The organism is Vibrio sp. 1F169 (assembly GCF_041439605.1).
Taxonomy (GTDB): Bacteria; Pseudomonadota; Gammaproteobacteria; order Enterobacterales; family Vibrionaceae; genus Vibrio; species Vibrio tasmaniensis_A.
The window spans coordinates 1-57,671 of sequence record NZ_JBGOOI010000017.1 but is presented as its reverse complement, the minus strand read 5'-3'; the positions used below and the strand labels follow the sequence as shown (position 1 = coordinate 57,671).

Here is a 57,671-nt window from a genome sequence, read left to right as displayed (position 1 = left end):
CCACAGCGATAACCTGCGATTTCACGTCCCCATGTACAGCCAGCACGGCCAACGACCGATAATGCCAAGCCTGCGAAATGACCAACCAGTTCAGATTTATCGACATTCTCGATGATCAGCTGGTGAAGAATAGAGGCGAGAAGAGCTGCTTGAGCAATTAAAAACACGCTTGAAAGTACGCCAAGGCTAATCGCAATCATAAGCCAGCGTTTCGCTAACTTACTCTGTTGCTTAAGCCACTTGTTCAAGCTGCGTTGTTTTTTCTTATCCATTATGAAGGCTTAATGATAATTATTATTTGTTGAGGGCGGGTAGTATACAAAAGAAAGCCCAGTGGATATACCGCTGGGCTCTAGGGATTTACAACAAATTGTGATGATGCCCTGCATCTACTGAGGCGAGAGCACCGATAATCAAATCTGCAATCTCAGATTTACTTATCGTTAAGGCCATCTAGGAAGCGTTCAGCATCCAGTGCAGCCATACAACCTGTACCAGCAGAAGTAATTGCTTGGCGGTAGTTGTGGTCCATTACATCACCTGCAGCGAACACGCCTGGGATGCTGGTTTGTGTCGCGTTACCTTCAAGACCTGACTGAACGATGATGTAGTCATCTTTCATGTCCACTTGGCCCTTGAAGATTTCAGTGTTTGGTTGGTGACCGATAGCAATGAATGCGCCCATTACTTCGATGTCTTCTGTCTTATCAGACTGAGTATCTTTAATGCGAACGCCCGTTACGCCCATGTCGTCGCCTAGAACTTCGTCTAGCGTGCGATCAGTGTGAAGAACAATGTTGCCGTTCTCTACTTTGTCCATTAGACGCTTCACTAGAATCTTTTCAGCGCGGAACGTGTCACGGCGATGAACTAGGTGAACTTCAGACGCGATGTTAGACAGGTAAAGTGCTTCTTCAACAGCCGTGTTACCACCACCAACAACCGCTACTTTCTGGTTGCGGTAGAAGAAACCATCACACGTTGCACAAGCAGAAACGCCACGGCCTTTGAATGCTTCTTCAGACTCTAAACCTAAGTACTTAGCCGATGCACCCGTTGAGATGATCAATGCATCACATGTGTACTCACCCGAATCGCCTTTAAGACGGAAAGGGCGGTTTGAAAGGTCTACTTCGTTAATGTGGTCGAACAGGATCTCTGTTTCAAAGCGCTCTGCGTGCTCTTTCATGCGATCCATCAGTACTGGACCCGTTAAACCTTCAGCATCACCCGGCCAGTTTTCCACTTCTGTAGTGGTTGTAAGCTGACCACCTTGCTGCATACCCGTAACCAGTACTGGGTTTAGGTTTGCACGAGCAGCGTAAACTGCAGCTGTATAGCCAGCAGGGCCAGAACCAAGAATCAATAAATTACAGTGCTTTACGTCGCTCATGAGGACTCCGAAATTGAAATTGTTTTTATTTATAATCGCTTAGGATTGTATGGAAAATATGGAGGCAATAAAAGGTTAAACAAGGGCTGAAGTGTAATTAATCGTTATACGTTAGAACTTAATCGAGACAAACGTTTTCGTGACTGGAAGATCAGTGAAAGGTTTATGGGGGAGTGAGGGCGACGAGAGCCATTGCATCAAGTGGACTTACATTCCTGAGCCTAAACTATTGCTGGCAGCGTGTTAAACAAAGAAGTGAGTTTTCACGATGTATTCCACTGTTCAAACAAGCTTTATCTAACGACTATCTACACAAACGAAGTAGGGAAGAATGGGTGATGAGCAAAGATACGTATAAAATCTAACGATTGCTCTAAGTCACAGCTTTATGCGTGCGGGTTAGTATGGGGCTACAGTAAAGGCTCCCTATGGAGCCTAATTTTGAGGTGTTGCTTTATAACATTGGTTATCAAGGTATGTATTCACATTACTTACATATTCATCTAAGAACGAGAATACATTGGATTTAATCTCAATTAGCTGTGTTACTGTAACATCTTGACCAATATCAGAAAATGATTTGTTGCCGTGAGCAAGCCAGTTTCTATACTGCTTGACGTTACCAAGATGTCGTCCATCTGCAACTGCGCGGATTCCGTATTTATGACATACATTACGCACACCATCTGCATCCATATTACCTGAAACTCCTGAAACAAAATCTTTAAAGTCTAATGCATCACCAGAGTGTGTTTCGCAGTAATAGTTATAAACGGTTTCGATTAGTTCACCTTTCGGTGTTGATGTTAGGCTTTCTCCCTTAGAGTGCCACCAGACCTTTTTTAACAAATCCATAATAGCCGAGAAGCCTAATCCTTCATCTTTTATCCTGTTATAGATACTTTGAACGCCATTCATTACGGTAGCTTCTACCAAGTTATATATTAAAAGGTAACATGAAGCTTTACACACTTTTTGTTGAATAGCTGAAACTGAACTTTCATTATCATCTATATCAGTGACTTTAGCTCCATCAGAACTTAAAGCTTGTAAAAGTGTAATGTAAGCTTCTATTTCACCTTTTCGTTTATCGTATTCATCAGTAAACGCTCGCATTATTAAGCCTCTAATAGCCAGTCTCGAACATATTCGACGCGACCTCTTAATCTCGGTCCTGAGTTACTAGCATGCGATGTTACATGTTTGTTGAAATCTGAAGTGCGCACAAAGCCATCACCCTTATTATCAAGTTCTGGTTCTGCTTTTAGGGCGAGATTTACTCCAATAGCTATAGACTCAAACCTTACTCTAGGAGTCGTCTTAGACTTCGCTGTCTTTCTAAAGCCATCGGGTAAGTTTGCTTCGACATAATTAAGCATGCTTCTAAACTCAGATTCTAATTGGACAATATCGAAATTCAATTTATTAGCTTCACGTAAATAATCATCTAAGAAATTAAATACTGAATGCTTAAATTCCAAATATTTATCTGAATAAGCGAAGAAGCGCAAAATTAGTTCTTCACGTTCACCACGAAGAGCAGATTTATGAGACACAGGGCATAAACGGTTGAACTGCTCGTCGGTTGCCAAAGAGCAAACAAAATCGTAAAACGGACCAGAAAAAGACCCTTTTCGAATTTCTGCTTTCTTCAAATCTTCACTACCAGTATTAATTCTTTCGAACATGTCTAACCGAGATTGCTTTGTAACAGATTCTGGTAATATAACCATTCTCATAGAGCGGTCATTGAATCTTAACTGTTGTGAAGCTGGTAAGTCTGAAAATTTTAAACCATTTAGTAAATCTAAACGTGTCAGATCTTTCAAAACAAGACGATCAAGGGCGAAGTTACGCAAGGTGTTCATACGCTGGGCACCATCCAAGATCTCTGTGTTTCCTTGAGGGTCTTGAACCCCAAAAAGAAAAGGGATGGGTAATCCCATGATTACTGATTCGATAAATTTGCTCTGGCGATCTTCTGCCCAAACAAACTCTCTCTGATAATCTGGAATGTAGAAAAAGCCTTTTTCAAAACGAGTTACCATAACCTCAACTACGTACTCTTTTGTATCGTAGGTAATACTCGTTTGTGTGTCTCTCAGTTGCCTTTCTAGGGCGTCTAAATCAACTAACTCGTTACTCATTTGTATTTTCCAATTTTATTATTAGTTCTTTTGATAATACTGGAGGAACTGCATTCCCTATCATTTGCTGCAGCGCACCACGTTTGCTTACATTGGAGAAATCCAGACAGTCTGGTAAACCTTGGATCCTTGCTGCTTCGTGCGGCGTAATAACTCGCGGTAAAGATGGGTGTAAAAATCTACCTTGCCCCATCGAGCCAAATCCACCAGTAATAGTTTGTGATGGCTTATCCCAATCCAAACGGCCGTACATAGATTTATAGCTGTGATTTCCTTGATGACACTTAGGACGCAAGTGGTTTGGAAGATCGAAGATATCTTGCTTGTAAAGATACTCAGCTCTTTCTCTATTCACGCTTGTCATACGGGAAGGAGTATCAAACATTGTATCTTGTTTGACTGTAACCAAATCATAGATCGCATCTTTGAGCGTTTGAGCATCCTGTTGTTCATAAATAGATGATAAGATATTGGATTCTATAGGTTTTATGCTGCCTAACAATATATGTCTTTTACGGCTTTGTGCTATCCCCATACGTTCAAAATCCACGACTAATTCTTGAACATGATATAAGCCACCGAGTTTTTCTATTAACTGAGAAACTACGCCTTGTTTTGAGTGGATAACTGAAGGCACATTTTCAATCAAAAAATATGATGGCTTTAAATGTTGAATCACCTTTACAGTTTCAAGATAAAGATTATTGCGAGGATCATTTCGCCTAGAACGATTGTTAAGGTCTGAATGTCCTTGACATGGTGGACCAGCGAAAAGGTAATCAATCTTAGCTTTTGGCAAATCGTTAACATTTAAAAGTGTTATATCAGAATCGTGGAAATGTTTAATGTAATCATGGAAGTTGCTTTGATAGAAGGTTGAACACGACGGTTCCATATCACTCGCAAGGTATATCTCAAAATCTAAACCTAATTTTTTTGCTGCCTGTAAAGCACCAATTGTCAAACCACCAAGTCCCGAAAACAGGTCTACAATTCTCACTACTACTACCTAATATTTTATTTTAGTTAGTCATTTTAAACTTTTTCATCGATAAACTAAATATCTTATCTTGGTAAAGAGCTCAAGTGTTCAACAGAAGAATTAGAGCAGGTTCTGAGTCTCATAGTTATGTCGACTTTTACCCTCGTAAAACATCAAGGTGTTTAAAGCTAACCGTGTTGCCAGAATGGATAATTTTCTTACGATGGAGGCACATCAGATTTGTTGTTGCTCTCGAAATCATGCTCATTGTTATGGTCGACTTCAAAGCTTCATTTTTTGGTTTTCAGAACCTAGTAAATCAATTCTTTTCATAATATTCCACTTCAAACATCTTCGAGATTAAAAGAACTATTAAGTTCTCTTCTAAAAGAAGTAAGCCATTTGGTGCGGCCGAGTTCCCCCCGAACTCGACCTGTTCCAGACGCGCAAGCAAAGGCGTTTGGTTTCTGGCTTACTGATAAATTAACCAATTTCAGTTTGTTGTGTAAATAATCAATAGTTTGGCAACTGATAGGTAGATCGTATTTCGATGTGCAAATCATAGAAATGAATGATGGCAACCGTGGTGCCTGAGTTCATACAAGGAGGCTGGCGTATTGAAGTGAAAGGGCCGACACAATATGAAACTTGTCTTTCTAGTTAATAATATCGTTATTATTTAAATTGTAGGTATTTATAACTGGCTAGTGGAGTGTGCTAGTTTCAAGAGTTGGTCACCTTTTGTTCTGGTGTTATACACTGCTTTTTATTTCTAGATTGGATTTAGTGTCTGAATTATTAAATCTGGCGGGATAAATGATTGTTTAATGTTGATTTGGCAAGATCTTCAAGTATCCTTTATGTAAATAAAACGTTAAATATCGAAAGTTAATTAACAATCATTAAGGAGTCGATGATGTTACATGCTCACGAAAATACCCTACATATTACGCATCTCAGTAACCATGCAGTTAAGGAGTTGTCACCTTCATTCTCTAAGCTACCAAGTACAGAGCATGCCGATGGTCAGTTCCGATTGAGAAGGTACTCAGTGGTTGAATTCAGTAATGGACAAGTCGTTGAGCTAGACAAACATAACTTTGTTCAGTCTGAAAACATTAATCACTTTCAAGGTGATGTTGTTCGTCAGTTCGAGCCGATTGAAGCGAATATTCTAAGCAGCGAAGGCATGCAAGAGATGTGTGAACTGTTTATTGAAACCAACGGGCTTGAAGACGGACAAGAAATCGAAATCCATCAAATCCGTATTGCCGCTATTTTTGAAGAAACTCAGGTTGCACCAGAAGGTGTTCACCAAGACGGCTTCGACCACATCGCGATCATTGGTGTTACTCGTCACAACATCGTTGGTGGTGAAGTGATGCTTTATCAAGATAGCCACGAAGCACCGTTCTTCAGAAAAGTGTTAGGCGATGGCGAAGTGGCAATGCTTGCTGATAGTAAGCTTTGGCACAATGCACAACCGATTCGTACCATAGACCATGGCGAGATGGGCTACATGGATGTGTTTGTATTAACGGCTAAGGATGCGCGCAATGTCCTTCACTCTTAATGATGTGCGCCAACAGTTTAGCGCGTTAGGCCAATATCATAATGGCAAGCCAGTCACTTTTTTTGATGGGCCGGGTGGCTCTCAGGTGCCTGAGAATGTTTTAGCATCAATGACCGAATACTTAGGGCATTTCAATTCAAACCTAGGCGGCCACTATTTTTCTAGCCAAAAGACCACAAGTTTAATGCAGCAAGCGCGAGAAGCGGCACAAGCACTGCTTAATGCGGAATCTTCTGGCAACGTTGTGTTCGGCGCGAACATGACATCGCTGACCTTCCAACTTAGCCGAGCGATCAGCCGCGATTGGAAAGAGGGTGATGAAGTTATCGTCACTGCGTTAGACCATTACTCAAATGTATCGAGTTGGCAGCAAGCGGCAGACGACAAAGGCGCTATCGTTCGCCAAGCTCGCGTAGACGAGTCGGATTGCAGTTTAGATATGGCGCACTTTGAATCGCTGCTTAACGAGAAAACCAAGCTTGTCGCGGTGACGTTTGCTTCAAACACGACAGGCTCGATTGTTGACATGGCGAAAGTTATCGAGCTTGCACATCAATATGGCGCTCAGGTTTATGTCGATGCCGTGCATTACGCACCACATCACTTGATTGATGTTCAGCAACTGAATTGTGATTTCTTAGCGTGTTCAGCTTATAAGTTTTTCGGCCCGCATGTGGGTATTGCTTATGTTGCGCCTCAATGGCTGCATACTTTAAAGCCTTACAAGGTAGAGCCTGCAACCAATATCGGCCCAGGTCGATTTGAGACTGGCACGCAAAGCTTTGAAGGCCTTGCCGGTGTTATTGCGGCAGTGGATTACTTGGCACAATTAGGTGATCCCGCCGATTCATTGCGTTCTCGTTTAGAGCAAAGTTACGCGCTGTATAATAAGCATGAAAGCCAACTCAGTGAGTACTTCCTTAAACGCTTATCCGACCTTGAAGGAGCAAAGCTTTACGGAAAAACCGAGTTTGATTCGAATCTAAGAACTCCAACCTTTGCGGTTACTTTTGATGATCACTCTCCAGAGTTCATCGCTAAGAAGTTGGGCGAGCATAATATCTGCGTTTGGAATGGTCACTTTTACGCATTAGGACTGGTGAAGCAGTTGGGTATTGAAGAGCAGGGCGTGGTGCGTATTGGTTGTATGCATTATAACTCGATTGAAGAGATCGACTTGTTGTTCAATGTGCTTGAAGGGATCTTGCGAAGCCACTAGCAGAAGTAATTAGCAAGAAGTCACTATCACTTAATAGCTACAGAATTAGAAAAGAGCATACTTATCTCAATAATATTGAGTAGGAAGTATGCTCTTTTTTGTTTGATTGAGCTTATATCTGTTTAACGGCAGTTATTCTATTAGGACGGTTACTAAGGCTAAAGCCGCTAATCGCTAATCGAAAAAGTCCTTGATTTAACTAAGACAGCTGCTTAACCAGAGCTGCTCCTACTGCGTGCGCACTGGTTGGGTTTTGGCCGGTAATCACTCGCTCATCAACAATTACAAGCTCATGCCAAGGTTGAACCTTGTTGAAACGCGCAGCGCTGCGAGCAAGAGACTCTTCTAGTAGAAACGGAATGTCGTTGATGGTGCCAAAGTCGATTTCTTCTTCACGAGTAAAGCCAGTCACTGATTTAGAGCTTAGTAGCTTCTCGCCATTGCTTAGAACAATCGGAAGCAGTGCTGCTGGGCCGTGACATACTGATGCGATCACACCGCCATCTTCATAATGCTTAGCGGCAATCGTTGCGAATTGCTCATCGGTTGCTAAGTCAGAAAGTAGGCCGAATCCACCTGGGTAGAAGATAGCATCGTAGCTTTCTACGTTTACTTGGCTTACAGGAATCGTGTTGTTAATACGGTTCTGGAAGTCATCGTCAGCCAAGATCTCTGCGTTTACTGAATCACCTTCAATATCGGTTCCATACAGTGGACCTTTACCACCCTTGATAGACGCGATGTCGTACTCAAAACCCGCAGCAATGATCTCTTTCAGTGCATGAGTCAGTTCTGGAGCGTAAGTACCGTTCGCTTGGTCTGTATCGCCTAGTGTTGCGTGGTTAGTTACTGGGATTAGTATTTTTTTCATGATTCGTTCCTTTGAGCACGTTTGTTTGGTTTCAGCGTCGTGGCTTTTATTTAGAAAACCAAAGCTTTCAATTTAGATACCGCTGTTTCGTTACCTGTAATACTAGTAGTAAACCATTTGAGTGATAATATGCCGAGTAGGCAAAACATTATTGCTATATAGCAATAGTGGATGTGAATTAGTCGGAGGTGAACAGGAGAAGTATGGATAGCTTTGAAGGTATTAATGAATTTGTGGCGGTAGCGGAGTGTCACGGCTTTTCTGCAGCCGCGAAACAACTGGGTTGCAGTACCAGTCATGTCAGTCGCCAAGTGTCGAGATTAGAAGAGAGGGTAGGTGTGGCTTTACTGGCTCGATCTACTCGTATGGTGAGTTTGACTGAGTCTGGGCATACCTATTATCAACAATGCAAAGATCTGGTTATCGGACTGCAACAGGCGAATGAACAAGTCACGTCTCAACAAGCTCAGCTGAGCGGTACTTTGCGTGTGAGTGCGGCGGGTGCGTTTGCCGAGAATCATGTTGCAGCAGCTTTGATGGAATTTGCCAAAGACCACCCTGATCTCACTATCGAAATGAACTTCAATACCAATATGGTTAACTTTATTGAAGATGGTATTGATTTCGCGATTCGTTATGGTCGGTTAGATGATTCTGGTTTGGTGGTAAGGAAGCTGGTGGATCGGCCTATGGCAGCGGCCGCGAGTCAGAACTATATCGATCAATTCGGTTCTCCAACACAGCCTGAACAGTTGAAGTTGCACAGCTGTATTATTGCCAACAGTGGTCAGTGGTTGTTTGAGAAAGATGGAAAACCGTTAAACGCGGTGCGCGTACATGGGCGTTGGAAAAGCAATAACTCGAGTGCGGTACTTAAAGCTTGTGAAGAAGGGCTTGGCATTGTTTATCTTCCCAAAAGCAGCTTCAATGGCGGTCTTGCCAATGGAAAGCTCGTTCCAGTGCTAGAAGAATATTGGGGAGCAGGTACAAGCAGTTGGATCGTATATCAAAACCGTCGCTTTCTTCCACAGAGAGCAAGGCTGGCTATCGACTTCTTAGTCTCTCACTTTTCGGATTGGAATGAATAACCGAATAGATAATGCTTACATAGCTATACAATATCCTTCTTGTTTTTTGATGTGCGTAATAAGAAGGTGCTATTTGTCTACTTTTGATGACTTAAGCTTACGATTGAGTTGTAGAGAAGCCTAAAGCAGTACGATATACTAGATATCATATTAATGTCCCTAACGCGTGATAGATTGTGTGGAAGCGTTGGCAGGATGTGTTGTTATGCTTCGGCTTATGAAGTGTAGCGAGAATGCGGAGTTGGCAATGTCTTCAATAAATTTCGAATCCACGTACGGTGTAATAACGATTCAAGATATGAATGTAGTGAGTGTTGACGCTAACTATGCTCGCATCTATGGATACCAATCACCGGAAGAACTACTTTCTGATATCGATAGCTTTCTAGATCTCATCTCAGAAGAGTACCATGTTTTAGCCTATCAAAATTACCTCGAAACGGTCAGTGGTCAACGAGACCCTCAGGTTCACACCTATACCAATATTGATCGCAACGGCAGAGAGTTCACCGTGTTTTCTATCGATCATGTGACGGAGTGGCAGGGAAGACCTGCACTGCAAGTCACGGTTATCGATCTTTCCCCTGCGATTCAGCTGCAAAATGCAGTGCGTGAGCAAGATAAGATGTATCACGACATGATCATGCAATCAGGGCAGGGCATCTTGGTGCACCGAGATTTCAAACCGTTGATGGTCAATCAATCCTGGGTAAAACTGCAAGGTGGATCTTCCATAGAGCAAGTCTTAGCGCTGGATTCGATTCTTGACTTAGTACCACAGCAGAATAGCGACGGCATCTATAAACACTATCAAGCGATCGTGTCGGGTGAGTTGTCGGGAACCAGTACCGTGGTTGAAAATATTGGCTTTGACGGTGTTCATCGCTTCTTTAATATTTACGATAATGCAATTACTTGGAAAGGTCAGCGGGCCGTTCAAGTAGTACTCGAAGATGTGACTCAAAAGGTGATGTTGGAGAAGCAGTTGGTTCACCAAGCGAATTACGATGAAATGACGGATCTGCTTAATCGTAGGGCGATTTATGAATGGTTGAGAGAGCATATGTTCTCTAAAAACTACCTTGTCTGTATGCTACTAGATATCGATGACTTCAAGTCGATTAATGACACTTATGGTCATATGGTAGGTGATGAGGTAATTTGTGCTTTGGCTAGTATAACCAAGCGCAATGCCGAGAAAGTTGGTGGAGTAGCAGGCCGTTGGGGTGGTGAAGAGTTCATTATATTTATCCCGAATACGCCTCTTGAAACAGCTCTCGAAGTTTCAGAAGAGATTCGCCAACAGTTCAATCAAGTCGAGTTCAAAGTGGGTGAACAAATTCGTTTTAACTCTAGCGTGAGTATCGGAATCAGCGATAGCCGAGCGTGTGAAGACGGTGTCACTATTGACGCACTCGTGAATTTAACCGACCAATCTCTCTATCGCGCTAAAACCAATGGCAAGAATTGTGTAGACGGAGATGTAGTCGCGCTTTAACGCCTAAAACCGTCATGGAAAGCGAATAGAATCGACAACAAAAAATGCCCTCAAGTCATCACTTGAGGGCATTTTAGTTTTTGGCTATTAACTGAACGCTTCTCACTATAAGAAACGCCTCTAACTATGAGAAACGCTTAAGTTCTTTAAATTAGGCAGACACTTCCACTTCGTAAGAGCCAAATTTACGGATGTTAATCACGCCAGTATCTAGGATAAGGTATTGACCTTTAATGCCTTGAAGTACGCCCGTCACTTCAGGGTTCTTATCAAAGTTGTGCGATACAATTTTCACTGGGTGCTGTTCAACTGGGTAGCTCAATGAAGTAATGCTCTCACTGAGCACCTCGATAGCATCATCACCAAACTTCGCTCTGATCTCTTGGATTTTATCTTCAACCAGTGGCAATAGTTCTTTGGCTTTCTCTACCAACTCCATATCGTCACCGTCGCCTTTTAGCAGCGTGCGCCAGTTGGTTTTGTCAGCAATATGCTTCGCTAATTCGACTTCAATAAGACCAGAGATCTGACGTGTTTTTACCTTCAAAATAGGTAGGCCTTGAGTGGCTCCTTGATCAATCCAACGGGTAGGGATTTGTGTATGGCGAGTGATTCCAACCTTAAGGCTTGATGTGTTCGACAGGTAAACGAAGTGATCGACGAAGCAATTTTCTTCACCCCATTGAGGTTCACGACAAGTGCCTTGATCGTAGTGGCAAGTCTCCGGCTTCATGATGCACATATCGCAGCTCGCTAGCTTTTTCATGCACACAAAGCAGTGACCTTGAGAGTAGCTTTTCTTAGTTTTCTTACCACACGAACAACAAAAAATATTACCAGTGTGGGTAAGGTTGATGGTTTTTCCAATCAGAGGGTTTAGCTCTACAAACTCTTCCCCTACAGGTAAACGGTAGGTAACCGCACCATCAAGGGAAGCACTCATTTTCTTGAGTGTTCCTTTTGCTAATAAAGACATGACATTACTCGTTGTATTTTGATTATTATTTCGTCGACTCGAACGCCTTGTAAGCAGTCGCTACGGTTAACGATGATTATGCGATGAGTATAACAAATAGAGCCTCTATTTATACGCAATATTACTTGATTCATGCAGTGAATAATTGAGTGGAAATCCGCCATCTAAATTATAGTATGACATTTTGTTAAGGTGTGATATAACGTTTTTAAGTCAATTGTTAGTATGCAATCTAATGATTAGTTTATATCGTCAAATCCCAACTATAGGGAACAAAAGCCGGAAGCTTAGATGTGAAGTGGATTCATAAAATTGTTATCTTTCTAGTTATCGCAACACTTGCCATTGTGCAGTATTACCAGGTAAGTGGAAATCGTGTGATAACAACAATTACTCCTGAACAATATGAATTTATCGCGACCAGCGATCAAGTTGATAGAGGAGTCAGTACCTCCCAATTGTCCTATGAAAATGGGCAGTATATTCTCGATTGTGAGCTTAAAAAATCCGAATATCCTTGGCCTTATTGCGGGCTATCGATTCGTATTAACCCAGATATAACCACTGGCCTTGACCTTTCGCAGTACCACACCTTTAGAGTCAATATTGATTACCATGCGAAGGCTGACTCTAGTGGTCGTCTGAGAACGTACCTACGCAATTACAATCCTGCTTATTCGGTTCCAGATGATGAGTACACACACAAGTACAACGGGATGGAGTTCTCTCCAGGAATCGATGGTGGCGTGATCGAGATCCCGATCAAAAACTTGCAAGTCATGACGTGGTGGTTAGCGGATAACGAGATTGCGTTAGAGCATTCAGCCCCTGAGTTTTCAAATGTGAACATGGTTGAGTTTGCTACTGCTTCTGGTGCTAAATTAGGTCATCATCGAATAATTATTCGAAGTATTGAGTTTGAGGGTTCGTATATTTCGGCTGAAAGCCTGTTCCTGATCTTGCTGTTTATCTGGGTGGGTACAGGCACTGTGTTCCTGCTTTCAGAATTACACCGCTCAAGAAAACGTATGGCGATCGCTGAAAAAAGACATCATCACTTAAAGAACGTTAATCGGGCATTGAGAGAGCAAAACTTTGAGTTCTCTGAAAGGGCTCATCGTGACGAATTGACTGGGATACTTAACCGACACGCGATTCGTGATTGGTTGAAAATGCAGTCGCAACAGGTGAAGCAAGGCCACGGCAAGTTAAGTATGATCTACCTGGACATTGACTACTTTAAAAGTGTGAATGACAAATACGGACACCAGATGGGTGATCATATCTTGCGTGAATTCAGTATGGTGGTTGGCAGCTCTATCAGTGCGACGGACAAACTTGTACGTTGGGGTGGAGAAGAGTTTATTGTTTTTTGCCCTGAAACCGAAGCTGGCGAAGCGCAGAGAAAGGCAGAGAAAATCCGACTTTTGGTTAGCCAACATCTTTGGATTCATGGGGATTCTCTCACTTGCAGTATCGGCATTGCCGAGATGAAACAAGAGCGGGTGACAGAGACCATTGCCCGCGCTGATGAAGCCTTATATCAAGCGAAGCATTCAGGGCGAAATCAGGTGATCTTGAGCCACTAATCTGAAGTAGAGTTCATTGGTTTATAAGCCACACGTGCATATGTGACGTGTGGCATTTTTATGCTCTTATCCTAATAGCCAAAACAAAAAAGGTGGCGCGGGGCCACCAAAAGGGAAAAGCGTTTCTTGTTTGTATGTGCCCGTTTAGCTGGTTTTGTTAGTTAAACTGATCTTGCTAGTTAAATTGATCTTGTTAGCTGAGCGGGCATTTTTGTACTGGTTGAGCCGGGGGAAGCTGCAACCAGATTTTTTGAGAGGGGGCATTCCTGTAAGCACTTGTCTATAAACATACGTCTATAGGACATTAGTGTTTACCAGAAAATCCAAGCGAACAGAGTCAGAACTAGGATACAAACTAGGTTCAACACCATACCGACTCGCATCATTTCTTTTTGTTTGATATGACCAGAGCCAAATACAATCGCATTAGGTGGTGTCGCGACTGGTAGCATGAAGGCACAAGATGCGGCAATCGCAATCAGTGCAGATAAGATAACAGGTGACATACCCAGCGCTTCAGCAATGGTTGCAAATACAGGGACAAGCAATGCCGCACTCGCTGTGTTACTCGCAAACTCCGTTAGGAATACCACGAACGCGACTACGGCTAGAATCGTAAGAAGTATACCTGCTGTTTCTAAAAATCCGCTTAGTGAGTGTGCTAGGAATACGCTTGTTCCTGTCGCTTTCAGAATGTTACTTAAACAGATACCACCACCGAACAGGATAAGTACACCCCAATCCGTTGTCTTCTCAACGTCTTTCCATTCCACGGCTCTAGAAGCGCCAAGCAGTACAATGGCGCCAATCGCTACCAAACTATCAAACTTAGAGAACCCGCCAATCATTGCGTTGATCGGCTTGCCGAATATCCAAAGCGTTACGGTTAAAAGGAAGATAGACAGTGTGATTTTCTTGCTGTTTGTCCACTCGACAGGTGCATGGTCTAGCTCGAATTTGTGGTCAAGTTTTGGCTTAGTCATCACGTACAAAATAATCATCGTGATTGGCAGTAAGATCATCGAGATAGGTAGTCCAAGCGCCATCCACTCTGTGAAGCTCAAGCCAACTTCTGCCGCAGCAATGGCGTTTGGCGGGCTACCTACTAAAGTTGCGATACCACCGATTGAAGCACAGTAAGCGATACCCAGTAGCACGAACACGTAGGTGTTTCGGTCTTCACTTTGGTCGACTTTGTTCATGATACCAAGAACAAGAGGGAGCATCATTGCTGTGGTGGCTGTGTTTGAGATCCACATGGATAAACCCGCACTCACACCGAACAACATGAACACGGCTACCGACATTCTGCCTTTTGCTATGAGCAATACTTTGTCAGCTATCGCTTTATCCAGCTCTTGCTTGTTCAGTGCGGCTGCCAACGCGAATCCGCCCATGAATAAGAATATGATGGGATTCGAAAAGTTAGCCAGTGCTGCGGGCGTGTTGAATACACCAAACAAGACAGCCAATAGGGGAACGAGCAAAGCGGTGATGCTGACGTGGATAGCTTCTGTTAACCATAGAATGGCAACGAACACGAGAATACTTAAACCCGTATTCACTTGCGCTTCGAATGGCAGGGAATTGAGCAAAACTGCAAATAGCGTGAAATTACCAATTAATATCATGCTGTTGCGGGTAAACAACCAGTGTTTCAGTGTAGTAACAAGTGCCGTCATAAGACGCTCCTTTTGTTTATCCTCGTTTTATTGGTGCACGACTTCGTTGAGCGGTGCTTATACCAATCGTAGTAACTAACTGGTCATCCTAGCTGGTTAAAACACTCGATAACATCGTTAGAAATTTTGATTGTAGAATAACTACTTATCGAAAATTTCTGCCTTGTTCTCAAGCATTTTTCCTGCGCTATTTATGATCACTTACTTACTTTGATTGGTATTATTATTTTCGAGGTATATAGACTTGATGTAGGGTCAGACTTTGTTGGGAGAATGTTACTCAAGTTAATAAAGGAGTGTTGGTGTGTTTTTGCTTAACAATGGGGAAGTGTGAGGCAACAAATTCAAAATGTGTAGTTTTCTACACATCGGTCTCTGCTGGTTCTAAAATAGGGCTTACTGAAGGAGTTGCAATCGGATTTTCAGTAGGGCTTGCTGTGGGGGCTGCTATAGAGTTTGCATTGGGGTCAGTAATAGGGCTAGGAATCGGCAATGATTCTGGTTTTGGACTGGGTTGGATCGGCTCTTTAGGGCCAAGGAATTTTGGCGTAGTACCAATAATATACAGATCAAGAAACGCTTTGGTACGTGCAAACACTTCACGTAAACGTATTGAGGTTCCTGAATGATGGGTTGGTCCTGAAACCGCCAAACACTGCGCATTAATATCGTAAGAGTTAGCGATAAATAGCGCTCTTTCACAGTGGAACTTCTGAGTGATGATTAGGAAGTTATCGGTATCGAATATCTTTTTGGCGCGAACAATCGAATCTAGGGTTCTGAACCCCGCATAATCTAGATTGATGCGTTCATCGGGGACGCCCGCTTTTAACAAGTCGCGTTTCATCGTCCACGGCTCATTGTAAGAGCGATGAGCGTTATCGCCACTCAGTAGAAATTGGTCTACCTTTTCACGATCGAACAGCTCAATTGCCGCTTCGATTCGGTGCTTATAATAGTCGTTGAGTGTTCTACCTAAATATTTGCTTGTGCCAAGCACTACGGCGACCTCAAGCTCGGGCACTTCATCTATATCGTAGATGATGCGATCTTCTGCTTGCCATGAAACCCAATAATCGATCGCAATAACCGCAGCGCTGCCTACTAAGAACACGAGGAAAGCGCCAAACAGAAAACCTTGCAGTTTTTTGTAAGCTTTTAATAAGTGGCTACGGAAAATGTGAGAATCAAATTTCACTCTCGGTATGGTCCTTTGACTGAGCAATAATTTTTGAGTGCTCGATAATACCAAATAAAAATGAGAAAAATCAGTTAAAAAGACAAGACAGTGTAAAGAAAAAAGCCCCCGCAGTTGCAGAGGCTCTTGTAAGAGTCGTTAACGCTCTTTATTCCAAGCGCAGCACGCTTTATTCAAAGTACAGAACGCTTTATTAGAATGCAGTACGCTTGTAGCGACGGTAAACCGGCTGCCAGAAGTGCTGGTCAATCGCTTGTTGTAGTGCTTCTTCAGTGATCTCTAGAGCAACACCTTGCTCAATCGCTTTTTTACCAACGGCAAAAGCAATCTTTTTAGATACGGTGTGGATCTCTTCCAATGGTGGAAGTAGAGCACCTGAGCCATTGATAGCAAGTGGAGAACACGTTGCAAGTGCTCGGCTTGATTCCATTAGCATTTCGTCAGTGATGCGTGAAGCATTCACAGCCAATACACCAAGGCCAATACCTGGGAAGATGTAGCTGTTATTACACTGAGCGATTGGGTAAGTGGTGCCGTTGTGAACCACCGGCTCAAATGGGCTACCAGTCGCAACAAGCGCTTGGCCGTCAGTCCAACGAATAATGTCATTTGGTGTTGCTTCAACACGGCTTGTTGGGTTTGACAGTGGGAACACGATAGGGCGTTCGCAGTGAAGGTTCATCTCCTTGATGACTTCTTTGCTGAACAGACCCGGAGCACCAGATACGCCAACCAGAACCGTAGGTTTCGCGTGACGAACAACGTCTAGTAGAGAGAAACCAGTGCCGTCGCTTTCCCAATCTTTGGTGTTCGCGTTGGTTTGAACTAGACGCTGTTGGAAATCAAGCAGGTTTTGCATGCCTTCCTGTAGCAGACCCCAACGGTCAACCATGTAAACTTGAGAGCGAGCTTGTGCATCGCTGATACCTTCAGACACCATTTGAGCAATGATAGCTTCAGCAATACCACAACCTGCAGAACCCGCACCTAAGAAGGTGATGCGTTGGTCTGACAGTTTGCTGTTCGCTGCTTTACATGCTGCAAGTAGAGAACCAACCGTTACAGCGGCTGTACCTTGGATATCATCGTTGAAACAACAGAGGCGATCTTTGTAGCGTTCAAGCAGTGGCATTGCGTTCTTTTGTGCGAAATCTTCGAACTGAACTAATGCATCAGGCCAACGGCGTTGAACGGCTTGAATGAATTCTTCAACAAATGCATCGTAATCAGCACCCGTGATACGAGGGTGACGCCAGCCCATGTACATTGGGTCAGCAAGACGCTGCGGGTTGTTTGTACCCACATCGAGCACGATTGGTAGCATGTAAGCTGGACTGATGCCGCCACAAGCTGTGTAAAGTGCTAGTTTACCAATTGGAATACCCATGCCACCGATACCTTGGTCTCCCAAACCAAGAATACGCTCACCATCCGTAACCACGATAACTTTAACGTTGTGGTTTGTCGCATTGTTCAGTAGGTCATCGATACGATCGCGGTTCGGGTATGAGATAAACAGACCACGGCCACGACGGTAAATATTTGAGAAGTTCTCACATGCTGCGCCAACTGTTGGCGTGTAAATGATAGGCATCATTTCAGAGATGTGGTTTTGAACTAAACGATAAAAAAGCGTTTCATTAGTGTCTTGGATGTTACGAAGGTAGATATGCTTATCCATATCACTTTCGAAGTTACAATATTGCTTGTATGCACGTCCTACTTGCTCTTGGATTGTTTCGGTTGTTTCCGGTAACAAGCCTTCAAGGTTGAAAGAACTGCGCTCTTCAGCAGAGAATGCGCTGCCTTTGTTTAGAAGAGGGGTACTTAGTAGAGCAGGACCAGCATAAGGGATATATAGAGGGCGTTTATCGTTGTTCATTAGATGCCTAATATGGGAGAAAGGGTAACCGAAAAATGATAACGGTTTAGTTATTCAATTGTAAATAGTTTACCTCCGATCTTTGCAAACAAAATGATATTCTTACCCATGTCCCACACTTATCGAATTTTAGCAGCATAATTCGTTATACTTTGCTCACACTTTTTCGCGACGCCTCTTTTTTATGTCATTACTTCCCATCGATGCTTATCAAAACGTATTTCACGAACAAATCGCTAATTCTCACCTTGTCGTAGAGGCGGAAACCGGATCGGGTAAATCTACGCGCCTGCCACTTTGGGCTTGCCAATATGGGCGAGTACTGGTGGTGGAACCAAGACGCATCGCGTGTACATCACTGGCTAAATATCTCGCGCTACAATCGGGCGAGAAGCTTGGTGACAAAATTGGTTATGCGATCAAACTTGAGTCTGAATACAACGAGAAAACTAACGTCGTTTTTGTGACGCCCGGTATCGCGCTGCGTTGGTTATCTGAAGACGGACTCGCTAGCTTTGATGTTATCGTGGTGGATGAGTTTCATGAGAGGCGTTGGGATATCGATTTGCTGGTGGCGATTCTCAAACAAAAAGCGAGTCATCGTTTGGTGATCACGTCTGCAACCATTGAAGGCGAGCGTCTTGCTGATTACTTGGATGCGAATCGAATTAGCTGCGAGGGGCGAACTTATCAAGTTGAGATTGAGCACAGGGCTAATGAATCAAGAGCATTGCCCGATATTCGACACCTAGAGCAACGCGTTGCCGAAGAAGTGAATCACCAACTGATTGCATCTTCTGGCGACATGTTGGTTTTTCTGCCGGGTAAAAAAGAGATTGTGCAATGTGAACAAACCTTGGCGAAAAATCCAGATATCCAAGTGGTGAAATTGCATGCGTCAGTCAGTGATAAAGAGCGAGATTTAGCGTTATCGGGTCGTAATATCGATATCAATGCTAACGGTTATGGCCTGAGAAAGGTCATTCTTGCTACTAATGTTGCTGAAACCTCATTAACCATTCCTGACATTGGCGTGGTAATAGATTCAGGATTAGAAAGGCGCACCGTTCAACGAAACGGTAGAACGACTCTGATGCTTAAATCCATATCACGAGCCAGTGCCAAGCAACGAGCTGGTCGCGCGGGTAGGGTAATGGACGGCGCTTGTGTGCGTCTGTATGGTGAGCATGCGGCGTTAGAGTTAGTCACACCGCCTGAATTGCAGCGTGAAGAGCTGATCGAACCGATGTTGGCCGCGGCCTGTTGTGGTGCTCCGCTTGAGAGCTTGTCTTTCCTTGATCCTATTCCTGAAAAATCACTAAACAGTGCTACTCAAACCTTGCTGACGATGGAAGCGATTAAAGCCGACCATCAAATTACCGAGCATGGCAAAAAGCTGTATCCGCTGCCGATTGATGCTTTGTATGCCGATATCGTTACTCGAATCAAAACCAAAGCATTAAAAGAAGCGATGGTCGATCTCACAGCTGCGTTGTCCGTTCCGGCTCGCTTGTATCAGTTACCGAACAATGCAGAACATTTGGAAGCACTCGCTCAGCAAGAAAAGGAAGGGTGTGATCTAAGCCTGTTGATTCAGATCGTTCGCGGTCGCGAGTATCCAAATCTAGAAATCGATCAGCAGGTATTGAATGAAGCACAGGGACTGGCTAAGCAAATGCGTGAGGTGTTTGAACTTCCTCAATTAGAAGTCGCGTCCCGTTTCCAGCGTATTGAACTGCTTAACACTATTGTTCAACTTCACCCTGAACTGGTGTTCGTACGCAGACTGAAACGAAAAGAAGCCTTTGCTAATGGAGTTTTAGAGGTAGTACTCGGCCGTCAGAATCGTTTCCCGGACAATGCACAAGCGATGTTGGTGTTAGACACTCATAGTTTGCCGGGAAGAGGTGTTAAGCAAACACTGACCTTAGCGACGGTCACGGCCCCCATTCCTCTTGAGCTTATCATTGATGCTGAGCTAGGAGAGTGGGAGCAAGGTGAAACGATTGTGAATGATGACGGCGTCTATACTGGGATGGCGTTGGTGTATGCAGGCCGCACGATCACGACCAAGCTCGTGGCAGCGGAAGGGCAACTATCGTTAAAGCCGATCGTCGATCTTGTATCGAATGGGGTTCAACTTCCGGGTTTTGCACAAGCTCGCACTCAACAAATCAAACATTGGCAGCTGTATGTGAAACTCGGTCTCGATGAACAAACCCAATACACACCAGAAATTGAGAACATTAACTTTGAGCTATGGTTGATAGAGCAGCTTGAGGTGCTAGGAGTTACTGATGTGAGCGAATTGGAAATGTTCGACCATGCAGACATACCTTTCGATGGTATCCCGACTTGGCTCTATTCAGAGTTTTCGGAAAAGTACCCGTTTGCATTGAGCCTTGCCGACTTGCAACTCGAAGTCGAATACCTGCCGGCACGCAAGCTGATTTACGTTCACTATCAATCGGGCAGTCGAAAGTTATCGCCAAAACGTTGGGAGCTCCCGACATGGTCTGGCTGGCGTATTCAGTACAAAAAAGCGAGTCGGATAATTGATATCAAATAGATGGATTAGTTTTATCTCTAAAATATTAATCAAATAGGTGCATATATGTTTTTTCAGTACTTATTTTGTTACAAGTTTGATTTTTATATGCCTTTTTAACCAATCAAAAGGTCATAAAAGACTATTCTTCTATATCCTATTGCTATAAAGAAAGAGTTGATAGATATTGAGTATATTGTGTTGTCAAAGTGTCGGGGGACATCATGGATAAACAGACAGAGACGCGTGTAGAGTTTGATTACACAACATTTCTTGGCGCCTCATGCAGTAAAAAATGGACTTTTCTGGAAGCACTAACCACGATTGCGCCAGTATTTAGTACCGTCTGGCGAGATAGCATTAAAGAGCTAGCCAGCCCTGAAGATCGTTTATGGCAGATGGCATTGAAATCGATGTCGACGCGTAAAAGTGATGAGTCAAACATTGTTACCTTACTCAAGCTAGCCAAGCTAGAGGGGATCAATGAACTCAAAGTTGCTATGCCATATTCTCTTGAAGAAGAGCAGATCGAGTACATTGAATCGCGCAGTCATTTGGTGATTGCCGAGAATACTGGAGAAGAGTTTACTATTAAGCTTTAATCTATCAGTATTGCTTAGAGCTTAGAGCTTAGAGCTTAGAGCTTAGAGCTTAGAGCTTAGCTCAAATAAGATTAAAACGTACATGTAAAAAGGGCCTAAATACTGAGGCCCTTTTTGTATTTAAGTCGTTCTTGTACTTAGGCAGAACGTGATATCTAACCGCTATTAATCGATTAGGCCGTAGTTGGCACGCAATACATCGATGATCTCTTGCTTAGGATTCTCACTCAGTACGATTTCCGCACCTGTAATCTTCGCCGCGATATCAAGGTAAGTACGTGACAGAGACATCAATGAATCCAATGGAAGTTCATTGTCACGAGCTAACGCTTCACGCTCTGGCATACGCTCTTTGTTCAAAAGAATATCAGCATCAGGGAAGTAGTTAAGTAGGAACTGGCGGAAACCTTCTTTTGAATTCTCAACGATGTTGCCGTTATTGTATTCCTGAGTATCCCAAATGCGAGATGAATCTGGAGTACCGACTTCATCCATGTAGATAAGCTTTTCATTACCTTGAGCATCGTTGACGTAACCAAATTCAAATTTCGTATCGACAAAGGTTTGATCGACTTTTGCTAGCGCTTGGCTAATTACGTTGAAGCCTTCTTTTAGAAGTTTCTCGTAATGCGCAATGTCACTTGCTTGAGTAAAATTGAATGCTGCGAAGTTATCTTCGATGTTGTTACGCGTGATGTTTACATCATCAGCTTCTGGAACGCCAGGAATACCTTTCAAAATCCCTTTTGTAGAAGGCGTGATCAGTAGCTCAGGCAATTTCTTGTCTTTCTCAAGGCCTTCTGGCATCTCGATACCACAGAATTCGCGTTCGCCGTTTGCGTATGCACGCCACATTGAACCTGTGATGTATTGACGACAAATCGCTTCGATCATGACTGGGCGAGCTTTTTGTACAATCCATACGAATGGATGAGGGATATCAAGAATATGACTGTCAGCGAGGCCGTTGTCTTTAAATAATTTGAACCAGTGGTTAGAGATAGCATTCAGAGCGGCCCCCTTACCTGGAACACCTTTTAGATTCCCTTCACCACGCCAGATACAATCAAATGCCGAGATACGGTCACTGATCACCATTATTGCTAAAGGCGCATCTGGTGCTACATCGTAGCCTTTCTCTTTAATTAGTCGTTGGCTATCTTCTTCAGTTAACCAGTAGACCGAACGAACCTTGCCACTGTGGACAGGTTTATCAGTACGGATTGGTAGGTCATCATTTACGGCAAGAACTTGATCAGCAAGGCTCATTTAGACATTCCTATCTTTTATCAAACGTCATACAGAGAAGTGCGGTGTGCACATGATTAGACGGGCATTATACCCAATCTACTATTTGCTTCCAGAGAAAAAGCAAACGATTGCTAAATCTATTGTTTAAATAAAAACCCCCACCTAACAATCAGCTAAAAAATTGGCGAATTGTAGGGCAGGGGAAGGCAGTATATTTGGACTGTGTTTTTGAGCTATGTATTTGAGCCAAAATGTTATTAAGTAAGGTGGTCTAGTGAATACGCTCTGAATTGGCATCAATAAAGAAGACTTCGCACTGAAAGCGCATTCCTAATGTTCTTAGGTATTGCTGACTGAATTGATCAATCGAAGCACTCGCAACAATCGCGCTCGCATTCTTAGATCGAATGGCTTTCTCGACGGTTTCTATTTCTGTCATTTGATTAGAGGCTTTCATGTGAATAACACGATCACAGCAAACATTATGTTGCTGCAGCTGTTTAGCCGATGGTCTTGGTGTTTGAGCCGTAAACAGTAACCACTGATGTTGATTGGACAGCAACGCCATTTTGGCAAACAACGCTTCTTCGTTTGAACTTTTTGTGTCACGAGAGACGGATGTAAATGCGCAGTGAGTTAGCGGGCTAGAGTGTTGTGCTTTAACGTGTGCTGGAATCATTTTGCTGTCCTTATATACATGCTGTATGTGTATACAGTAGTTTTTGTTGCTTATAAGATCAAGTGTTTTTTGAGGGATTATTGGACGATCTTGCTTGGTTGGGTAAGTGATTTTTATTTAAGCTGTTGAAAATATGGTAAAAATTAAATTTGAATGAATTTGTTGTTTTGTCTCATAAGTTGAAGAAATGTGAGCTTTATACAGGTGTATACAGTGGGTTTGACAGAAAAGTACTGTATACACCTGTATAGAAGATAAGAAGATAAGAAGATAAGAAGATAAGAAGATAAGAAGATAAGAAGATAAATCTCAGATACAAAAAAAGCGCCTTAGGCGCTTTCTTATATTTCAACGGTGTTGCTTATCTCAATGTCGCTTGGGAGAGTTTTGCTCTCATTTCCATTTCACCAATATTGAACTGGCGAACATCAATGGTGGCCATATCATTGCACTCTTTACATGCATGATGACACTTACCATCTAGGTAGTCGTGCTTTTTAACTAGGCTTGGCTTTTTGCACCAATCACAAACGCCTTCTATTGTGAACATATTCTCTCCTCACCTGTTTAAGTCAGGTGTATTTTCGGCGCAAATTATGACACAAATAAGACTCATTAGTTAATAGTTTGTTACCTGTTTTTGAGAGGGGGATCGATTGCAGTACTAATAAAATCGATATCTTTGCGACTTTGGAAATCGAGCTTGCTTGGTTGTTTACGTTTTTGCAACACTCTTAAGGATGGTTTTTAGCGAATTGTTCAAACGTTTCATCTCTTCGTCACATCCGTAACCATCAGGGTGGTAGATTTTGGATAGCTGTTTATATCGAATTTTAATGCTTTTTTGATTCGGAATTGAGCTAGGTGTATACCCAAATAGAGCGCAGGCTACTTGTAAATTGTTCAGGCTGTTGTCATTTTTCTGTTTTTTTAACTCATGGAACATCGTGTGTAGCTGACGTTTCTGCTGCTTAATAGTGAAGTCTTTCGAGCTAAGCTGTGCTTCAAGTGTCTGCTTTTGTTGCCCCAATTCACCCGATTTTAGAGCGTGTCTTCTTTTTGATATCACCAGAGTCATGATAATGCTGACAATTGAAATCAACACGGCTAAGGCTGTGCCAATTAGATAGTCTGAATACGTTAGGTTAGAACGTGTTACCTGCTCTCTAGAGGGCAGATAAGAAGGGGAGCTACTTGCTCGCTCTGGATTAGATAGCCTCTGATTCGTGCTGCTTTCAGCAATGACGTTGTCATTGAGCTTCTCAATCGAAGAGATCTGCTTGGCACGTTGCTGGTTGAATTGCGCTTCCAGAATACGGTTATAGCCATCTTCGGCTGTTGGATTGTTTTTTAAGGCCGCTTCATACCATAGCTGTGCTTCATCTAATGGTTTTAGGAGTTCTTCCTGAAGTGAGGATTCGTAGAGCTTTGCGACTTCGATGGGCGCGCGTTGGTTACCTTGTAAGGCTGATTTAATAAACCATTCTAAAGCTAGCTTGTTGCTTTGCTCTACACCTGATCCTGCCAAGTACCATTGACCCAGCCTAAATTGCGCATCTGCATTGCCGTTTTCTGCGGATTGCGAGTACCAATAAAATGCATCGTTGGTGCTCAAAGGGACATCATTACCTGATTCATAAGCTTGAGCTAGTTGGTATTGAGAAACTGGATCTTGAGGTTGAGATTCTATAGAGAATGCAACGTTGCTTTCTGCATGAACGATGTGTGCAGTAGAGAACTGTATTGTAGAAAAGATGAGGGTGAAAAATAGAGTTCTAAGAAGTGATGATGACAGAAAGTTGGATAGGATAAACAATAGATAAGTCTCGTTAAAAAGCCCAGAGTCGGTATATCAGTATGAATATGGCTAGTCGTGTGACTTTGAACAAGCAACACGACGATAAGCAACTATATAGAGGTTAATTCAATAGATAAAGACGAACTGGGCTTTAATCGTGCTACTTAAGCGGCAAGATTTGAATTTCTACGCGACGGTTACAAGCGCGACCTTGAGAGGTGTTGTTGTCACATAGAGGGTAACGTTCACCGTTACCACGAGCAATGGCACGGCCTGCAGCAACGTCTTGAGAGATCAAGAATGCACGAACCGATTCAGCACGACGCTCAGAAAGAACTTGGTTAGAAGACTCGCTGCCCGTGCTGTCAGTGTGACCTTCGATCACTAGGCTAGTGTCTGGGTATTCAACTAAGATGCGCGCAACGCCGCGAAGTGTTTTGTGGATGCTTGATTCTAAAGCGTAAGAACCAGAATCGAAGCCAATGCCGTTCTCTAGGCGAAGTAGAAGTTGGTTCTCACCAACACGCTCTACTTGAACGCCTGAGTTCATGAGTTCTTCACGAAGTGCAGCTTCTTGCTGGTCAAAGTAGTAACCGATACCACCGCCAACTGCGGCGCCACCTGCTGCGCCGATGAGTGCACGCTTACGACGGTCTTTAGAGTCGTCACCCGTAGCTGCACCAGCAACAGCGCCGGCGATTGCACCAATTAAAGCGCCTTGAGTTGCGGAATTAGTCTCAGATTCGCCGGTTGTCGCGTTTTGGCGTTGTGTCGCTTGACAGCCCGTTAGAGCAACAGTGAGTGCCAGGGCTAGTGTGATTTTTTTCAACGTATTTCTCCATCATGTACTTCTGTCAAACGCATGAATTACGAAAGACAACAATAAGTCCTATTGGTGGTTTTTATCAATACGCTGAAGCAATGTAAAGTGGCTCTATGATTTAGTTATCTTTTTAACGGCTTGAGTTCCGCCAACTGGTCGATTTACAGACAGTTTTCGACCTTTCTTCAAACCAACTTCATAGTCTGCGGTGAGGTTTTTCATCGCTTCTCTGAGTTGTTGTTTGAACGTTTCGCGGTCGATGTTTTGGAACTCTTTATCAATGTAGTTATTGATCTTGTTGTTTGACTCGTCGTCTGGGGTGATAACAGGCAGTTTTTCAAGCGCACCTTCTACCCAACCCGAAACGTAAGAGTTTACGCGACGTGTTACTTCTAGTGTCCCTGTTCCCGAGCCCGCAAAACTGTTTCTGAATTGGCCAGTGTGCTCATTCAGTTCGCGATAAATAATATCGAACGCAAAAGCCGCGAAGATAGCGCGATCGGCTTCACCAATGAATTCAACGCGCTTAAGGCCTTTGTGATTCAGTAACACGGCTTCTACGCCAAACTTGGTGTTAATACCACGAATAACACGCAGCAGTGTAGAGCTGATATTTGCAGGTAACAGGTGACTGGATTGAGTTTTTCCCATCTTGATAAATTCAATATCGTCCTTTTCGAGACCATATTTCAGCATCAAGTTATGCGCCATTTTTATCGCATTGGCAGCTTCATTGACGTTCGCAGAGTTTCCAAGCTCAAGACACTTGGCAATTTTCTTTAGGGCTTTTTTCTTATCCATCGACAACTTAATCATTACCGCAAATTTTTAAAAGTCCAACATTTTACATGTTTTGGCGAGTAACAGCAAAGTCAAAAGTCATTTGTAGGAATGTGGTGAACGATTATGGAAGATAAGGATATATGAAGGAAGTAGCGACTCCCGGACAAAACAAAACGCCATCAAGAGGATTGATGGCGTTAGTGACACGATTTTTAGGAAGTGCTAGAGCTTTCGCAAACTAGATTCCAAGTTCATCGAGTAAATCAGCTGCAGAATCGTTGCCTGAACTTTGCTCTGGCTGCTTTGGTTCTTGCATTTTTTTCTGAGTCGCTTCAAGAATACTGTCTGGGCATTCGTCTTCAGCGATCTCAAATTCTTCCAATTGGATGAATTCTGTTTTGTCCATTGCAAGCTCAAGGTAGAAAATGTTGTTGTCGGCAGTAGAGAAAGTAACACGACGAGCTTGCGGGCGATCTAAGTTCGTATCAACAGAAAGGTTCACTTGCTTGTTCAGTGCTAGCATTTTCGGTTGGTTTTGTGTGATGTTAGTTTGCAGTTCTTTACGGATTTTGTTGGTAAAGTCGCCAACCAACTGGTTCATCAACTCACCTAATACATCACCTACTTCGTCTGAAGTATGAAGTACAGCGAGTTCGTCTTCAGGCATGCCCATGTTACGCATGTAATTTGTGTAGATCTCTAGCGCTGCTTTCGACGTAAAATTGATAACAACAAGACCTGAAAAACCGCCGTCGAACAAGACGAAACAACCAAAATCTGGCTTAAGACTTGTCTTGTTGATCTTTTGAACCATGGCTGAGTAGGACACCTGTGAAGCCGTCGCTGAAGTAAGTACGTTTGAGACTGATTGGCATAGCTTAAGAAGAATATCTTCAGTTGTGACTGTTTTGCTTTTTTTCATTGTTATTTGCTCATGGAGATGTCGTAAAAAAGTTATCTACTATCTTACTACTGAATTAAGACGAAAGTGACTATTTCTCCATTCTTGCACCGAGATTCTTATTTGATCACCTTTTTATATGATCTTAATAGTAGTAAAGTGACGAAATTCAAAGAAAAATATTAAAAATCTCAGATAACCCAATGCTGATAGGATCAGCGAAGTAGGGGCAGGAAGCAAATGTTACCAAGACTTCAACTCAATGCTGATGTCGATCCAGTTGTCGTACGCTTTTTAGATGAACTAAAAACAGCGGGCTTTACTGGCGACATTGAATCTCAATATTCTAGCCGTTTGGCTGTGGCGACTGATAACAGTGTCTATCAGCAATTGCCGCAGGCAGTCATTCTCCCTAAAACAACTCAAGACGTTGTGTTGATCGGTAAAGTGGGTGCAAAATCTGCTTATGAACGCGTGACCTTTTCCCCTCGTGGCGGTGGCACCGGTACCAACGGACAGTCTTTAACAAAAGGCGTTGTGGTTGACCTGTCTCGTTATATGAACAAGGTTCTTGAGATTAACGAGCAAGAAGGCTGGGTAAGAGTTCAGTCAGGTATCGTTAAAGACCAATTGAACGATGCTGTGCGTCCGTATGGTTACTTTTTCTCTCCAGACCTTTCTACCAGTAACCGAGCAACCTTAGGTGGAATGATCAATACCGATGCTTCGGGCCAAGGGTCATTGAAGTACGGTAAAACGTCTGACCATGTGTTGTCGCTGCAAGCCGTCTTCGCAGATGGTTCATGTCTCGAATCCGATTTATCACACGGCTTACCTGCTGAAGGTGAATTTGCTCACCATGCCCTTACAGTAACTGAAGCCGTTTGTCGAGATAAGCGCGCTCAAATTCTTAATAAATTCCCACCATTGAACCGCTTCTTAACTGGTTACGATTTAAAGAACGCAATCAACGAAGAAGACGATAGCTTTGACCTGACTCGTGTTCTATGTGGTGCAGAAGGTTCATTAGCATTCATCACTGAAGCAAAGCTGAACCTCACGCCGATTCCAAAAGCACGAACGTTGGTTAACGTGAAATACAACACGTTCGATTCTGCACTGCGTAATGCGCCGTTCATGGTAGAAGCGAAAGCGCTGTCTGTTGAAACCGTTGACTCAAGAGTATTGAACCTAGCGAAACAAGACATTGTTTGGCACACCGTGAGCGATTTGCTTATGGATGTTCCAAATAAAGAGATGCTTGGTATCAACATGGTTGAGTTTGCAGGCCAAGATGAAGCGGAAGTTGAACAACAAGTTCAAGCGCTGACCGCACAGCTTGAAAGCATGGTAGAAACTGAAGACGCGGGTGTGATTGGCTTCCAAGTGTGCAGTGATTTAGCGAGCATTGGCCGAATCTACAACATGCGTAAGAAAGCGGTAGGTCTATTAGGTGCGGCGAAAGGCCGAGCTAAGCCAGTCGCTTTTGCTGAAGATACCTGTGTACCACCAGAAAACTTGGCCGACTTCATCTCTGAATTTAGAGTATTACTCGATTCAAAAGAGTTGAACTACGGCATGTTTGGTCACGTGGATGCGGGCGTACTGCACGTTCGTCCTGCTTTAGATTTGTGTGATCCGATGCAAGAAGCATTGATGCATGAAGTCTCTGATGAAGTGGTTAAGCTGGTGGCTAAATACGGCGGCTTGATGTGGGGTGAACACGGTAAAGGCTTCCGTTCTGAGTATGGTCCTGACTTCTTTGGTGAAGAGCTGTTTACCGAATTAAGACGAGTTAAAGCGGCATTTGACCCGCATAACAAGATGAACCCAGGCAAGATCTGTACGCCGTTAGAAAGCGATGCTGAGTTGGTGAAAGTCACTGATACCAAGCGTGGTTTCTACGATCGTCAGATCGACGTACAAGTCCGTGATAGCTTCAAGCAAGCGATGGAATGTAATGGTAACGGCTTGTGTTTCAACTACGATACGAGTTCGCCAATGTGTCCTTCGATGAAAGTCACGGCTGACCGTCGTCATTCACCAAAGGGCCGTGCAGGCTTGGTTCGTGAATGGTTACGTCAGTTAACGGAACAAGGCGTCGATATTCTCGATTTAGAGCAAGAAGCGCTGAAGGACAATACTCCGATTAAAACCATGGTGGAACGTGTTCGTAACACGATGAACAAACGCCATGAGTACGATTTCTCGCATGAAGTTCATGAAGCGATGAACGGTTGTTTGGCGTGTAAAGCGTGTGCGAGCCAGTGTCCTATTAAAGTTGATGTTCCGAGCTTCCGTTCTCGATTCTTAAACATTTATTACTCACGCTACCAACGCCCTGCAAAAGACTATTTAGTCGCCAACATTGAAACCATGCTGCCGCTAATGGCGAAAGCGCCAAAGGTTGTTAACGCTGCCTTGGGTCAAAAATGGATACAAACCGCAACGGCGAAAACGGTCGGTTATGTTGATGCACCACTGATGTCGGTACCTACACTTAAAAATCGTCTGGCGAGCAAAGAGCTGCAACTCTTCGACTTACAGTACTTAGAAGGCTTGTCTTCTGAAGAGAAGAAACAGCATGTGCTGATCGTTCAAGACCCGTTCACTAGCTTTTATGATGCGGAGGTGATTGAAGACTTCATCACTCTGGCTCAAAAACTTGGTAAAATTCCGGTGTTGCTGCCGTTTAAGCCAAATGGTAAAGCTCTGCACATTAAAGGCTTCTTAAGTCGTTTTGCGCGTGAAGCGAAATCAACATCGGATTTCTTGTCGATGGTGGCGGATATCGGTATTCCTTTGGTGGGTGTGGACCCGGCTCTTGTGCTTTGTTACCGCGATGAATACGTAGAGATCTTAGGTGACAAACGTGGCGACTTTGATGTGCTTACCGTGCATGAATGGTTAATGCCATCGTTAGGTGAGTTCGAAGCACGTTCAGCAAGTGAAGATATGTGGTACTTGTTTGCTCACTGTACTGAGAAAACCAAAATGCCGAACGCTGAAAAAGAGTGGGGCACTATCTTCAAGCACTTTGGTGCTGCGTTAACCAGCGTTCCGGTTGGCTGTTGTGGTATGGCGGGCACCTTCGGGCATGAAGTTGATAAGTTACAAATGTCGAAAGACATATACGGTTTAAGCTGGAAGCCTCAAATGCAGGACTTACCAAAAGATCGTTGTTTGGTGACGGGCTATTCTTGCCGTAGCCAAGTGAAGCGTTTTGAAGGTGAGAAGCTTGCTCACCCATTACAAGCGCTAGCAAAAATTCTTTAATACATTTAGCCCAGCAATTGCTGGGCTTTTTTCTAAACTAACAAAGGAATGTTAATAAGGAAAAGTATGAATTTTCTAGAATTAAAAGTACCACCCGTTGCACTGTTCATTATTGTATTCGTAGCATCATACTTCTGCGCTCAGCAGTTGAGCCAAGGAACATTGGCAATGCCTTATCGAATGGTTGTGCTCGGTATCGGGATTGTCTTGAGTGGTGTTATTGGGATATCAGGCATATGGGAGTTTCGCAAACAGAAAACCACCGTTAATCCGATCAAAGTCGACACCGCTTCTGCAGTTGTGGACAGTGGAATCTTTGGCTACACGCGAAACCCTATGTATCTAGGGCTATTTATCCTACTGTTTTGTTTTGGCTATTTCTTCCAAAACCTGTTCAGTGTTTTACTCAGTTTTGTATTCGTAATGTACATGAATCAGTTCCAAATTAAGCCAGAAGAACGCGCTCTAGAGCAATTGTTCGGTGCGGAATATGTTGATTATAAACAAAAGGTTAGACGCTGGGTTTAGTTTTGACTTGAGTAGCTTGATGTCATTAGTCATCGAAATGAAAAAGCCCAGCTTGTGATACCAAGCTGGGCTTTATTGATCTTGTCTCTAGCTATTTACATCAAGTGATGTAAATAAGAGTGCTGATTAAGCGGCAGCTGCGAACTGAGCTAGAAACATCTCTTTACGTTCGTTGAAGCGGTTTACTAGGTCGTCTACAGAAGCTTGGTCGTATGGCTTAAGACCACTTGCTACCATGCGCTTTACGCCTTTACCGACTACTTCACCGTCTTCTTTGAAATCAAAGTTCAGTGTCACGATGCCACGCTTGCCTTCAACATCAAAAGTCGCACCTGAGAATTCAACTTCTGGGTGAGATAGGTCTAGACGAGTAAATTCAACTTCCATGCTCTCGTAAATCACAAGAGGACGTTGGCAGTTGATCATCATTTGCTGTTCTTCCATAAGAGGAACCATGATATGTGGGAAGTTCATACCTGAAAACTTAACGTAATTTGTTACTACGTGCTCGATGAATGCTTGGTCGTGGCTCTTTTCACCTTCACAAGACATGTGTAGGTACTCTTTGCCTTTCTCGTCAACCAGTGAGCTTTCTTTCTCACACTTGTTGTCAACGCTTAGCGCAATACCGTTACCTACCATACCTGAAAAATCAAAACGCATTTTTTGGCTGATGCCTTCTTTTTGCAGAAGTACTGCAAACAAAAGATCGCCAGGCACGCAGAAGCGCTTGTTGTCTTCATCGTGAATTGGGTTGAAGTCAGCGGCTACTTTTTTTGCAAAGTGGCTAGCTTGTTCACGAGTGAATTGAAATTGATTGTCTTCAGTAGAAAAGTAAGGTGTCAGAAACATAGTATCGCTATTAGTCATCAAATCTGGCGGGGATTATAGCTAACTAACTTGGTTTTAATGGTCTATCCAGTTAACTTTGCTTATATATCAGTCAATTAGATAAATACGTTGGATGGTATGTGACGATTTGAAGGGAGATATGGCCTTTGGCTCAATGCAACAAGGGCTAATTAATAGCCCTTGTTTATATGACACTCTAATGGGTGTTGTTCAGAATGTTTTTGCTTTAAAAGCTACACAAAGTACCTTCTGGCATTAGGTGATTATGAACGGACAATTTGAGCAACAGGTTAGCTTGTTCAATATCCGGTGCAAAATATCTGTCTTTGTCGTAGAAGCTCACTTTCTCACGCAAAATCTGTTTCGCTTCTTCCACACGAGGAGAGGATAGATTCGGAGCACGGAAATCGAGCCCTTGTGCTGCTGCTAAATATTCTACTGCTAATATCCCACGGGTGTTTTCAGCCATGTATCTAAGCCTACGAGCGGCAAAGGTGGCCATTGATACGTGGTCTTCTTGGTTTGCAGAAGTAGGCAGGCTGTCTATTGACGCCGGATGAGCCAAGGTTTTGTTCTCACTAGCGAGTGCTGCAGACGTTACTTGAGCAATCATAAAGCCTGAGTTCACGCCACCGTTATCGACTAAGAAAGGCGGTAGTTTGCTTAGCGCGCTATCAATCAGCAGCGCCATTCTACGCTCTGACAAGCTACCGATCTCGGCAATGGCCAATGCAAGGTTATCTGCTGCCATTGCGACAGGTTCTGCGTGGAAGTTACCGCCCGAAATGATGTCGCCATCGTCAGCGAAAACAAGCGGGTTGTCGGATACGGCATTTGCTTCAATCGTTAAGGTCTCTGCTGAGTTACGAATCTGCTGTAAACAAGCACCCATCACTTGAGGCTGACAACGCAGTGAGTAAGGATCTTGAACCTTTTCACAACAAGTATGTGATTCACCAATCTCGCTCTTTTGATCAAGCATATGGCGGTAAGCAAGTGCTGCATCCATTTGGCCACGATGACCACGAACGCGATGAATACGCGGATCAAACGGACGACGGCTACCTAGCGCGGCTTCTACAGACATTGCACCACACACGGTTGCAGACGCGAATAAGTCTTCAGCTGCGAACAGACCTTCTAGTGCAAAGGCTGTCGATGCTTGTGTGCCGTTTAACAGCGCCAGACCTTCTTTAGGTGCTAGCGTTATAGGCTCCAAGCCTGCGATCTGCATTGCTTCTAAGCCAGTGATGATCTTGCCGTTGTGGCGTGCTTGGCCTTCACCTAGCAGTACCGTACTCATGTGGGCGAGGGGAGCAAGATCTCCTGAAGCACCCACAGATCCTTTTTGTGGAACACATGGGTAAACCTGTGCGTTCACAAGATCGATAAGGGCATTAATCACTTTGAGGCGGATACCAGAGTAACCGCGAGACAAGCTGTTAATCTTTAACACCATCATCAAGCGAACAGTTTCATCAGACATGAATTTACCAATGCCCGCCGCGTGAGAAAGCACGATACTTTTCTGTAGTACTTCTAAATCCTCAGGGGCGATTTTGGTATTTGCTAACAAGCCAAAACCCGTGTTGATGCCATACACAGTGCGATCTTCAGCAATCACTTGCTCGACAACGTGCATGCTCGCTTCAATATCTGGAATCGCTGCTGGATCAAGTGATAAGCTCACAGGGCTACGGCTAATCTTACGCAGTTCAGGCAGGCCTAGAAGTCCTGGCTTAAGTAATAAATTCAACATGTTTTCTCCAGACATTAAAGGCGACGAAGTTCTTCGTTTAGCATAGGTAAATCAAGCTTCTGCTCTTTAGCACACTGCTTGGCAATATCGTAACCCGCATCAGCATGACGCATAACGCCAGTAGCCGGATCATTGTGAAGTACACGAGCAATACGTTGTGATGCATCTTCGCTACCGTCACAACAAATCACCATACCCGAGTGTTGTGAGAAGCCCATGCCAACGCCGCCGCCATGGTGCAGAGAAACCCATGTTGCGCCACCAGCTGTGTTCAGAAGGGCATTCAAAAGAGGCCAATCAGAAACTGCATCAGAGCCATCCATCATGCCTTCTGTTTCGCGGTTCGGGCTTGCTACTGAGCCCGAATCTAGGTGGTCACGACCGATAACAACGGGTGCTTTCAGTTCGCCATTTTTCACCATTTCATTGAATGCTTGTCCTAAACGTTCACGATCTTTCAATCCAACCCAACAGATACGAGCTGGTAGGCCTTGGAACTGAATGCGTTCACGCGCCATATCTAGCCAGTTATGTAGATGTGGGTTGTCAGGAATCAGTTCTTTTACTTTTTGGTCTGTTTTGTAGATGTCTTCTGGGTCGCCAGAAAGGGCAGCCCAACGGAACGGACCGACGCCCTCGCAAAATAAAGGTCGTATATAGGCTGGAACGAAACCTGGGAAATCAAATGCGTTTTCTACACCTTCTTCCAGTGCCATTTGGCGAATGTTGTTGCCGTAATCTACGGTCGCAGCGCCACGGTACTGAAGATCTAGCATAGCTTGTACTTGAATGGCCATGGACTGCTTAGCGGCTTTCACAACTTTAGCTTCATCAATGGTACGCTCTTGAGCTGCTTTCTCCATCGTCCAACCTTGAGGTAAATAGCCGTTCAGTGGATCGTGGGCAGAGGTTTGGTCAGTCACTACGTCTGGCGTGATATTGCGTTCAACTAGCTCTGGGAATACGTCTGCTGCGTTACCAAGTAAGCCAACAGAGATAGGTGTGTCTGATTCTTTAATCATTGCCATCGCTTCATCGATGCTGGTGGCTTTTTTGTCTACATAGCCTGTACGCAAGCGGTAATCGATTCGTGATTCATCACATTCAACCGCAATCATCGAGAAGCCAGCCATTGTAGCTGCGAGAGGTTGAGCACCACCCATGCCGCCAAGACCACCCGTTAGAACCCACTTACCGTTTGCTTCGCCTTGGAAATGCTTCTTCGCGATAGCGACAAACGTTTCATAAGTACCTTGAACGATGCCTTGAGAGCCAATGTAAATCCAGCTACCTGCTGTCATTTGACCGTACATCATCAAGCCTTCTTTATCGAGCTCGTTGAAGTGTTCCCAATTCGCCCAGTGTGGAACAAGGTTAGAATTCGCGATCAGTACGCGGGGTGCGTTTTTATGAGTCGGGAACACGCCTACAGGCTTACCTGATTGAACAAGTAACGTTTGGTCGTCTTCTAAACGCTCTAATACTTCAACAATCTTGTCATAACATTTCCAATCACGTGCCGCGCGACCGATACCGCCATACACAACCAGTGCATGTGGATGTTCTGCCACATCAGGGTCTAGGTTATTCATCAGCATACGCAGTGGTGCTTCTGTTAACCAAGATTTAGCGCGCAATGTGGTGCCATGAGGTGCGCGAATTTCGCGAGTCGTGTCGAGACGAGGGTCACTGTTGTGGTGTTCCGTCATTTTGGAATTCCTTCTGTTTCACGTTATATCGTTGTAGTTGTAGTTGTAGTTGTAGTTGTAGTTGTAGTTGTAGCTGTAGTTGTAGTTGTAGTTGTAGTTATCGGTATAGCTGTAGTTATCGGTATAGCTGGATTAGTCGCTGGCCATTGCAGAGGCAATATCCCAACACAAACGTGCCGCCAATCGAGCCGTTTGGCCATCGACGTCGTAGTCTGGGTTGTATTCCGCAATGTCCGCGATAATGAGTTTTTCACTGTGTTGGAAAATCTGTTCTAGAAAAGGAGCGAGTGCTTCATAGCTCACGCCTCTTGCCGCTGGTGCACTGACGCCCGGCGCAGTCGCCGCTGGAAATACGTCTAGATCGATAGTGAGATAGAGGTAATCACACTCAGCGATGAATTTTTGTAACTTAACCAGTTGAGCGACTTGGTTTACTTGGGTCATGTTGCGGTCGTGTTCATACCAAACGCCCAGTTGGTCTGCTTTATTAAACAGCGCTTTGGTATTACTAGCCGCACTCACACCAAGACAAGCGTAATGAAAAGGCCACTGATGTGTATGGCAGTAATCGCTAATCTGGTTGAAAGGCGTACCCGAACTGGGTTTAACATCAGCAATGTCGCTTTCGAATTCTCGAAGATCAAAGTGAGCATCAAAGTTAACGATGCCTATTTTAGGTTTGCGTTCTGGCTGACCTTTATCAAGGTGTTGAGCTTTATGTCGGTGTTCCGTTTTATGTAGATGTTCCGCAAGACCTTGGAACGATGCCCAAGCAACCTCGTGACCACCGCCAAGGGTAATCACTTTGTTGGTTGATAAAGCATTGGCAATAACCGAAGCACACTGTTTTTGACTGACTTCAAGTTGGCCATCATTGCACTCGATATCACCGAGATCCGCGATGTGCGCGTCACTGTGCCAAGCCATATTAGCCAACGCTTGGCGAATCAGGTTAGGTGCTTGTTTCGCGCCTACGCGTCCTTTATTTCTTGCAACTCCAGCATCGCTGGCAAAGCCTACCAAGGCGATAGCACCGTCAGTCAGCTCGTTACTTAAATCGCTACTTTGAACTTGTTTGGTAATGTGATGAACGCGAGTACCGAGTGCGCCATCTTCAAGATCATTACGCCCAGTCCATACAAAGTTATGTGTGGTTGCTGCATTATCTTGGATGCCGTTGGATTTAGATTGAGTCATGACACACCTCGCCATTAACAATGCGTTTATGCAGATGAGGAACACCAACTTGATAGCTCAGATCTGCTGGGTGCTCGAGATTCCAGATAGCCAAATCAGCGGCATAACCTACTTCGACTTTGCCTTTAGTTTGTGAATCGCCAATGGCAGCGGCTGCGTTACAAGTTACACCGCGCAGCGCTTCTTCAGGCGTCGTACCAAACAGGGTGCAGCTCATGTTCATCATCAGCGTTAAATCAGCAAAGGGAGAAGTGCCGGGGTTTAGGTCGGTCGCGATCGCCATTGGAATCTTGTGTTCACGAAGTAGGGCGATAGGTGGCTGTTGAGTCTCTTTCAAGAAATAGAAAGCGCCGGGTAGCAAGGTGGCAACTGTGCCTGATTCTGCCAGTGCTTTTACTCCGGTTTCATCTAAGTACTCAACATGGTCAACAGAGAGTGCGCCGTATTTTGCTGCAAGTGCGCTACCACCCATATTCGAAAGTTGTTCAGTGTGGCCTTTAATCGCGAGGCCATGTGCTTTGGCTGTTGCAAATACACGTTCGGTTTGTTCTAGGTTGAAGCCGATAGATTCGCAAAACACGTCAACAGCATCGGCGAGCCCTTGCTCTGCAGCTTTAGGAATGATCTCTTGGCAAACCAAATCGATATAGCTGTCCGGTTGTTCTTTATATTCAGGTGGCACAGCATGCGCTGCAAGGAGAGTGGTGGTGATCTTAATTCGACGATGATTCTCTAACGCTTTGGCTGCGCGTAACATTTTGAGTTCATCATCAAGTGTTAAACCATAGCCAGATTTTACTTCGATGCTGGTTACGCCACTTCTTAGTAGACCATCGAGTCTAGGCAAAGCCATTTCAACCAGCTCAGACTCTTGCGCTGCGCGTGTTGCAGTGACTGTCGCTAGAATGCCGCCGCCTTGCTTGGCGATGTCGGTGTAAGACACACCATTCAAACGCTGCTCAAATTCATTGGCACGATTACCCGCAAATACGAGGTGAGTGTGGCAATCAATCAGCCCAGGGGTGACTAACTTGTTTTTGCAATCATAGGTGATGTAATCCAAAGAACCATCAATACTTACTTGTTCTAACTCAGAAGCAAGTACGCCTTGGTTTGAACAAGAGATGGACACGATTTTACCGCTTTCGATAACGATATCTTGAGGGGAAGAGGGCTGATAACCATCGGCTCCCGAGCTCATGGAGACCACTCGTGCGTTTTTGAGGATCAAATTCATAATCACCTAGATCTTTGCTAAATATTAAATGTATATACAAATAAATAGGCTAAACGCTGACCCGAATCAAGTTGATGTTGCAAAAATGTGATCGGCGATCAGGATGATGTTCTTTAATCTAGAAGTATCTTGGAGCTTAATTTGTACTTAGAACCGGGATGGTAGAGCAATGCAAAGCTGATGAGCCGTTCTTTGCTCCATGTTCTTCTATTCAAAAGCAGGCAAGGCTCTGATTCAGAAAGTTTTAGTGACGTTCTAATTTGAGAGTCAGGAATAATGGCTTCAACCGTATGCTCGATAGCACTCAACGGGCAGCTTTTTGAAAGGTATTCATTGGGGGTAGAGGTTGAAAAGTCTTGCTCTAGGTATTTTGGAGCGGCTTGAGAGTTCACCCAGCGCGCTTCCAATTGAATCGGTGCGTTGTCGGCAAAGTGTATGATTTCACTATAGAACACTTCTGCGTTAATCATCACACCTAACCGTGTAGCCGTGCTTTCATCAGCCTTGATACTATCGTGCTTGATAACTTGGCTAGTATACGTTTGGCCTCGGTCTTTGATCTCTTGCGCGATGTTGTTGATATCAAGCAACGGAGATTGCGCTTTTTCGTCTGGTTCACAAACAAAAGTCCCCAGTCTTGGTTTCCTGATGAGCTTGCCTTCAGACACCAAATCTCGAATCGCTTTATTGACCGTCATTCGACTCACATTGAACTGCTCGGTAAGTTCGAGTTCTGTGGTTATCTGGTAACCCACTGGCCAGTGACCACTGTTGATCTTGTCATCTATGAACTGTTTTATCTGAAGGTAGAGCGGCGCTTTCGACATAATGAAACCTTATTTGACTATACAAATAGAGTAACGGAATTTTTCACGATTTCAACATTTCCTCGGGCAATGTGACCTTATTCAACATAGATGGGGCAAATTGCTTGATTCTGTGAGGCAAGTGTCGCAAATTGTCACGCAATAACTATTCGTAAATCAGATAATTAGAAAGGGAAATAATATGTTTAAGAAATTAAAGGCCTCGTTGGGCATCGGTGCAGCAAAGGTTGATACCGTCTTAGATAATATTGAAGTTTTCCAAGGTGGAGAGTTGTCTGGCAATGTTCACATTGTTGGTGGTGACGTTGAGCAACAAATCGACCTGATTAACTTGGTTCTCAACACAGAAGTAAAAGTCGAAACGGAAGACAGCACCAGCTACGAAACTTTTTCACTGGGTCGTATTCAAGCCGTAGAGCCTTTCGTGATCCAACCGGGTGAAACCAAATTGGTGCCATTCCGTCTTAAGTTAAATGATGAAACGCCAGTTACCGCGTTGAACGCACAAATGAACCAATGCCATGTGTGGGTTGAAACCAACCTAGATATCGGCTTCGCGATTGATCCTAAAGACCGTGACTTTATCTCCGTTCATCCACTGCCAACAGTCGCTAAAATTATCCAAGGTGTGGAAGCATCGGGTATGGCAATGGTGAAAGCAGACGTAGAGAAGGGCTTCTTGAAAGGCAACAGCTTTGCTTCTCGCTCTGGCTGTTACCAAGAGATTGAATTTCGTAGCGGCGGCTTTACGAATAATAAAGAGATCGAGCTATCATTCATCGTTGAAGGCTCAATGGTTCACTGCCTAGCAGAAATCGACCGCTCAATGAGCTTTCGTGGCGACCAATATATCTCATTCAGCTTGCCAGCTAACGCAGCCGACTCAGATATTCGCAACGCTGTATCAAGAATCATGAGTGCGTAGTTAACTCTCTGTTAGTAGTCGCTCTGTCGATTAATAGAGATAAGACAATACAACTTCTAAAGCCGAGCTTAACCGTTCGGCTTTTTTGTTTGTAAATAAAGACAAAGAATCAATCATTGAACGTTAGCTTAGGGTGTTAGAAGGCCCTGTATAGAAGAGACATTTAAGTTATGTAGTTTTTGTGGCGCTGTGGGACTAACATTGTCATTTCATATAATTTCGTTACAATGTTCGGCTACTCACAAATGGGGCATCTGTATTTGCTTCTATGTGGGTATCTTTATTATGCATATATCTCCGATCAACATACTTGTTGGTTGAAAAACATATATTAAACATTTTCATGTGTTGCTTGGTGTGCAACACCACTGTAAAGGACAAATAATGCCAATTATTACTCTTCCTGACGGTAGTCAGCGTCAATTTGACAACCCTGTATCAACTCTAGATGTTGCCCTATCAATCGGTCCTGGTCTTGCGAAAGCAACCATTGCTGGTCGTGTAGATGGCGAGCGTGTTGATGCTTGTGATCTTATCGAAAACGATGCAAGCCTAGAAATCATCACAGCTAAAGATGAAGTTGATGGCCTTGAGATCGTTCGTCACTCTTGTGCTCACCTTTTAGGTCACGCGATTAAGCAGCTTTTTCCAGAAGCGAAAATGGCGATCGGTCCTACTATTGATAACGGTTTCTACTACGATATCGACCTTGAGCACTCTCTAACGCAAGAAGATCTAGAAAAGATTGAAAAGCGTATGAAAGAGCTAGCGAAGACCAAGTATCAGGTTGTTAAGAAGAAAGTTAGCTGGCAGGAAGCGCGTGACGCATTCGAAGCTCGCGGCGAGACTTACAAAATCGAAATCTTGGATGAGAACGTTTCTAAAGACGATCGTCCAGGCCTGTACCATCATGAAGAATACATCGATATGTGTCGTGGTCCCCACGTTCCACATATGGGCTTCTGCCAACACTTCACACTACTTAACGTAGCAGGTGCTTACTGGCGTGGTAACAGTGACAACAAGATGCTTCAACGTATCTACGGCACTGCATTCCATGACAAGAAAGCGCTTAAGGCTCACCTAGTGCGCCTAGAAGAAGCGGCTAAGCGTGATCACCGTAAAATCGGTAAGCACTTAGATCTATTCCACATGCAGCAAGAAGCACCAGGCATGGTGTTCTGGCATCACAACGGTTGGACTATCTTCCGTGAGCTAGAAGTATTTATTCGTCAGAAGCTGACTGAGTACGATTACCAGGAAGTAAAAGGCCCATTAATGATGGACCGTGTTCTTTGGGAACGTTCTGGTCACTGGGATAAGTACGCTGAAGCGATGTTCACGACTTCTTCAGAGAACCGTGAATACGCGATCAAGCCAATGAACTGTCCTGGTCACGTTCAAATCTTTAATCAAGGTTTGAAATCTTACCGTGATCTACCGCTACGTATGGCTGAGTTTGGCTCATGTCACCGTAACGAGCCGTCTGGCGCACTTCACGGCATTATGCGTGTTCGTGGCTTCACTCAAGATGATGCTCACGTATTCTGTACTGAAGACCAAGTTCAGCAAGAAGTTAAAGCTTGTATTGAAATGGTTTACGATACTTACACAACTTTCGGTTTTGAAAACATCGTTGTTAAGCTATCTACTCGTCCAGAACAGCGTGTAGGTTCAGACGAAATGTGGGACCGTGCAGAGGCCGATCTTAAGCAAGCGCTTGAGGCGATGGAGATTGCATACGAGATTCAAGAAGGCGAGGGCGCGTTCTACGGACCTAAGATTGAATTTACTTTGCATGATTGTTTGGACCGCGCATGGCAATGTGGTACAGTGCAGCTCGATTTTGCATTACCAGAACGTTTAGGTGCAACTTACGTCGGTGAAGATAACGAGCGTCACACGCCAGTTATGATTCACCGCGCGATTTTAGGTTCACTAGAACGCTTCATCGGTATTCTTATTGAAGAATACGCTGGCTTCTTCCCAACGTGGTTGGCGCCAGAACAAGCAATTGTTATGGGCATTACAGACAAACAGTCTGAATATGTACAAGAAATTGCGAAAAAACTGCAAAAAAGTGGATTTAGAGTCAAAGCAGACTTGAGAAATGAGAAGATTGGCTTTAAAATCCGCGAACATACTTTGAAACGTGTACCGTTCATGCTTGTGTGTGGTGACCAAGAAATGGAAGCCGGCGAAATTGCAGTACGTACACGTAAAGGTAAGGACCTTGGCAAATTTAAAGTGGATGACTTTATTTCATACATCCAAGCCGAGGTTTCAAGCCGTAAGCTCAATCTGGAGGAATAGCTATTAAAGGCGGAAGACGTGGCCAACAACCGGCCAAACAAAACCAGCACCGTTTAAACGGTGACATTCGTGGCGTTCGTGAAGTGCGTCTAACTGGCGCAGACGGCGAAGCTGTTGGTGTAGTAACAATCGCTGAAGCGATGGAAGCTGCAAATGAAGCTGGTATGGATCTTGTAGAGATCAGCCCTAACGCCGAGCCGCCAGTTTGTCGTGTGATGGACTACGGTAAGTTCCTCTTCGAGAAGAGCAAAGCTGCGAAAGAGCAGAAGAAAAAGCAAAAGCAGGTTCAGATCAAGGAAATTAAATTCCGACCTGGAACTGATATTGGAGACTATCAGGTAAAACTACGCAACCTGACTGGTTTCCTTGAAGACGGCAACAAAGTGAAGGTAACAATTCGCTTCCGTGGCCGCGAAATGGCTCACCAAGAAATCGGTGTTGACGTTCTTAATCGTTTGAAAGTAGATACTGAAGAATTTGCAGTTGTCGAATCTTTCCCAACGAGAATTGAAGGTCGCCAGATGATCATGGTGTTGGCCCCTAAAAAGAAGTAATTAACGGCTTTGCAAGTAATTAAACCCTGCAGCCTCAGGTTGCGGGGTTTTATTCGCCCTAATTACTATGTTATTAACAACTCAACAATGCGGAGTTATTCATCATGCCTAAGATGAAAACCAACAAAGGTGCTGCTAAGCGTTTCCAGAAAACTGCTGGTGGTATTAAGTTTAAGCACGCTGGTAAACGTCACATCCTGACTAAGCGTACTACTAAGAACAAGCGTCAGCTACGTCCGAACTCGATCCTTCCTAAATGTGAAGTTGCTCAAGTTCTACGTATGATGCCATACGCTTAATTCTTTTTAGTTTATAAATTCGTTTAGTTTAGGAGAAGCATAATGCCTCGCGTAAAACGTGGTGTACAAGCTCGTGCACGTCATAAGAAAGTTCTAAAACAAGCTAAAGGTTACTACGGAGCACGTTCACGTGTTTACCGCGTAGCTTTCCAAGCAGTTACCAAAGCTGGTCAATACGCTTACCGTGACCGTCGCAACAAGAAACGTCAATTCCGTCAACTTTGGATTGCACGTATCAACGCGGCATCTCGTCAAAATGGTCTATCTTACAGCCGTTTCATCAATGGCCTTAAGAAAGCATCTATCGAGATCGACCGTAAGATTCTTGCTGACATCGCAGTATTCGACAAAGCAGCATTTGCTGTTCTAGTTGAAAAAGCGAAAGCATCTCTATAATTTAGAGTTAGCTTAAAGGTTTAATAAAAGGAGAACTTCGGTTCTCCTTTTTTATTGCCTGCTATTTGGCTTTGCCGCATTCTCTCGCATCTAATTTTTATTCGCTTGAACAAGCATTCTGGTATATAAACATTTACCTAACCTTTAAATGTTAAGCGACCGAGATAAATGACCGCACCGACTACTATGACGTTCTTCGAACGTTTTGAAACTGACATCCTTTCTGGCAAGAAGACGATTACTATTCGCGATGAATCTGAGCGCAATTACCAACCAGGTAGCGTTGTAGAAGTATCAACGCTAGAGCAGGGACGTGTATTCTGTAATCTTAAGATCATTAGTGTAGAACCAATCTTGTTTGATGACTTAGGTGAGTTCCATGCGGAGCAAGAGAACATGACGCTAGAAGTCCTCAAGGGTGTGATTCAAGATATCTATCCGGGTATCTCTCAACTGTATGTGGTTTCTTATGAGTTGGTAGCTTAAGCCTGATTGGATTAGATTGACTAGCTAGGGATGGCGATTAATGAGTAATAACCAGCAGACACTGCTTCAGCTTTACTGTCGTGAACAGCAAGAGCAAACGTTACTGTCTAAGAATGACCTTGATAGTGAACTGAGCGAGAGTGCCGATTATTTAAAGTGGTGCGAGAGCAAAAGAAACTTTGTTGAAGAAGATGTCTTAGGGCGGACTTGGGTAAAAAGTTGCCCAGCAGGGTACATTACCGAGGTTCACTTTCATTCTGATGGTAGTCTAACGGAATATCGTTTGTTTGACCGATTTGAAACCCAAGGTCATTGGTTGCTGAAAAGCGGGCTGCTGCAAGTCGAAATCAATAAAGGTGACAATCGTTACCAGTTTGATGTTGTCGCGTGTAAAGACCTTAATATCCATTCTGCGGTTGAGTATAAGAACGGTGAGCTACATTCGTACTTGAAGCTTGTTCAAGTTGAAAGCTAAACGCTGATTCGTTTTATGAGCAAATAAAAAGCCAACAGTGATGTTGGCTTTGTTGTTTTCAATTCGACTGAGTACTTCTAATCAACGCGCTATTAAGTTAGGCCATTAAGCTTCGAAGTTCGCCAATCGAGTATAAAGTTCGCTGTCTTGGTCTTGCTTTGTACATACCGCCAATAGGTCTTCAATAAAGTACTTCAGTGCACGCGCTTCAATTCGGCGAATGCCTTGTTGTTGCTCTTCAGTCAGATAACCGTAGATAGTTGCCGCTCCAAAGTCGCCAAAGATCATCTGACCTTGCTCATTCACTAAAGTGTTGTGTGCGTATAGATCACCATGACAAACTTTGTTGGCATGAAGATGTTCAAACACATCAATCATCTGTTCGGTAATGCTATTGATCTGAGCAATTGAAAGCTCGAAGCCTTCGTTGAACGTATCGCGAGTGCAGCTTTCAAGAGTAGGGGGCAAACCTAGGTTGTAATAGTTGCTCGGGATAAGCTCCATCACCAATGCTAGGTAGTTCTCTTCATCAACTTGTGCGATAGACTTCACTAGGTTGCTATGTTGGCCTGCTTGAAGACATGCTTCAAGTTCATCATGTGGGTAACCGTCACTGGTCACTTCGCCTTTGAATACTTTAACCGCCACTTCTTGTGGGAAATCAAAGTCACCGTTTAACCAGTTAGCATGAGAAATTACACCAGACGCACCTTGGCCCAGCACTTGATTGAGTGAGTAGCATTGCGAGCTTACGGCAGGCACGCTATCTAAGCTACTTGGATGTTTGCAAAATGGGTTACCCGCAAACGCTAACCAAGCCAGTTTTGGTAGCTTGATAAGGAACTCTGGGAATTCAGTCAGTTGGTTTGCAGACAGACGAACCAGTTCAAGGTTTGATAGCTTTTCCATACTTTCTGGTAAAACACGAATCTTGTTACCTGCCAATGCGAGCTTTTTCAGGCGTGGTCTTTCACCTAGTGAGTGAGGGAGAACCTCGATTGCATTGTCTGTCAGGATCAACCAACGTAATTGAGCAGGTAAAGATTGCTCGCTGACGGTTTTAATTTGATTAGATTTGAAGCCAACCATTTCGAGCTTAGGAAGAGTACCTAGAACATCAGGAAGGTGCGTGAACAGGTTATTCGACGCGAAGATGATACGCAGGTTAGTCAGCTGTGATAGCTCGTCTGGTAAGCTTGATAGTTGGTTTCCATAAAGGTCTAGAACCTCTAGAGAATCGGCAAGCTCTAAGATCTCTTATGGAAATTCAGTGAGCTCTGCTGACAGTTTTAAGTGCTTAATCCCTTTAAGTTGTCCTGATTTAAGTTGTTCTAGAGTATGCAAACCTTAGCCTTATGAATAGATGTTCGAGGCGTGTAGTTTACTTGTCTCAATCGAGAAAGGCGAGCACCGGAGCGATGCTCGCTTAACTACACTAAGTGAACGAATTTACGAAGGTTAAAGTCGTATATGGTTTTGGCTGACGCCGACCTCCTTAACAAAATCAGCATCATGACTCACCAAGATAAATGCGCCTTGGTATTCACGTAAAGCGGACGCCAATACTTGCTTTGAGTCGATGTCTAGATGGCTGTCCGGTTCATCGAGCAATAGAAGTGGGGTGTCTTGTTTGTGGCTAACGATCAACATCGCCAGTTTCATTTTTTCACCACCACTTAAATAAGCCACTTTTCGGAATACAGAGTCTCGTCTGAATCCAATCCCTGCCAACAAGGTTCGAGCGTCACTTTCTGTTAACCCAAAGCTGTGTGTCATCAAACTATCGAACATGGTGTCGTTGGTGTCCAACAGGCCAAAGTGTTGATCCAAGTATACCGTCGCCCCTAAGCGCTTAATGGATCCAATATAGTTCGAGTGTTGGTCATGAATGGCTTTTAACAGTGTCGATTTTCCGCACCCGTTAGCCCCGGTTAGATAGCATCGTTCCCCTTGTGATAGAGAGAAGCTAATAGGAGCACCAGAACCAAAATTTAGGAGACACTCTTCAACGGTTAATAGTGAGTGTTTTTTAGTAGCATCCGCTTGTTGTAGGTATAACGCTTGTGGCTTCAGTTGCTCTTGTTGTTCTTTAAGAGATTGAAGTTTATGTTGGTTTTGATCCTTTAAGTTCCTGTGGCTTGTTGCCGATGCTCCTTGGGTTCGTCCTGCTTTATCTTTCATTGCATCCAATAATATCTTGGGTTGGCTACCTGATTTTCGGAGTTGGTTACCTTGAGATTCACGTTGTTGTGCTTTTTCCTTGTTAGTCTGAGCTTGGCGCTCGAGTCGTTTCTTCTCCGATTGGTGATGCGTTATCTGCTTGTCCAGTGCTTCACTTTGACTCGACATTTGCGTGAAGTAATCATCGTAATTCCCTTTATAGAAACGCATGCCCAAACTGTTGAGGTGATAGATCCCTTCCATGTGTCTCAACAAGCTTCGATCGTGACTGACGACAAGTACTTTTCCTTCAAACAACTGGCATTGTTCTAGTAACCAATTGCGCCCTTCGTTATCCAAATGGTTTGTAGGTTCGTCGAGAATCAGTATGTCGTGGTTTGATGCGAATAACCGATGAAGCTGTAAAAGGGCGAGTTGCCCACCACTCAATGTATGGCACGGCGTGGTTAACCCACTGGTTATTTTCAATGTGGCTAAAAGTTGCTTCGTGTTCGCTTGTAAATCCCAATCCTCGCCAACGATATTGAAGTGCTGAAGTGCTGAAGTGCTGAAGTTCGCAACTGCCTTGCTCTATGGCGTGCAATGCGTCTAACTTTTCGGTGAGCCCTAAGAAGTCAGCGATGGTGGTGGCGGAATCCAGTAGCGTTGATGGCAACTGGGAGTAAAAGCCGATCGAGCCTTGTTTGGAAACACTGCCTGATGTGGGTTGTGTTTGCCCGACCAGTAACGAAAGCAGTAGTGACTTTCCAGCCCCATTTCTTCCGACTAAGCCTGTCAGGCGACTGCTCAAACTAAAGGTGATGTCTTTGAATAACCACTCACCAGTATCGAGTTGGAATGAGAGATTGTTGGCTAATATAGTAGGCATAAAATACCTCCCTTTACGTGTAAACGAGTAAAAGGGGTGAGGCGCTTTTCTACATAGACTCCAACATAGGAGTCTAAGAATAGATCGCCAAGACGTTACTTAGGTAGCGTACCAATCAAAGATAGGAAATAGAGTGCTGATCTGATTTCTGTCTTTAAGGTACTGATCTTAAAGATGTAGCTTGTCAAAAAACGGATCTTTAAGAGCTTGATTTGTCGCGAAAATAGATGACGAAGTAACGCCCACTAACCCCGAGTGTCCAAATGATTTTTATAAAAATAAATCGGATGTCAGGATGTTAGTACTTCATTATGGCGTTATTCTCTTTTGAAATGATGGTGGGATGTTACTGAAAGAGAGTGCTTAAAGTCAATATGGTGGTGTGATTAAAATGTATCCAAATAATTAAAGCGCCTCATGCCTATATATAGATATAGCCATGAGGCGCTTTAGAGTGTTCTTTGAAAGCAAGGGCTTCAACGAATGTGGAAATTACAGGTTTTGCCCACCGACGGCACGCCAGCACATGTCAAAGCTATCGCTGATGTACTTGGCTGACTGCTCTGGTGGTAACTCATTCTGCTCAGTCAACCAGTTTGCACAAATCAAAAAGTGGCTGTGGATGAAGTGCCTAACAAGGTTGATGTCTAACACCGTCAGCTCACCAGTTTCCTGTCCTTTCAAAATGATCTCGTCTAACGATGCGAACATCTTTGAGACGATGACTTCTCGAGTTTGAGTCGTTGGGTCGAAATGAACATTGGTGAAAAACTTCATCGCAACTGGATTTTCTAGCGCCCATTCAAGCCCTGTGATCCACATGAACTTAAAGGCTTGGTAGCGATCTTGTTCAGCGATTTCTGTGTGCTGGTCAAGGGTAGAAAATAGCTCTATTTTCAGTTCACGAAACAGTTCATCAATCAGTAGAGATTTGTTCTCGAAGTGGTGAAACAGTGTCGCTTTTGCGACGCCTGCTGTTTTCGCTATTTGTCCTGTAGATGTGCCCTCTAGCCCTTGCTGAGAAAAAAGCAGGAGTGCAGCATCTAGGATTTTTTGCCTTTTCGTAATCATCTATTTAGTACTTTGAACAGAATCTTTTTAATTGGGTTGTTGTAAGGAGGGTGCATTAACTTGGTGAAGTTAATTTTTCCTCTACTTAGAACGGTTTTGCCATGGCTAAAGGTCTTAAAGCCTTCAATGCCGTGGTAGTGTCCCATGCCTGAAGGACCAATGCCACCGAACGGCGCATCTTCTGCCGCCACATGCACTAGCGAGTCGTTAATACAAACACCGCCAGAATGTGTATTTGATAAGAACTGGTCTTGGGTTTGCTTATCATGACTCATCAGATACAGAGCAAGTGGACGTTCTCTTGCTGTGATGTAGCTGATCGCTTCTTCAATAGAATCATAAGGAACGATAGGCAGTACGGGGCCAAACAACTCTTCTTGCATTGCGAGCATGTCGTCGTTCACTTCGGTTAGAAGGTGTGGCGTCATTCTGTGGTTCACATCGTCTTGTGCTTGCTCGGTGACAGTGTGAACAACTGCGCCTTTAGATTGAGCATCTGTAATCACTCCCTTCAAACGATTGTATTGACGCATATCGATCACTGAAGTTAAGTCTTTGCTCTCAATGCCTGCTTTATACAGCTTTTTGAAGTACAGCTTATAAGCTGTGATGAACGCGTCGACTTTTTCTCGTGGTAATAAGATGTAATCGGGCGCCACGCAAATCTGGCCAGCGTTCAAGCTTTTTGCAAACAGGATGCGTTCAACGGCGTCAGCCACATCAAAGTCGGGAGCAATAATCGTTGGAGACTTGCCGCCCAATTCCAAGGTTACAGGCGTTAAGTTATCGGCTGCTGCTCTCATGACGTGCTTACCCACAGAGGTCGAGCCAGTAAATAGAATATGGTCAAACGGGAGCTGGCTAAATTTAGCGGAAACGTCAGCTTCGCCTTCGATAATCGCGACTTGATCTTCACTAAAGCCTTCGGCCAGCATGGATTTTAAAACTCGGTTGGTCGCAGGAGTAAACTCGGACATCTTGAGCATTGCAGTGTTGCCCGCCGCTAACGCAGTGATGAGAGGACCTAAAGAGAGCATCACCGGGAAGTTCCAAGGAACAATGATACCGACAACACCCACTGGCTGATAATGAACGGTGATTTTCGCGGGCGTAAGCATTAATCCTGCTTTTCTGCGAGATGGCTTCAACCACTTCTTAAGGTTCTTCATGCTGTAATTGATCTGGTGAAGAGAAGGGGTGATATCAGCAATCAAGCTGTCGTGTTTTGCTCGATGGCCATAATCTTCAGACACCGCATCAATCAATTGCCCTTGGTAGCGCATTAGCAACGCTTTTAATTTTGAGAGGTCTTTTCTTCTCTGCTCAAGCGCTGGATTAACATTACTGCGGTAGTGATCTTTTTGTCGGTTGAATATTTGATCCATGTCGTTGATGTTCGACGTGGTTGGTTCAAGGTCTAGATTATGGCTCATAGTATCCCCTAAATTCGAAAGCTGACCGATTGGTTGGTCGGTTAAAATTACAAGAAGATTGAATCGAATACAAGATATGCACGAGAAAAGTTCAATAATTGAGCGGCTACAACATTGAAGTGAGCGAGTTTTAGTTGGAAGAACGAAGTGTTTATAGGTATCGAATCACGGGATACAAGTTGTGTTTGTGATAGCGAGAGTTCAGATTGGGAAGTGCGCATATTTGTCACAACCCTGACTTAACTTGACCAGATTAGCTAAGAATTTTATGTGTCTTTGGTATTTTATTCACCTGATTCTTTGTTAGAAAGTGCTTTAAATCTAATGCGCTTCAGCCTGTTTTTTGGCCTAAAACCTTGTAATACCTTACCTGTCACTTTAAGTCGGGTCGACGATAAAAAAACGTAATCGTAACCACAAATATCAATGGTTGGACTCACTCTTAATAATATCGGTTAATGCAGCCAACAAATCGTTTTCGAACGTTTTTTGTTGGGTTATACCTCGCTATTCCAATGAGGTATCTTCTGTCGATGGCCCTATAGTGTGAGGTCTCTAGAATTGGAAAATTCGGTTAATTTGGAACGCATCCGTGCTGAGTATAATGTAAAGCACTGGAGCCAAGGTTTTTATGGAATTGATGATAATGGCGAGGTGTATGTATCACCGAGCGAAACCGATCATCAAGTTCCGCTAAGTCAGATCGTAAAACAGTTAGAGCAGAGAAATATTGGTTTGCCTGCTCTTGTGCGTTTTCCTTAAATAGTGCATCAACGTGTGCACAATATCTGTAACGCATTTAACCAAGCGATCGATGAATATCAGTATGACAACCGTTACTTGCTTGTTTACCCGATTAAAGTTAACCAACAAAAAGAAGTGGTTGATGAGATCTTAGCGAGCCAAGCTCAATTAGAGCAAAAGCAGCTAGGCCTAGAGGCGGGCAGCAAGCCTGAATTATTAGCGGTATTGGCACTGGCTCAAAAAGCGAGCTCGGTGATCGTGTGTAACGGTTACAAAGACAGAGAATACATCCGTCTTGCTCTTATTGGCGAAAAGCTGGGTCATAAAGTATTTATCGTTCTAGAGAAGCTATCTGAGCTTGATCTTGTTCTTTCTGAAGCGAAAGCGCTTGGCGTGAAACCTCGTTTAGGTTTACGTATTCGTCTTGCTTCTCAAGGCGCAGGTAAATGGCAAGCAAGTGGTGGTGAGAAGTCGAAATTCGGTTTGTCTGCATCACAAGTATTGACCGTTATTGAACGCTTGAAAGCAGAAGATCAACTGGATGTTCTAGAGCTAGTACACTTCCACCTTGGCTCGCAAATGGCGAATATTCGTGATGTACGAAATGGTGTGAGTGAAGCGGCTCGTTTTTACTGTGAACTGCGTGATATCGGTGCTCAACTGAAGTTCTTAGACGTTGGTGGCGGTTTGGCGGTCGATTACGACGGCACACGTAGCCAGTCTTCAAACTCAATGAACTACGGCTTGCTTGAGTACGCTCGCAACATCGTAATGACAGTAGGGGATATTTGTAAGCTCTACAATCAGCCTCAACCTGTGATCATTTCTGAATCTGGTCGTTCGTTGACTGCGCATCATGCTGTGCTTGTTACTAACGTGATCGGTACAGAAAGCTATTCTCCGGAAGATATGGCTGCGCCTGAAGCTGACGCACCAATGTTGCTAAACAACATGTGGAAGAATTTCTTAGAGCTAGATGCGGGTAATGATGACCGCGCGCTGATTGAGATCTACAACGACACGCAGAGTGATATCGCAGAAGCGCACAATCAATTTGCCACAGGTATGCTGAATCTTCAGCACCGTGCTTGGGCAGAGCAGATGTCTTTGCGTATTAACTATGAACTTAGTTCTCGTATGAGTACTAAGAACCGTTATCACCGTCCTATTTTGGATGAGTTGAGCGAGCGTTTAGCCGACAAGTTCTTCGTGAACTTCTCGCTGTTCCAATCTTTACCAGATGCGTGGGGTATCGATCAGGTATTCCCTGTATTGCCTCTAAGTGGTTTGGATAATGCGGACGAGCGACGCGCTGTAGTATTGGATATTACTTGTGATTCTGACGGTACGATTGACCAGTATGTTGATGGTCAAGGTATTGAAACGACTCTGCCAGTTCCTGCATGGAACCCAGATGAACCATACCTGATGGGCTTTTTCTTAGTAGGCGCATACCAAGAGATCTTGGGTGATATGCATAACCTATTTGGTGATACCCACAGTGTAGTGGTGAATGTTGATGAAAGTGGTGAAGCGAATATCGACTACATCAACGAAGGCGATACGGTTGAAGACATGATGCGTTATGTTCACATCGATACAGATCTGATTCGTCAGAACTACAAAGATTTGGTCACAGCGAAAGTACCAGCACAAGAGCAGCAAAGCGTACTTGAAGAGTTAGAGCAAGGCTTGATGGGTTACACCTATCTTGAGGATTTTTAATGAACGATCTATTTACCAAACCAGATTACTCGCTGTACTCCAACGCGATGACGTTTATGCGTCGCCCATTGGTACAGAACCCAATTGATCACGATGCTGATGTGGTTGTGTTGGGCGCGCCGTTAGATATGGCGACGTCGGGTCGTCCGGGCGCTCGTATGGGACCTGATGCGATTCGTCGTGCGTCGGTAAACTTGACGTGGGAAGGCAAAAAGTTTCCTTGGGACTTCAATGTATTTGAACACACCTCGGTGATTGATGCTGGCGATCTTGTGTTTGATTGCGGTGATGCTGAAGACTTAACTCAGCGTTTAGAAGCAGCCGCTGATGCGATTCTAAACAGTGGTAAAACACTGTTAGGTTTAGGTGGCGATCACTTCATTACACTGCCTTTGCTAAGAGCATACGGCAAGAAGTACGGTGAGATGGCTCTGATTCATTTTGACGCGCACACTGATACTTACAGTCAGGGCAGTCGTTACGATCACGGCACCATGTTCTACCATGCGCCAAATGAGGGGCTAATCTCGCCTGAGCATTCTGTGCAAATAGGTATTCGTACAGAGTATAAGCAGGAAGGTCACGGCTTTAATGTTATTAATGCGATGCAAGCGAATGACATGAGCGTGGATGAGATCATTGCTCAAGTAAAAGGTATTGTTGGCGACAAACCTGTTTATGTAACGTTTGATATTGACTGTCTAGACCCTGCGTTTGCTCCGGGTACTGGGACACCAGTGTGTGGTGGTTTGAATTCAGATAAAGTGCTCAAAATCATCCGTGGCTTACAAGGTATCAACATGGTTGGTATGGATGTAGTAGAAGTGTCTCCAGCCTATGACCAAAGCGAAATTACCGCTCTAGCTGGTGCAACTATCGCACTTGAGCTGCTTTACGTTTGGACGGCAAATCGTTTAACAAAATAAAATAGTTAGCGAGCCATGTTGAACGTGACAATCTCGTTTTACAGATAAACACCATATTGCGGTACATGATCTTCTAAAAGCCGCCCGAGTTAAACTCGGGCGGCTTTTTTGTATCTATTGTTTTGTCCTAAAACGTATTCCTTTTGATATGTGTATATCCAATGATAAGTCATGACTATTGTTCCTCCATAGCACCTTAATATGTTGATGGGCATATATGAAATTGGGGAAATATACGCTTAATAAATGGTTTTTCATCCGCTTTGTGCTGAACATTGTCTCAAGTTTGGGACTACTCTCTGCTTTATTGCTATCACATCGTTTGCCTCAAGCAATGTCTTATATTCGCTCATGATTTATCTACTTTATTCCTGTATATCTTTATAGGATTAAAGAGATGTAACATCGCTGTGAGTTTATTTGCATATAAATCAATGCACTACTAACGTTTAATTTGTGTTTTAGAAATCCATAGAGAATAAGTGAATTTGTGAAAAGGAGTCTCTTAGCACAGACATGGCATTTTTTATGGGGAAGACTAGGCTTAACAGTAAGTAAACTATAAAAAAAACAGGTTAAATACTTATCTCTTTTCAACTCGAAGAGGCACAACAAAAGATTGGCCATTGATGAGGGGTAAGTATGAATTTGATTAAAGCCTGTAATGATTAACAAAAATAATTTGTACAGCTCTAGATAAGAGTGCTTGTGATAACGGGGGATATATGGATATTGAGGTTTCGCGCCAAGCTGCGGTTGTTGAAGCAGTAAGTGGGGATGTGGTTGTAGTAACACCTGACGGCAGCCCAAAAAAAGTTCTAGTTGGCGATATCATCCGTGAAAATGAGATAGTCATTACCGCAAATAATGCAGAACTTGTATTGGGTGTTCCAAATGGTGAGGTTCTGGTTGGCGATAATTGTGTTGGATGTATTGACCAAGAATTGTCTTGGGCAGATGCCCCAATCGCCGGAGAGGTCAACTTCGATTTAGAGCAATCTGACGACGGAGCCTTTACTGACGATGATATTGCGGCAATCCAAGAAGCTATTTTAGGCGGCGCCGATCCTACTGAAATTTTGGAAGCAACGGCTGCTGGTGAAGGGCTAGGCTCTGCAAATGCTGGCTTTGTTACGATTGAATACAATAATATTCAAACTCAGCCCTCGACATTCTTTGAGACATCAGGGCTTGCGAAAGAAGAGGTAGAGGAAACTCGAGAGGAATTTAGAACGATCACACGTTCAGCTGGTGGTCAATCGATCAGCGAATCAGTCACTGAAGGTTCTATTTCTGGCAATACCTACCCCCAATCTATTACGACCACAGAAACGATTATTGCGGGCAGTTTAGCTCTAGACCCAGATTCTTTTGTCCCAGACACACTCTCCCTTGCTTCACTCCTAAGTGAGCTTAATAACGACATTACATCAAGCGGCCAAGTTGTCACGTTTACTTACGACTCGGTAACGAATTCCATTGTTGGTGTTCAAGGTACTGACGAAGTATTACGTATCGATATTGATGCTACTAGTGTTGGCAATAATATCGATATCTCATTAACCACCACGATTTCTCAATCTATTGATCATGTTCCGTCTATCGGTGGTGGGCAGGTTTCTTATACTGGCGATCAAATTAACTTTGCTTTTGATATTCAAGGTGAAGACTCCGCAGGAAACCCAATAGCATCACCAATTAATGCGCTGGTTACTTTATTTGACGGAGTGAATCCGTCTGCTGAAAGCGTGAATATCAATAATGTAGAAACGAGTAGTGCACCTATTGAAGGCACTTTTTCTAATATTGGAAGTGATAAACTTCAATCTGCTGTCTTTGATGCAAGTGCGTTAGAAGAGTTTGATGGGCTGCTCAGTGATAACCAAAATACGGTTGCAAGACTGTCTGATGACGGAACAACGATCACTCTGTCTATTCAAGGGAGAGGTGAGGTTGTTCTCACAATCTCCCTCGATACCGATGGCACATATAATTTCCAACAGTTTAAACCAATAGAAGAAGTGAGCTCCGACACGCTTTCATTCTCTCTACCGATTACGGTTACCGATTTTGACCAGGATGTCGTAACGAATACGATTAAGGTTGATATCTCTGATGGTGATAGCCCGTTCATTATTAATGTTGATGGCATCGATGTTGATGAGTCAGGCATTGTTGGTGGCTCACAAGAAGGAACAACCCCAGTAGGTGGTATTGGCAGTATCACAGCAAGTGTTTTTGAAAGTGACATTATTGACCATTACGAACTTGAACCGACTGAATTTAATACAGCGGGAGCCTTGGTTTCCAATGGTGCTGCCGTTCAATTAGAGTTAGTTAGTCAAACCAATGATGTGAGAACGTATGAAGGTTATGTTGAGGTCAATGGATCTCGAATTACGGTCTTTGACGTTAAAGTCGATAGTCCATCATTGGGGAATTATGAATTTACTCTGTACGAATCGCTTTCACACCAAGGTGCTGAAGGTGAGTTGCTAACCTTTGTATTGCCCATTTACGCGGTTGACGCGGATGGTGACCGCTCTGCACTGTCTGGTGGGTCAAACACACCAGAAGCTGCTGAGATCTTAATCAGTGTAAAAGATGATGTGGTCGAACTCATCGATAATGTCGTTTCCGTCGATGAACCGACTTTGGCGGGTGATACTGTTGTTTCTTATAATCTATTCAACTTTGAGGGTGCGGATGGTTCGACAATCCAATCATTGTCTTACGATGGGGTCGAATACAAGTTAGACCAAAATCTACTCCCAGATGCGGCACAAACTTTCCCATTTACAGAAGGGGTTGCAACGATTTCACTCAATGGTGATTTTAGTTTTGAAGTCGCTCGTGATATCAACCACTCAAGCAGCGAAACCATAGTAAAACAATTTGCCTTTTTAGCTGAAGATGCTGATGGCGACGAGAGCTTTTCAACGCTTGATCTTAGTATTACTGATGGCCAAGATCCGGTAATTAACCTAGTTCCACCAGTGACATTATCTGAAACGAATCTTGGTGATGGATCTTCGCCAAGCGGAAATGCGGTTAGCGCCACTGAAACGATTACGTTTACAGCCGGTAGTGATGATGTCGCGAGTTTTCGAATTGATCCAAACTTGTTCAATTCTAATGATACGCTCAAATCGAATGGGCTTGTCGTTGAACTCAAGGAAGACCCCCAGAACTCAGGTACTTACATAGGTTTTGTTAACGATGGGGTAAACCCTGATGTCCCAGTATTCACGATTAGCTTTTCTACAAGTACATTAGGGGAATACACCTTCACGCTGCTTGAAGCGTTAGATCATGAAGATGGCCTTGCAAATAACGATCTGAGCTTTGAACTGCCTGTTTATGCCGTGGACACTGATGGCGATAGCTCGCAAATTTCCCCGCTTACAATGACCATCGGTGATGATGTGCAAATCATGAAAGATGGTGTGCTCAATATTGTTGAACCGACGGTTGCGGATTTGGCTGCTGGTAAGGTGACGACTGCCACCATTGATGTGATGCCTGATCAGAGTGCTGATGGCGCGACCATTACCCAGATCACGTATGATAATACCGTTTACACCTTGAATCAGGGCTTAACGGGAGAGCAGCTTATCACTGTGCCTGAGGGAAAGCTGTTTGTTACCCTTGAAGGTGAAATACGCTTTGAACCCAATCGCGATTTAAACCACACAAGCAGCGAAGATATCGTTAAGACGATCGTGGTGACGTCAAGTGACTTTGATAAAGATCCGGTGACATCCACCGTTACTTTGACCATCACCGATGGTGATATTCCAATCATCAATACTATTCCAAGCGTCACGCTATCAGAATCTAACCTTACAGATGGCTCGGCAGCAAGCAATGTTCCTGTGAGTCAAACTGAGACTATTCAGTTTACCAATCAAAGTGATGATGTCGTCAAGTTCCGTATCGACCCTGCTCAATTCAACACGAACGACGCGCTTAAATCGGGCGGGTTGGTCGTTGAGCTTAAAGCTGATCCAAACACGACTGGTGCGTATATCGGCTTTGTGAAAGATGGAGCCAACCCAGAAGTTCCGGTCTTTACTATTAGCTTCTCTACCAGCACGGTGGGTGAGTACACCTTTACTCTACTTGAAGCATTAGATCATGCTGATGGCCAAGCAAATAATGAATTGAGCTTTGATTTACCCGTTTACGCGGTCGATCGTGATGGTGATGATTCATTGATGTCGCCGTTGAAAGTGACGGTCAGCGATGATGTGCAAGGCATGCAAAACCAAACGTTAACCATTACTGAGCCAACGGTGGCTGATTTGGCTGCTGGTGTTGTTACGACTGGCACTGTTGATGTGATGCCAGTGCAAAGTGCAGATGGTGCAACAATCACTCAGTTCGTTTATGACGGACAACTTAGAA

General features: G+C 43.9%; 44 protein-coding genes and 2 pseudogenes (1 of these 46 running past the window's edge). 19 read left to right on the top strand and 27 right to left on the bottom strand.

The features are described from left to right. The 5 genes from cydD to ACED53_RS09480 all read right to left on the bottom strand — a co-directional run. A protein-coding gene (gene cydD, locus ACED53_RS09500) for a cysteine/glutathione ABC transporter permease/ATP-binding protein CydD (RefSeq protein WP_017099613.1) crosses the window boundary here: on the bottom strand, positions 1-272 show its beginning. 1,513 nt of this gene lie to the left of the window's left edge; 272 of the gene's 1,785 nt are visible here — the first part of the coding sequence; the start codon lies at positions 270-272; its stop codon lies beyond the left edge, outside the window. Between the two features lie 161 nt (positions 273-433). Then, positions 434-1,393 (bottom strand): thioredoxin-disulfide reductase, encoded by a 960-nt coding sequence (trxB, locus tag ACED53_RS09495; protein WP_017099614.1) that lies wholly within the window; start codon positions 1,391-1,393, stop codon positions 434-436. Between the two features lie 435 nt (positions 1,394-1,828). Further along, the gene (locus tag ACED53_RS09490; RefSeq protein ID WP_017099615.1) at positions 1,829-2,509 is read right to left on the bottom strand and encodes an MAE_28990/MAE_18760 family HEPN-like nuclease; all 681 of its coding nucleotides are present in this window, start codon (positions 2,507-2,509) and stop codon (positions 1,829-1,831) included. A gap of 2 nt (positions 2,510-2,511) precedes the next feature. Beyond that, complete coding sequence (locus tag ACED53_RS09485; RefSeq protein WP_017099616.1) at positions 2,512-3,540, bottom strand: DUF262 domain-containing protein; 1,029 nt, start codon at positions 3,538-3,540, stop codon at positions 2,512-2,514. Beyond that, positions 3,533-4,540 carry a DNA cytosine methyltransferase gene (locus ACED53_RS09480; protein ID WP_017099617.1) on the bottom strand — a complete coding sequence of 336 codons (1,008 nt, stop codon included), beginning with the start codon at positions 4,538-4,540 and terminating at the stop codon, positions 3,533-3,535. The genes ACED53_RS09485 and ACED53_RS09480 overlap by 8 nt, the downstream gene beginning before the upstream one ends. Positions 4,541-5,438: 898 nt before the next feature. On the opposite strand from ACED53_RS09480, the gene ACED53_RS09475 reads away from it, so the two are divergent. Both ACED53_RS09475 and ACED53_RS09470 read left to right on the top strand, forming a co-directional pair. Further along, positions 5,439-6,095, top strand: a complete 657-nt coding sequence (locus ACED53_RS09475) for a 2OG-Fe dioxygenase family protein (protein ID WP_029223059.1) — start codon at positions 5,439-5,441, stop codon at positions 6,093-6,095. Further along, complete coding sequence (locus ACED53_RS09470) at positions 6,079-7,314, top strand: cysteine desulfurase-like protein (RefSeq protein WP_017099618.1); 1,236 nt, start codon at positions 6,079-6,081, stop codon at positions 7,312-7,314. Before ACED53_RS09475 ends, ACED53_RS09470 begins: the two co-directional genes overlap by 17 nt. Before the next feature lie 199 nt (positions 7,315-7,513). Here the strand turns inward: ACED53_RS09470 and ACED53_RS09465 are convergent, their stop codons facing one another. Then, positions 7,514-8,185 (bottom strand): type 1 glutamine amidotransferase domain-containing protein, encoded by a 672-nt coding sequence (locus ACED53_RS09465; RefSeq protein ID WP_012603695.1) that lies wholly within the window; start codon positions 8,183-8,185, stop codon positions 7,514-7,516. Positions 8,186-8,388: 203 nt separating this feature from the next. Between ACED53_RS09465 and ACED53_RS09460 the strand changes: the two genes are divergently transcribed. Further along, complete coding sequence (locus ACED53_RS09460; RefSeq protein WP_017099619.1) at positions 8,389-9,273, top strand: LysR family transcriptional regulator; 885 nt, start codon at positions 8,389-8,391, stop codon at positions 9,271-9,273. 205 nt (positions 9,274-9,478) lie between these two features. Continuing rightward, positions 9,479-10,771, top strand: coding sequence for a sensor domain-containing diguanylate cyclase (locus ACED53_RS09455; protein ID WP_017099620.1), 1,293 nt, complete (start codon positions 9,479-9,481; stop codon positions 10,769-10,771). Between the two features lie 151 nt (positions 10,772-10,922). Here ACED53_RS09455 and ACED53_RS09450 read toward each other — a convergent pair whose 3' ends face one another. Beyond that, entirely contained in the window at positions 10,923-11,747 is an 825-nt protein-coding gene (locus ACED53_RS09450; RefSeq protein ID WP_012603698.1) for a DUF2797 domain-containing protein, read from the bottom strand. Between the two features lie 293 nt (positions 11,748-12,040). Between ACED53_RS09450 and ACED53_RS09445 the strand changes: the two genes are divergently transcribed. Continuing rightward, positions 12,041-13,336 carry a GGDEF domain-containing protein gene (locus ACED53_RS09445; protein ID WP_017099827.1) on the top strand — a complete coding sequence of 432 codons (1,296 nt, stop codon included), beginning with the start codon at positions 12,041-12,043 and terminating at the stop codon, positions 13,334-13,336. Positions 13,337-13,647: 311 nt separating this feature from the next. Here ACED53_RS09445 and ACED53_RS09440 read toward each other — a convergent pair whose 3' ends face one another. The 3 genes from ACED53_RS09440 to ACED53_RS09430 all read right to left on the bottom strand — a co-directional run bounded on the left by ACED53_RS09440 (position 13,648) and on the right by ACED53_RS09430 (position 18,098). Next, positions 13,648-15,018 carry a DASS family sodium-coupled anion symporter gene (locus tag ACED53_RS09440; protein WP_009846474.1) on the bottom strand — a complete coding sequence of 457 codons (1,371 nt, stop codon included), beginning with the start codon at positions 15,016-15,018 and terminating at the stop codon, positions 13,648-13,650. A gap of 361 nt (positions 15,019-15,379) precedes the next feature. Further along, positions 15,380-16,216 carry an ElyC/SanA/YdcF family protein gene (locus ACED53_RS09435; RefSeq protein WP_029225353.1) on the bottom strand — a complete coding sequence of 279 codons (837 nt, stop codon included), beginning with the start codon at positions 16,214-16,216 and terminating at the stop codon, positions 15,380-15,382. Between the two features lie 193 nt (positions 16,217-16,409). Then, positions 16,410-18,098 carry an NAD-dependent malic enzyme gene (locus tag ACED53_RS09430; protein ID WP_012603704.1) on the bottom strand — a complete coding sequence of 563 codons (1,689 nt, stop codon included), beginning with the start codon at positions 18,096-18,098 and terminating at the stop codon, positions 16,410-16,412. A 184-nt stretch (positions 18,099-18,282) separates the two neighbouring features. Here ACED53_RS09430 and ACED53_RS09425 point away from each other — a divergent pair, with 184 nt between their 5' ends. Continuing rightward, positions 18,283-20,667, top strand: a complete 2,385-nt coding sequence (locus tag ACED53_RS09425) for a helicase-related protein (RefSeq protein WP_017099829.1) — start codon at positions 18,283-18,285, stop codon at positions 20,665-20,667. Between the two features lie 203 nt (positions 20,668-20,870). Continuing rightward, entirely contained in the window at positions 20,871-21,248 is a 378-nt protein-coding gene (locus ACED53_RS09420) for a hypothetical protein (RefSeq protein ID WP_009846478.1), read from the top strand. Positions 21,249-21,413: 165 nt separating this feature from the next. On the opposite strand, the gene ACED53_RS09415 is transcribed toward ACED53_RS09420, so the two are convergent. The 7 genes from ACED53_RS09415 to ACED53_RS09385 all read right to left on the bottom strand — a co-directional run bounded on the left by ACED53_RS09415 (position 21,414) and on the right by ACED53_RS09385 (position 27,504). Continuing rightward, positions 21,414-22,517, bottom strand: a complete 1,104-nt coding sequence (locus tag ACED53_RS09415; RefSeq protein WP_017099830.1) for a phosphoribosylaminoimidazolesuccinocarboxamide synthase — start codon at positions 22,515-22,517, stop codon at positions 21,414-21,416. Positions 22,518-22,770: 253 nt separating this feature from the next. Further along, entirely contained in the window at positions 22,771-23,178 is a 408-nt protein-coding gene (locus tag ACED53_RS09410) for a SulA-like leucine-rich domain-containing protein (RefSeq protein ID WP_017099831.1), read from the bottom strand. Positions 23,179-23,539: 361 nt separating this feature from the next. Then, positions 23,540-23,728 carry a hypothetical protein gene (locus ACED53_RS09405; RefSeq protein ID WP_017098749.1) on the bottom strand — a complete coding sequence of 63 codons (189 nt, stop codon included), beginning with the start codon at positions 23,726-23,728 and terminating at the stop codon, positions 23,540-23,542. A 165-nt stretch (positions 23,729-23,893) separates the two neighbouring features. Next, positions 23,894-24,994, bottom strand: a complete 1,101-nt coding sequence (locus ACED53_RS09400; protein ID WP_017099832.1) for a tetratricopeptide repeat protein — start codon at positions 24,992-24,994, stop codon at positions 23,894-23,896. A 142-nt stretch (positions 24,995-25,136) separates the two neighbouring features. After that, positions 25,137-25,805 carry an OmpA family protein gene (locus ACED53_RS09395; RefSeq protein WP_009846483.1) on the bottom strand — a complete coding sequence of 223 codons (669 nt, stop codon included), beginning with the start codon at positions 25,803-25,805 and terminating at the stop codon, positions 25,137-25,139. A gap of 105 nt (positions 25,806-25,910) precedes the next feature. Continuing rightward, a complete protein-coding gene (locus ACED53_RS09390; RefSeq protein ID WP_009846484.1) occupies positions 25,911-26,600 on the bottom strand; it encodes a DUF2786 domain-containing protein in 690 nt (229 codons plus the stop codon). Between the two features lie 220 nt (positions 26,601-26,820). Further along, complete coding sequence (locus tag ACED53_RS09385; protein ID WP_009846485.1) at positions 26,821-27,504, bottom strand: DUF3334 family protein; 684 nt, start codon at positions 27,502-27,504, stop codon at positions 26,821-26,823. Between the two features lie 219 nt (positions 27,505-27,723). On the opposite strand from ACED53_RS09385, the gene ACED53_RS09380 reads away from it, so the two are divergent. Together ACED53_RS09380 and ACED53_RS09375 are read left to right on the top strand one after the other, a co-directional pair. Then, positions 27,724-30,759, top strand: coding sequence for an FAD-binding and (Fe-S)-binding domain-containing protein (locus tag ACED53_RS09380; protein WP_017099833.1), 3,036 nt, complete (start codon positions 27,724-27,726; stop codon positions 30,757-30,759). 66 nt (positions 30,760-30,825) lie between these two features. Continuing rightward, positions 30,826-31,287 (top strand): isoprenylcysteine carboxylmethyltransferase family protein, encoded by a 462-nt coding sequence (locus ACED53_RS09375; protein WP_017099834.1) that lies wholly within the window; start codon positions 30,826-30,828, stop codon positions 31,285-31,287. A 126-nt stretch (positions 31,288-31,413) separates the two neighbouring features. Here the strand turns inward: ACED53_RS09375 and ACED53_RS09370 are convergent, their stop codons facing one another. From ACED53_RS09370 to hutC, 6 genes are all read right to left on the bottom strand, one after another. Further along, entirely contained in the window at positions 31,414-32,139 is a 726-nt protein-coding gene (locus ACED53_RS09370) for a DUF3581 domain-containing protein (protein ID WP_010438254.1), read from the bottom strand. Positions 32,140-32,365: 226 nt separating this feature from the next. Further along, complete coding sequence (gene hutH, locus ACED53_RS09365; RefSeq protein WP_032499002.1) at positions 32,366-33,898, bottom strand: histidine ammonia-lyase; 1,533 nt, start codon at positions 33,896-33,898, stop codon at positions 32,366-32,368. Between the two features lie 14 nt (positions 33,899-33,912). Further along, positions 33,913-35,607 carry a urocanate hydratase gene (gene hutU / locus ACED53_RS09360; protein WP_017078666.1) on the bottom strand — a complete coding sequence of 565 codons (1,695 nt, stop codon included), beginning with the start codon at positions 35,605-35,607 and terminating at the stop codon, positions 33,913-33,915. Positions 35,608-35,739: 132 nt separating this feature from the next. Next, on the bottom strand, positions 35,740-36,804 hold the full coding sequence (gene hutG / locus ACED53_RS09355; RefSeq protein ID WP_017099836.1) for a formimidoylglutamase: 1,065 nt from the start codon (positions 36,802-36,804) through the stop codon (positions 35,740-35,742). Next, on the bottom strand, positions 36,791-38,041 hold the full coding sequence (hutI, locus tag ACED53_RS09350) for an imidazolonepropionase (protein WP_029225354.1): 1,251 nt from the start codon (positions 38,039-38,041) through the stop codon (positions 36,791-36,793). The genes hutG and hutI overlap by 14 nt, the downstream gene beginning before the upstream one ends. 113 nt (positions 38,042-38,154) lie before the next feature. Next, positions 38,155-38,868: a histidine utilization repressor gene (gene hutC / locus ACED53_RS09345; protein ID WP_017099838.1), complete on the bottom strand. Its 714-nt coding sequence runs from the start codon at positions 38,866-38,868 to the stop codon at positions 38,155-38,157. Between the two features lie 181 nt (positions 38,869-39,049). Here hutC and ACED53_RS09340 point away from each other — a divergent pair, with 181 nt between their 5' ends. From ACED53_RS09340 to ACED53_RS09310, 7 genes are all read left to right on the top strand, one after another. Beyond that, on the top strand, positions 39,050-39,793 hold the full coding sequence (locus ACED53_RS09340) for a sporulation protein (RefSeq protein WP_017099839.1): 744 nt from the start codon (positions 39,050-39,052) through the stop codon (positions 39,791-39,793). A gap of 384 nt (positions 39,794-40,177) precedes the next feature. Next, complete coding sequence (gene thrS / locus ACED53_RS09335) at positions 40,178-42,106, top strand: threonine--tRNA ligase (protein WP_029223062.1); 1,929 nt, start codon at positions 40,178-40,180, stop codon at positions 42,104-42,106. Between the two features lie 2 nt (positions 42,107-42,108). Beyond that, positions 42,109-42,660: a translation initiation factor IF-3 gene (gene infC, locus ACED53_RS09330; RefSeq protein ID WP_077680304.1), complete on the top strand. Its 552-nt coding sequence runs from the start codon at positions 42,109-42,111 to the stop codon at positions 42,658-42,660. A gap of 104 nt (positions 42,661-42,764) precedes the next feature. Then, on the top strand, positions 42,765-42,959 hold the full coding sequence (gene rpmI, locus ACED53_RS09325; RefSeq protein ID WP_004738430.1) for a 50S ribosomal protein L35: 195 nt from the start codon (positions 42,765-42,767) through the stop codon (positions 42,957-42,959). 42 nt (positions 42,960-43,001) lie between these two features. After that, on the top strand, positions 43,002-43,355 hold the full coding sequence (gene rplT, locus ACED53_RS09320) for a 50S ribosomal protein L20 (RefSeq protein WP_004733517.1): 354 nt from the start codon (positions 43,002-43,004) through the stop codon (positions 43,353-43,355). Between the two features lie 168 nt (positions 43,356-43,523). Further along, positions 43,524-43,841, top strand: coding sequence for a N(4)-acetylcytidine aminohydrolase (gene yqfB / locus ACED53_RS09315; RefSeq protein WP_017100131.1), 318 nt, complete (start codon positions 43,524-43,526; stop codon positions 43,839-43,841). 40 nt (positions 43,842-43,881) lie between these two features. Beyond that, the gene (locus ACED53_RS09310) at positions 43,882-44,316 is read left to right on the top strand and encodes a hypothetical protein (protein WP_017100130.1); all 435 of its coding nucleotides are present in this window, start codon (positions 43,882-43,884) and stop codon (positions 44,314-44,316) included. A gap of 105 nt (positions 44,317-44,421) precedes the next feature. Here ACED53_RS09310 and ACED53_RS09305 read toward each other — a convergent pair whose 3' ends face one another. From ACED53_RS09305 to ACED53_RS09290, 4 genes and pseudogenes are all read right to left on the bottom strand, one after another. Then, positions 44,422-45,570 (bottom strand): leucine-rich repeat-containing protein kinase family protein, encoded by a 1,149-nt coding sequence (locus ACED53_RS09305; protein ID WP_032499071.1) that lies wholly within the window; start codon positions 45,568-45,570, stop codon positions 44,422-44,424. A gap of 204 nt (positions 45,571-45,774) precedes the next feature. After that, positions 45,775-47,365, bottom strand: a pseudogene (locus ACED53_RS09300) (ABC-F family ATP-binding cassette domain-containing protein). A 492-nt stretch (positions 47,366-47,857) separates the two neighbouring features. Further along, positions 47,858-48,436, bottom strand: a complete 579-nt coding sequence (locus ACED53_RS09295) for a TetR/AcrR family transcriptional regulator (RefSeq protein WP_017100129.1) — start codon at positions 48,434-48,436, stop codon at positions 47,858-47,860. After that, positions 48,433-49,869 carry a coniferyl aldehyde dehydrogenase gene (locus ACED53_RS09290; RefSeq protein ID WP_017100128.1) on the bottom strand — a complete coding sequence of 479 codons (1,437 nt, stop codon included), beginning with the start codon at positions 49,867-49,869 and terminating at the stop codon, positions 48,433-48,435. Before ACED53_RS09290 ends, ACED53_RS09295 begins: the two co-directional genes overlap by 4 nt. A gap of 579 nt (positions 49,870-50,448) precedes the next feature. Between ACED53_RS09290 and speA the strand changes: the two are divergent. From speA to ACED53_RS09275, 3 genes and pseudogenes are all read left to right on the top strand, one after another. Then, positions 50,449-52,338: pseudogene (gene speA / locus ACED53_RS09285) on the top strand (arginine decarboxylase). Next, the gene (gene speB, locus ACED53_RS09280; RefSeq protein WP_102579950.1) at positions 52,338-53,264 is read left to right on the top strand and encodes an agmatinase; all 927 of its coding nucleotides are present in this window, start codon (positions 52,338-52,340) and stop codon (positions 53,262-53,264) included. Before speA ends, speB begins: the two are co-directional and overlap by 1 nt. Positions 53,265-53,989: 725 nt before the next feature. Beyond that, positions 53,990-57,671: retention module-containing protein (locus ACED53_RS09275; protein ID WP_371692782.1), on the top strand; the 3,682-nt coding region annotated here is incomplete at its 3' end.

Excerpts from the sequence above, each read along its gene's own strand:
- trxB (WP_017099614.1), bottom strand. The coding sequence starts at position 1,393 with ATGAGCGACGTAAAGCACTGTAATTTATTGATTCTTGGTTCTGGCCCT.
- ACED53_RS09490 (WP_017099615.1), bottom strand. The coding sequence starts at position 2,509 with ATGCGAGCGTTTACTGATGAATACGATAAACGAAAAGGTGAAATAGAA.
- ACED53_RS09485 (WP_017099616.1), bottom strand. The coding sequence starts at position 3,540 with ATGAGTAACGAGTTAGTTGATTTAGACGCCCTAGAAAGGCAACTGAGA.
- ACED53_RS09475 (WP_029223059.1), top strand. The coding sequence starts at position 5,439 with ATGTTACATGCTCACGAAAATACCCTACATATTACGCATCTCAGTAAC.
- ACED53_RS09470 (WP_017099618.1), top strand. The coding sequence starts at position 6,079 with ATGTCCTTCACTCTTAATGATGTGCGCCAACAGTTTAGCGCGTTAGGC.
- ACED53_RS09465 (WP_012603695.1), bottom strand. The coding sequence starts at position 8,185 with ATGAAAAAAATACTAATCCCAGTAACTAACCACGCAACACTAGGCGAT.
- ACED53_RS09460 (WP_017099619.1), top strand. The coding sequence starts at position 8,389 with ATGGATAGCTTTGAAGGTATTAATGAATTTGTGGCGGTAGCGGAGTGT.
- ACED53_RS09455 (WP_017099620.1), top strand. The coding sequence starts at position 9,479 with ATGCTTCGGCTTATGAAGTGTAGCGAGAATGCGGAGTTGGCAATGTCT.
- ACED53_RS09450 (WP_012603698.1), bottom strand. The coding sequence starts at position 11,747 with ATGTCTTTATTAGCAAAAGGAACACTCAAGAAAATGAGTGCTTCCCTT.
- ACED53_RS09440 (WP_009846474.1), bottom strand. The coding sequence starts at position 15,018 with ATGACGGCACTTGTTACTACACTGAAACACTGGTTGTTTACCCGCAAC.
- ACED53_RS09430 (WP_012603704.1), bottom strand. The coding sequence starts at position 18,098 with ATGAACAACGATAAACGCCCTCTATATATCCCTTATGCTGGTCCTGCT.
- ACED53_RS09425 (WP_017099829.1), top strand. The coding sequence starts at position 18,283 with ATGTCATTACTTCCCATCGATGCTTATCAAAACGTATTTCACGAACAA.
- ACED53_RS09420 (WP_009846478.1), top strand. The coding sequence starts at position 20,871 with ATGGATAAACAGACAGAGACGCGTGTAGAGTTTGATTACACAACATTT.
- ACED53_RS09415 (WP_017099830.1), bottom strand. The coding sequence starts at position 22,517 with ATGAGCCTTGCTGATCAAGTTCTTGCCGTAAATGATGACCTACCAATC.
- ACED53_RS09410 (WP_017099831.1), bottom strand. The coding sequence starts at position 23,178 with ATGATTCCAGCACACGTTAAAGCACAACACTCTAGCCCGCTAACTCAC.
- ACED53_RS09405 (WP_017098749.1), bottom strand. The coding sequence starts at position 23,728 with ATGTTCACAATAGAAGGCGTTTGTGATTGGTGCAAAAAGCCAAGCCTA.
- ACED53_RS09390 (WP_009846484.1), bottom strand. The coding sequence starts at position 26,600 with ATGGATAAGAAAAAAGCCCTAAAGAAAATTGCCAAGTGTCTTGAGCTT.
- ACED53_RS09385 (WP_009846485.1), bottom strand. The coding sequence starts at position 27,504 with ATGAAAAAAAGCAAAACAGTCACAACTGAAGATATTCTTCTTAAGCTA.
- ACED53_RS09380 (WP_017099833.1), top strand. The coding sequence starts at position 27,724 with ATGTTACCAAGACTTCAACTCAATGCTGATGTCGATCCAGTTGTCGTA.
- ACED53_RS09375 (WP_017099834.1), top strand. The coding sequence starts at position 30,826 with ATGAATTTTCTAGAATTAAAAGTACCACCCGTTGCACTGTTCATTATT.
- ACED53_RS09370 (WP_010438254.1), bottom strand. The coding sequence starts at position 32,139 with ATGTTTCTGACACCTTACTTTTCTACTGAAGACAATCAATTTCAATTC.
- hutH (WP_032499002.1), bottom strand. The coding sequence starts at position 33,898 with ATGTTGAATTTATTACTTAAGCCAGGACTTCTAGGCCTGCCTGAACTG.
- hutU (WP_017078666.1), bottom strand. The coding sequence starts at position 35,607 with ATGACGGAACACCACAACAGTGACCCTCGTCTCGACACGACTCGCGAA.
- hutG (WP_017099836.1), bottom strand. The coding sequence starts at position 36,804 with ATGACTCAATCTAAATCCAACGGCATCCAAGATAATGCAGCAACCACA.
- hutI (WP_029225354.1), bottom strand. The coding sequence starts at position 38,041 with ATGAATTTGATCCTCAAAAACGCACGAGTGGTCTCCATGAGCTCGGGA.
- hutC (WP_017099838.1), bottom strand. The coding sequence starts at position 38,868 with ATGTCGAAAGCGCCGCTCTACCTTCAGATAAAACAGTTCATAGATGAC.
- ACED53_RS09340 (WP_017099839.1), top strand. The coding sequence starts at position 39,050 with ATGTTTAAGAAATTAAAGGCCTCGTTGGGCATCGGTGCAGCAAAGGTT.
- thrS (WP_029223062.1), top strand. The coding sequence starts at position 40,178 with ATGCCAATTATTACTCTTCCTGACGGTAGTCAGCGTCAATTTGACAAC.
- rpmI (WP_004738430.1), top strand. The coding sequence starts at position 42,765 with ATGCCTAAGATGAAAACCAACAAAGGTGCTGCTAAGCGTTTCCAGAAA.
- rplT (WP_004733517.1), top strand. The coding sequence starts at position 43,002 with ATGCCTCGCGTAAAACGTGGTGTACAAGCTCGTGCACGTCATAAGAAA.
- yqfB (WP_017100131.1), top strand. The coding sequence starts at position 43,524 with ATGACCGCACCGACTACTATGACGTTCTTCGAACGTTTTGAAACTGAC.
- ACED53_RS09310 (WP_017100130.1), top strand. The coding sequence starts at position 43,882 with ATGAGTAATAACCAGCAGACACTGCTTCAGCTTTACTGTCGTGAACAG.
- ACED53_RS09295 (WP_017100129.1), bottom strand. The coding sequence starts at position 48,436 with ATGATTACGAAAAGGCAAAAAATCCTAGATGCTGCACTCCTGCTTTTT.
- ACED53_RS09290 (WP_017100128.1), bottom strand. The coding sequence starts at position 49,869 with ATGAGCCATAATCTAGACCTTGAACCAACCACGTCGAACATCAACGAC.
- speB (WP_102579950.1), top strand. The coding sequence starts at position 52,338 with ATGAACGATCTATTTACCAAACCAGATTACTCGCTGTACTCCAACGCG.